We start from the raw sequence: 56,660 nt of genomic DNA on the forward strand, positions 1-56,660 counted from the left end.
AAACTCTCCGTGAATGTTTACCCGTAATCGGGTGACACATCACGAGAGCGGAACATCGGGAGGAATGGTCCCGACGTTCACAGCGTCCTCGCTGTGTTTTCTTCAAAGGAACCTCGACCATCCGGAGATCCGGACGGACGGGGTATCAACATATCTGGCGTTGACTTTTGGCACGCTGTTGAGTTCTCAAGGAACGGACGCTTCCTTTGTACTCACCCTCTCGGGCTTTCCTCCGGGCGCTTCCCTTCGGTCTTGCGTTTCCGACTCTATCAGTGTTTTTCCGGCCCTCTGACCACCGTTCCGCAGGCATGCGGAAGGAGATCCGAAGTGAGGATCTGACGAGTTGGATTGCTGCCGGGTCCTGGATGCGTGACTGCATCCCTCAGCCCCAGGCAGGTTTAAGACTGTACACGGGGTCGCAGACCGCGTGCAAATCGATTAGAGTGGGTGGTCTAGACCTCTTGTCTGGACCACGGATCTGGACCTGTCCCCCGGAACCGGTACGTCTCATGACATACCCTGCTGAACAGCACGCCGGAGACAGCCAGTGACGGCACTCGTACAGATCTCCATCTCTTGGGAGGCTTCCCATGACCACCGTGATGTCCCCGCTTGCAGGACGGGCCATCGGACTGGCGTCCGTGCCCGATCCCGTCTTCTCCGGGGCCATGGTCGGCCCGGGCACCGCGATCGACCCCGTGCGGGAGCCTTCCGAGGCCGTCTCCCCCGTCGACGGCGTGATCGTCTCTCTGCACCCGCACGCGTTCGTCGTCGTCGACGAGAGCGGGCACGGCGTGCTCACCCACCTCGGCATCGACACCGTCCAGCTCAACGGCGAGGGCTTCGAGCTGCTCGTCAACAAGGGGGACACCGTCACACGCGGGCAGAGCGTCGTGCGCTGGAACCCGGCCGCGGTCGAGGCCGCCGGCAAGTCCCCCGTGTGCCCGGTCGTGGCGCTGGAGGCCACGGCGGACGCCCTCTCCGAGCTGCGTGAAGAGGGCGACGTGAAGGCGGGCGACACGCTCTTCCTCTGGAAGTGACGTGACGCCGTCCCCGACGGCACAGAGATATCGGACGCTGCGGCGCGACCGCCGCTTTACCGGAGACGGGTGAGATGGAGACAACGCTGCGAGGCGTCGGCGTGAGCCACGGTGTGGCGATCGGCGAGGTTCGGCACATGGGCACGGCGGTGCTGGAGCCGCCGGCCAAGCAGATCCCGGCGGAGGAGGCGGAGCGCGAGCAGCAGCGCGCCCGTCAGGCCGTGGAGGCGGTCGCGGCCGATCTGACCGCGCGCGGGAACCTCGCCGGGGGCGAGGCGCAGGCGGTGCTCGAGGCGCAGGCCCTGATGGCGCAGGACCCCGAGCTGATGGCCGACGTGGACCGGCGGATCGCCGTGGGCAGCTCCGCGGAGCGCGCGGTCTACGACGCGTTCGCCGCGTACCGCGAGCTGCTGGCGAACGCCGGCGAGTACCTGGCCGGCCGGGTGGCCGACCTGGACGACGTGCGGAACCGCATCGTGGCGCGGCTGCTGGGCGTGCCGATGCCGGGTGTGCCGGACAGCGACGAGCCGTACGTGCTGGTGGCGCGGGATCTCGCGCCGGCGGACACGGCGCTGCTGGACCCCACGCTGGTGCTCGGGTTCGTGACCGAGGAGGGCGGGCCGACCAGTCACAGCGCGATCCTGGCGCGTGCGCTGGGTGTGCCGGCGGTCGTGGCCCTTCCGGGGGCCGGTGAGATCGTTGAGGGCACGTTGATAGCGGTCGACGGCAGCTCGGGCGAGATCTTCGTGAACCCGACCGAGGAGCGCCGGTCCGCTCTGGAGGCCGCGGCCGCCGAGCGGAAGGCCGCCCTCGCGGCGGCGACCGGGCCGGGTGCGACGGCCGACGGGCACAAGGTGCCGCTGCTCGCGAACATCGGCGGGCCGGCCGATGTGGCGGCGGCGGTCGAGGCGGGCGCCGAGGGCGTCGGTCTGTTCCGTACCGAGTTCTTGTTCCTGGACGACAGCAAGGCCGCTCCGTCCGAGGAGAAGCAGGTCGAGGCGTACCGGCAGGTGCTCGAGGCGTTTCCCGAGGGGCGTGTCGTGGTGCGCGTGCTGGACGCGGGCGCGGACAAGCCGCTGGACTTCCTCACGCCGGGCGACGAGCCGAACCCCGCGCTGGGCGTGCGGGGTCTGCGGACCCTGCTCGACCACCCGGACGTGCTGCGCACCCAGCTGACGGCGCTGGCGAAGGCCGCGGACGGGCTGCCGGTCCACCTCGAGGTGATGGCCCCGATGGTGGCGGACCGGGCCGACGCGAAGGCGTTCGCGGACGCGTGCCGGGAGGCGGGGCTGCGGGCGAAGTACGGCGCGATGGTCGAGATCCCCTCGGCCGCGCTGCGGGCGCGTTCGGTGCTTCAGGAGGTGGAGTTCCTGTCGCTGGGCACGAACGACCTCGCGCAGTACACGTTCGCCGCGGACCGTCAGGTGGGTGCGGTCTCCCGGCTTCAGGACCCGTGGCAGCCGGCGCTGCTCGACCTGGTGGCGCTGTCGGCCGAGGCGGCGCGTGCCGAGGGCAAGAGCTGCGGTGTGTGCGGTGAGGCGGCGTCGGATCCGCTGCTGGCGTGTGTGCTGACGGGGCTGGGTGTCACCTCCCTGTCGATGGGTGCGGCGTCGATTCCTTACGTGCGGGCGTCGCTGGCGAAGTTCACGCTGGCGCAGTGCGAGCGGGCGGCCGCGGCCGCCCGGGCCGCGGACAGCGCGGACGAGGCGCGGAACGCGGCGCAGGCGGTGCTGTCGGGCGAGTAGTCCTCGCCGGGTGACTACGGCCTTGTGCTCGGGGCGCTCCACTTCGGTGGGGCGCCCCTCGCGCTGTCCGGGTGCTGTCTAGGTCAGTGGTGGTGGTCCGGGCCGTGGTCGGTGTCCGTGAGGTCGGGTGACGCGCAGTAGTCGACGTTGGACTCGGGCGGGATGATCTCGCCGGTCTCGGTGTCGGTGCAGTAGGCGTCGAAGACCTCTCCCGCGGTGAGGGGGAGGAGTCCGTTGCTGCGGATGCGCCAACCGTGGATGCGGTCGGGTGCGCCCGGTGTGCTGGTGCGCATCACGAGGCCGCCGGGGCCGGCGGTGGCGAGGCCGACGGCCAGGACGGTGGTGAACTCCAGGGCTTCCGTCTCGTCGATGTGCACGCCGTCGTCGGTGTCGTCGGCGTGCAGCACGGCGACCAGGGATTCGGGGGGTCCCGAGACGCTGACGACGAGATGGCGGTGGCCCGGTGGCGCGGTGTCGAGGATGCGGGAGACGAGCCGGGAGGCGCGGGCGAAGGCCGCGTGTCCGAGGTCCTCGCCGCAGGAGGCGCAGGGGCCGAGGCGGGCGAGGAGCGTCGTGGCGTACTCCCAGGTGGCGCGGCGGACGGCCTCGTCGACGAGGGTGTTCATGAGGTCGGTCAGGGGCCGGCCGTCGTAGGGGACGGCGGGTCCGGTGGCCGCGCGGTCGGCGGTGAAGCGGGTGCGGCTGACGGGGTGGTCGGGGTCGAGGCCGTGGTGCGCGCACCAGTCGGCGTACTCCTCGGGGTCGAAGAGGGCCACCGTGGTGTGGCTGCCCTGGAGGGCGCGGGTGCGCAGCACGGCTTCGACGTGCTTCAGGTAGGTGGCGTGGTCGTCGAAGACGAAGCTGTCGTAGCGCCGCATGGCGCGGAAGTCGTGTTCGTCGGTGAGCACGCCGATGGTGCCGGCGATCTCGCGGCGCAGGGCGCGTCGCAGGGTCCGGTGGTCGGTGTACGCCATGTCTCCCCCTCTGCACGGTCGATCAATGCTCACTCACCGTAATCGGCGGCACTGACAACGGGTGCGGAGGGGGAGACGGCGGGGTGCCGGGTCAGGGGCGGGTGCGGGCCAGCTCCTGGTAGTGGGTGAGCAGGTCGAGGTTGTCGATGGAGCCCGGGTTGACGGCCTTCTCCAGCGGGGTGCCCTGGAGGAGTCGCTTGACCGGGACCTCGATGCGCTTGCCGGTGAGGGTGTGCGGGATGCCGGGCACCTCGATGATCTCGTCGGGGACGTGCCGGGGCGAGAGCTGGGTGCGGATGGTCTTCCTGATGCGGTCGGTCAGGTCGTCGTCGAGGGTGGCGCCGGGGGCCAGGTGGACGAAGAGGGGCATCCAGTAGCCGCCGTCGGGCTGTTCGATGCCGACGACCAGGGATTCCTTGATCTCGGGGAGGCGTTCGACGGCCTCGTAGATGTCGGCGGAGCCCATGCGGACGCCCTGGCGGTTGAGGGTGGAGTCGGAGCGGCCGTGGATGACGACGGAGCCGCGCGAGGTGAGGGTGATCCAGTCGCCGTGGCGCCAGACGCCGGGGTAGGTGTCGAAGTAGCTGTCGTGGTAGCGGCTGCCGTCGGGGTCGTTCCAGAAGCGGATCGGCATGGACGGCATGGGGTTGGTGACGACGAGTTCGCCGACCTCGTCGGTGAGGGGGTTGCCGCTGGGGTCCCAGGACCGGAGGTCGGTGCCGAGGCACGGGGCCTGGAGCTCGCCGACGTGGACGGGGAGGGTGGGGACGGCTCCGGCGAAGCAGGAGCAGACGTCGGTGCCGCCGCTGACGGAGGCGATCCACAGGTCGTCGCGGACCTCGTCGTGCAGCCAGCGGAAGCCGTCCGGCGGCAGCGGGGAGCCGGTGGTGGCCACGCACTTCACCGCGGACAGGTCGTGGTCGCGTGAGGGGTGGACGCCGGCCTTGCGGCAGGCCATGACGTAGGCGGCGGAGGTGCCGTAGAGGGTGGCGCCGGTGCGTTCGGCGATGCGCCACTGGGCGCCGGTGTCGGGGTGGCCGGGGCTGCCGTCGTAGAGGACGACGGTGGTGCCGGTGAGGAGGCCGGAGACGAGGAAGTTCCACATCATCCAGCCGGTGGAGGTGTACCAGAAGAAGCGGTCCTCGGGGCCGAGGTCGCAGTGCAGGCCGAGCTGTTTGAGGTGCTCGACGAGGATGCCGCCCTGGGACTGGACGATGGCCTTGGGGAGTCCGGTGGTGCCGGAGGAGTAGAGCACCCACAGGGGGTGGTCGAAGGGCACCTGTTCGAAGACGGGTGTGGTGTCGGCGGCGGTGAGGGCGGACCATTCCAGGGCGCCGTCGGGGGCGTCGGTGCCGAGCAGCGGGATGTGCACGACGGCGCGCAGGGTGGGCAGTTCGCGGCGGAGTTCGGCGACGATCTCGCGGCGGTCGTGTTCCTTGCCGCCGTAGCGGTAGCCGTCGACGGTGAACAGGACGACGGGTTCGACCTGCTGGAAGCGGTCGAGGACGCTGCGGGCGCCGAAGTCGGGGGCGCAGGAGGTCCACACGCCTCCGACGGCGGCCGTGGCGAGGAGGGCGACGGCGGCCTCGGGGATGTTCGGCAGGTAGCCGCTGACCCGGTCGCCGGGGCGGACGCCGAGCGCGCGCAGTTCGGCGGCGAGGGAGCCGACCTGGCGGCGCAGTTCACGCCAGGTGACGGGGCGGGGGTCGTGGGTCTCGTCCACGTGCAGGAGGGCCGGCTCGTCCGCGCGGGAGTCGGCGGCGCGCAGGGCGTGCTCGGCGTAGTTGAGGGTGGCTCCGGGGAACCACCGGGCGCCGGGCATGGAGCGGTCGCCGAGGACGCGCTCGTACGGTGTGGTGAAGCGGACGTCGAACCACTCGGTGACCGCTTTCCAGAAGGTCTCCAGCTCCTCGACGGACCACCGGTGGAGCGCCGCGTAGCCCCCGTCGGCGGGGGCGCCGTGGTGTTCGGCGGCCCAGGCCTGGAACCGGGTGATGCGGGCCTCGGCGATACGTTCCGGTGTCGGCTGCCAGAGCGGCTGAGGGTTCACGGTCGACATGGGGCGGCTCCCGGACTGTGCGCGTCGTGTGCGTCCTCCGCGCACGTGCTGGGGTGTGCGCGTGACGCGGCTGACAGGGACGATGCCACGTGATCGACTTCCGCACCAGGGTGACCCCCACATAGTCCCTGTCGTGAAGATGTGGTCCGATCACGGGTGAACGGGAGTTGAACGCCACGCTCGCGGGGCGCGGTCAATGGCAGGGTGAGCAACATGAACGGTCGTGACCTGGTGCGTTCGTGGTGGTCGGCAGGTGGGGCGGGAGCGGCGCGGGGGTTGCGTACCGTACGAGCAGCGTGGCGCAGGCGGGGTGCGGACGCCACCGGGCCGGGGCCGCGGGGGCCGGTGCGGGCGCGGGTGCCGGGGACCGTGCGGGAGGTGGAGCCGGGTCCGGGCGGGGGTGTGCTCCGGTTCGGCCGCTCGGAGCTGCGGATCCTCGTCGCGGTGAACGGCGCGGTGTTCTGGGGCTGGGACGGGGCGGGTCCTGAGCCGTCGTACGCGTTGGCGGGTGCGTGTCCCGAGCCTGATCCGCGGGCCGTGCTGGAGCCGGACACGGACGGCGGCTGGCGTGTGGTGGCCGAGCGGGTGACGGTCGTGGTGTCGCGGCACGGCGCGCTGGAGGTGCTGACGCCGGGTGGTGTGACGCTGCGGCGGGATCTGCCGCCGCGGTGGTGGGAGCCGGCGGACGGGGGCGGTCCGGCGCGGTGGATGCAGCGTGCCGAGGTGCCGGCGGACGCGCGCTTCTTCGGTCTGGGCGGCCGGGTGGAGGGGCCGCGGCTGCGGGACGGCGCCCACCGGTTGTGGAACGGCGTGGCCGGTCGGGGCGCCGCAGGGGCGGCGGGTGCGGCGCCGGTGACGATGCCCGTGCAGCTGGTGGTGGCCGACGCGGGCACGCATCTGGTGTTCGTCGACAACCCGTGGGACGGCACGGTGACGCTGCGGGAGGGCGCGGAGGGCGCCGGTTCCGGGCACGACCGGCTGGGCACGAGCGAGCTGCGCATGGAGGGCGGTCCGGTGCGCGGCTGGGTGGTGGTGGGGACGCCGGCGCGGGTGCTGCTGACGTGGGCGTCGCTGACCGGGGCGCCGGCGCTGCCGCCCGCGTGGGCGTTCGGCCATCACCATGTGCGGGAGGGCGCCGGCGGGGAGGACGAGGTGCGGCGGGTCGTCGCGGGGCACCAGGAGCGGGAGCTGCCGCTGGACGCGGTGCATCTGGGGGCCGGGCACCTCGACGGCCGCCGGGCGTTCACCGTCGACCAGGACCGCTTCCCGAAGCTGCCGGTGCTCGCGGACGAGCTGCGGCGGGAGGGGATACGGCTGGTGTCGGTGGTGCCTCCCGCGGTGCGTGTGGAGGGCGGGCCCGGCGAGGGGGCCTTCCCGGATCTCACCGACGCGCGCGTGCGGTACGCGGAGCAGGCGGCGCGGGGCTTCGCGGGGGTGTGGCACACGCTGGCCTCCTCCGCCCCGGTCGGGCGGGAGGCGCACAACGTGTCCGCGCTGTGCCTGGCCCGGGCCGCGTACGACGGGCTGCGGGACGAAGTGCCGTCCGGTGAGCGGCCGTTGCTGCTGTCGCGGTCCGGGTGGGCGGGGTCGCAGCGGTACGGCGGGGTGTGGTCGGGCGAGGGGGCCGCGGGGTGGCCCGGGCTGCGGGCCTCGCTCGCGCTGGTGCTGGGGCTCGGGCTGTGCGGTGTGCCGTTCTCCGGGCCGGACGTCGTCGGCGGCGACGGTAGGGACGGGTCGCCCGAACTGTATGTGCGGCGGCTTCAGTTGGCCGCCCATCTGCCGTTGCTGCGCACGACTGCGCAGGGCGCGGAGGGCGGGCTGTGGGAGCACGGGGCGGAGGTGCTGGGGCACGCGCGCGTGGCGCTCGGTGAGCGGCGGCGGCTGCTGCCGTACTTCGTGACGCTGGCCCATCTGGCGCGGCGGACGGGGGCGCCGATGGTGCGGCCGGTGTGGTGGGCGGCGCCGGAGGAGCGGGCGTTGCGGGACTGCGAGGACGCCTTCCTGCTGGGCGACGCGCTGCTGGTGGCGCCGGTGCTGGAGCCGGGCGCGGTCCGGCGGGAGGTGCGGCTGCCGCGCGGGCGGTGGTACGACACGGCGACGGGGCGGGCGTACGAGGGGCCGGCGAAGGTGCTGGTGGACGCGCCGCTGGAGCGGATACCGGTGTTCGCGCGGGCGGGTGCGGTGGTCCCGGTGTGCGGGGAGGACGGCGGGATCGAGCTGGAGGTGTGGGCGCCCGCTCCGGGCCGGAGCGGGGGCGGGCTGGTGGTGCCGGACGGCGGCGACGGCGCGGACGGACCGGAGGTCGAGCGGTACTCGGTGACCTGCGCGGGCCCGCGGATCGTCGTGCGGCGGGAGACGGAGGACGGCGTGCGGGAGCCGTCCCGGCCGGTACGCGTCCGCGGGCTCGGGAGGTCGGGCGGTCAGATGTAGCGGCCCTCGAAGAAGGCGCGGACCGCCACGGTGTGCAGAGGGAAGGCGAGGTCCTCGGGGCGGCGCAGCAGGTGCGTACCCTCGGTCTCGTCGGTGGGCGCGGAGGCGGGCAGGTCGGCCGCCGGGCGTTCGGGAAGCAGGCCGAACAGCAGCAGGTGGCCGTCGGGGGCGCTCATGGCGTCGACGAGCCGGACGTCGCGGCTCTCGGCGTCGAAACCGGTCTCCTCCTTGAGTTCGCGGACGACGGCCTGGCGCCAGTCCTCGCCGTGGTCGATGTAGCCGCCGGGCAGGGCGGTGCCGCCCTTGGCGGGCGGGATGGCCCGGGTGACGACGACCAGGGCGGTGCCCTGGGTGTCGTACACGGGCTGGAGGGCCACGGCGACGGGGAGGGGGTTGCGGTAGGCGACGGCGCCGCAGGCGGGGCAGGTGCGCGGCCAGCCGGAGACGCCCTCTCCGTAGGGCGCGCCGCAGGACGAACAGTGGCTGCCCGCCGCGGAGTTGGGAACGTGAGTATCGGACACGCGCGGGACTGTATCCGATGGCGGAAGGGGCGTCTCCGGTAGGGCGGGTTCAGTGGTGGCCGGCGAGGGACCTGCGGGCCACGGGGAAGTCGAAGTAGGTGTCCGGGTAGGCCTCGGGCTTGAAGGTGTAGTGCCACCACTCCTCGGCGAGGTTGACGAAGCCGAGGTCCTCCAGGGTGGTCTTGAGCAGCATCCGGTTGGCGCGCTGCACCCCGGTGATCCGCGGGTCGAGGGTGTGGCTGAGGGTGTCGAAGCAGTCGTAACCGGTGCCCATGTCCACGGAGTTGTCGGGGAAACGTTCGTCCTTCGGCGCGAAGCAGGGGGTGAGCGGCTCGCCCGGGTGGTACGGCCGGGTGGGGCGGGCGGGGAGCTTCACGAGGGTGAGGTCGACCGTGGAGCCGCGGCTGTGGCCGGACTTCTCCGCGATGTACCCGTCGGCGAACAGGCGGGTCTTGTCGACGTTCGGGTAGAACTCGCCCTTCATGGTCTGGTCGTCGAGGTCCTCGGCCCAGCGCACGAAGTGGTCGACGGCGCGCTGGGGGCGGTAGCAGTCGTACACCTTGAGGGAGTAGCCCCGCGGCAGCAGCCGGCGCTGGGCCGTGCGGAGGGCCTCGGCGGCGGGGCGGGTGAGGATGCACAGGGGCTGCTTGTAGCCGTCGACCGGTGAGCCGACGAAGTTGTGCGGGGTGACGTAGCGGATCTCGTGCAGGATCGTCGGGTCGACGCTGTGGAGGGCCACGAAGTCGCGGGGCGCCTTGGGTTCGGGGGTCGCCCGGGCTGGTGCGGCCGCCGCGGTCGCGGTGAGCAGGGCGGCGAGGGCGGTGACCAGGGCGCGTACCGCGCGCGGAGAACGTGTCATGTCCCCTGCATCTATCAGACGGGGGCGGTCGCGCGGAAGCAGGCGCCCCGACCCGTTCTGTCACCGACCTTGACGCTTCCTGACCACCGGTGAACACTTCCGGTGTCAGTCGACATCGCCGTACATCTCGGCGCATTCTGGCGCGCCACGGCAGGCGTCCCACCGACGCCAGGACTCCCCCACGGGCGATGCGGCTGCGACGGCACGCTCGTCACGGACGCCGGGCGGGGCGCGGATCCTCCCTGCCCTCGGCTGACGTCACGCCACGGGAAACGGGAAACGCACCCTGCACGTGAGGTCCGGGGCCGACCGTCCTGGGCCCCGGCCCAGGAGCCGCCATGAGCAACGGAGACATATTCGTCGGCGAGGTCATCGGCACCGCCATCCTCATCCTCTTCGGCGCCGGCGTGGTCGCCGCCGTCGTCCTCAACTACTCGAAGGCGAAGGACGCCGGCTGGGTGGTCATCGCGTTCGGCTGGGGCTTCGGCGTGATGGCCGGGGCGTACACCGCGGCCCCGCTGTCCGGGGGCCACCTCAACCCGGCGGTCACCCTCGGGATCGCCATCGACACCGGCGAGTGGGACAAGGTCCACATCTACGTGGCCGGGCAGATGGTCGGCGCCATGCTGGGCGCCGTGCTGTGCTGGCTGGTCTACTACGCGCAGTTCGAGGCCAACGCCGAGGAGGACATCTCCCAGCCGACGCTCGGCGTCTTCTCCACCATCCCCGCGATCCGCCGCCCGGTCGCCAACCTCGTCACCGAGATCATCGCGACCATGGGACTGGTGCTGCCGATCCTGGCGTTCGGGCTCACCGAAGGGCTCGGCGAGTCGGGCACCGCGATCCTCATCGTGTCGTTCCTGGTGGTCGGTATCGGCCTGTCGCTCGGCGGCCCCACCGGATACGCCATCAACCCGGCCCGTGACCTCGGCCCGCGCATCGTGCACGCGCTGCTCCCGATCCCCCGCAAGGGCACCTCGGACTGGGGGTACGCCTGGGTCCCCGTGGTGGGGCCGCTCATCGGCGGGGCGCTGTCCGGACTCGTGTTCAACGCAGCCTTCTGACTCCGCAGAACCGACGAAGGGGACGTCATGACGGACAAGTTCGTCGCCGCGATCGACCAGGGCACCACCTCCAGCCGCTGCATCGTCTTCAATCAGCACGGCGCGATCGTCGCCGTCGACCAGCGCGAGCACCGCCAGATCTTCCCGAAGCCGGGCTGGGTGGAGCACGACGCCACGGAGATCTGGTCCAAGGTGCAGGCCGTGGTGGCCGGCGCGCTCGCCAAGGCGGGCCTGCGCGCCGATCAGCTCAGCGCGCTGGGCATCACCAACCAGCGTGAGACGACGGTCCTGTGGGACCGCTCCACGGGCAAGCCCGTGCACAACGCCATCGTGTGGCAGGACACCAGGACCGCCGGGCTCTGCGCCCAGCTCGGCGGCTCCGACGGGCAGGACCGGTTCCGCGACCGCACAGGGCTGCCGCTGGCCAGCTACTTCTCCGGTCCCAAGGCGGCCTGGCTGCTGGACCACGTGCCCGGGCTGCGGGCCCGCGCGGAGAACGGCGACATCGCCTTCGGCACCATCGACTCCTGGCTGATCTGGAACCTCACCGGCGGCACCGACGGCGGACGGCACGTCACCGACGTGACCAACGCCGGGCGGACCATGCTGATGAACCTGGAGACCCTCCAGTGGGACCCGTCCATCCTGGACGCGATGAACGTCCCGGAGGCCGTGCTCCCGGAGATCAGGTCCTCCGCCGAGGTCTACGGCACCGCCGTGGGCCAGCTCGGCGGAGTGCCCGTGGCCTCCGCGCTGGGCGACCAGCAGGCCGCGGTCTTCGGCCAGGCCTGCTACGACGTCGGCACCGCCAAGAACACCTACGGCACCGGGAGTTTCCTGCTGCTCAACACCGGTGAGAGGCCCGTGCCGTCGAAGCACGGGCTGCTCACCACCATGGGCTACAAGATCGGCGACGAGGCGCCCGTCTACTGCCTGGAGGGCTCGATCGCCATCACGGGCGCCCTGGTGCAGTGGTTCCGCGACCAGCTCGGCATCATCCGCACCGCGGACGAGATCGAGCCGCTCGCGGCGAGCGTGGAGGACAACGGCGGCGCGTACATCGTGCCCGCGTTCTCCGGCCTCTTCGCCCCGTACTGGCGCTCCGACGCGCGCGGTGCGGTCACGGGCCTGACCCGTTACGTCACCAAGGCGCACCTGGCGCGGGCGGTGCTGGAGGCGACGAGCTGGCAGACGCGTGAGGTCGTCGACGCCATGTACCAGGACTCCGGGGTGCGCATCACCACCCTGAAGGTCGACGGCGGCATGACGAAGAACGGCCTGCTGATGCAGCACCAGGCGGACGTGCTGGGGGTGCCGGTGATCAGGCCCCGGGTGTCGGAGACGACCTGTCTGGGCGCCGCCTACGCGGCAGGACTCGCCACGGGCGTGTGGAACGGCCTGGACGAGCTCAAGTCTCACTGGCAGAAGGACGCCGAGTGGACGCCCGCCATGTCGTCGTCCGTGCGGGACCGCGAGTACCGCAACTGGCGCAAGGCGGTGGAGAAGAGCCTCGGCTGGGTCGAGGAGGGCGAGGACTGAGCTGTGCGCGACGGACGGATCACCACGCGCGCGTGGTGATCCGTCCGTCGTGCGGCGGCTCGTGCCCCGGTCGGCGGGAGCACGGGCCGCGTCGGCCCGGCCGCCCTCAGGTGGTGACCGCGCTGCGCCTCCGGGCGGCCTGTGTCATGGCGTGCTGGACGACGCCCACCAGAACCTCCTTGACGGACTCGCGGTCGCGCGCGTCGCACAGCACCAGCGGCACGTCGTCGTCCAGGTCGAGGGCCTGCCGTACCGCGTCCTCCGGGTAACGGGCCGAGCCGTCGAAGCAGTTGACGCCGACCACGAACGGGATGGCGCGCCGCTCGAAGTAGTCGACGGCGGCGAAGCAGTCCTCCAGGCGCCGCGTGTCGGCGAGGACGACCGCGCCGAGCGCACCCTCGGACAGCTCGTCCCACATGAACCAGAACCGCTCCTGGCCGGGCGTGCCGAACAGGTACAGCACCAGGTCCTCGCGCAGGGTGATGCGCCCGAAGTCCATGGCCACCGTGGTGGTGCTCTTCGCCTCGACGCCGCTGGTGTCGTCGACGGGCCGCCCGGCCTCGGTGAGGAGCTCCTCGGTGCGCAGCGGCCTGATCTCGCTGACCGCGCCGACAAGCGTGGTCTTGCCCACGCCGAAGCCGCCGGCCACCAGGATCTTGAGCGTGACCGGCTCGACCGGGGGCTTGCCGCGCTCAGAACGCCCGAAGATCATCGGTCTCTTCTCCTGCTCGATGGTGGTCGGGCGGCGGGCCGTATCCCCCGCCGCCGGGGGTTTCGATGACGAGGACGTCGCCGGGGCCGACGTCCGCCGAGTCGCTGCCGGCGAGCCCGGTGACCGTGCCGTCGGCCCGTTCGATCCGGTTGACGCCCGTCGCGCCGGGGGCCCCGCCCGCCATGCCGTAGGGCGGCACCCGGCGGTGCTGGGACAGCGTGGAGACCGTCATGGGCTCCAGGAAGCGGATGCGGCGCACGGCTCCGTCGCCGCCGCGCCACCGCCCTGCGCCGCCGCTGCCCCGGCGCACGGCGAACTCCTCGAGCCGGACCGGCAGCCGCCACTCCAGGATCTCCGGGTCGGTGAGCCGGGAGTTGGTCATGTGGGTCTGGACGACGGACGCACCGGGGTGTCCGTCCCCGGCGCCGGAGCCGGACGCCACCGTCTCGTAGTACTGGTGGCGGGCGTTGCCGAAGGTCACGTTGTTCATGGTGCCGGACCCCTCGGCCTGGACGCCGAGCGCCGCGTAGAGGGCGCCGGTGACGGCCTGTGAGGTCTCGACGTTGCCCGCGACGACGGCGGCCGGGGGCTCGGGCGCCAGCATGGATCCGGGCGGGACGACGATGCGCAGCGGCCGCAGACAGCCGTCGTTGAGCGGGATGTCGTCGGCGACCAGGGTGCGGAAGACGTACAGGACGGCCGCGTTGACGACGGAGAAGGGGGCGTTGAAGTTGGTGGCGAGCTGCGGGGACGTGCCGGTGAAGTCGATGGTGGCGGAGCGGGCGGCGCGGTCCACGCTCACCTTGACGCGGATGACGGCGCCCGAGTCGGTCTCGTAGGCGTACTCGCCGTCGTCCAGGGCGTCGACGACGCGGCGCACCGCCTCCTCGGCGTTGTCCTGCACGTGCCGCATGTAGGCCTGGACGACGTCGAGTCCGTAGGTGTCGATCATGCGGCCGACCTCTTCGACGCCCTTGTGGTTGGCGGCGATCTGGGCGCGCAGGTCGGCGAGGTTGGTCGCCGGGTTGCGGGAGGGGTGGGGCGCCTCGGTGAGCAGGCGGAGGGTCTCCTCCTCGCGGAACCGGCCGTTCTCGGTGAGCAGCCAGTTGTCGAAGAGGACGCCCTCTTCGTCGATGGTGCGGCTGTTCGCGGGCATGGAGCCGGGGGCGATGCCGCCGATCTCGGCGTGGTGGCCGCGGGAGGCGACGTAGAAGAGGACCTCCGGTTCGCCTTCCGTGCCGAAGACGGGGGTGATGACGGTGACGTCGGGCAGGTGGGTGCCGCCGTGGTACGGGTCGTTGACGGCGTAGGTGTCGCCGGGGCGCATGGAGGCGCCGCGCCGCCGGATGACCTCCTTGACGCTGGTGCCCATCGAGCCCAGGTGGACGGGGATGTGCGGGGCGTTGGCGACCAGGTTCCCGTCTGGGTCGAAGAGGGCGCAGGAGAAGTCCAGGCGTTCCTTGATGTTGACGGACTGGGCGGTGGACTCCAGGCGGGCGCCCATCTGTTCGGCGATGGACATGAAGAGGTTGTTGAAGATCTCCAGCAGGACCGGGTCGGCCTCCGTGTCGACGTCGGAACCCCGGGTGACCGCGACGCGTTCCATGACCAGGTGTCCGTCGCCGGTGGTCGCGGCCCGCCAGCCGTCGTCGACGACGGTCGTGGAGCCGTCCTCGGCGATGATCGCGGGGCCGGTGACGGTCTCGCCGGGAGAAAGGTCCTCGCGGCGGTGGAGGGGGACGTCGCGCCAGGCGCCGCCGGTGTGGAGGCGGACGGTGACGGGTGCGGCGGGCCGGCCCGACCAGGGGGCGAGGGCGGACAGATCGGGGGGTTCGGTGGTGCCGGTGGCCTCGACGGACAGGGCCTCGACGACGATCGGGCGGTCGAGGGTGAAGGAGTAGGTGGCGCGGTGCCGGTCCTCGAAGGCGCGCCGCATGGTGTCCGGGTCGGTGAGGCGGACGGTGAGGGCGGTGTCGGTGCCGTCGTAGCGCAGCTGCGCGCGACGGGTGACCTCGACGCGCTCCTCGGGGACGCCCTCGGCGAGGAGTTCGGCGCTGGCCGCCGCCTCCAGTTCGTCGGCGAGGCCGTGGACGCCGGGCATGGCGGCGGGTTCCAGCGGGGCCTCGACGGAGCGTTCCCGCATGGCCGTGGTGTCGGCGAGGCCGATGCCGAGGGCGGACAGCACGCCCGCCATGGGCGGCACGAGGACGGTGCGGATGCCGAGGGAGTCGGCGACCATGCACGCGTGCTGGCCGCCGGCTCCGCCGAAGGTGGTGAGGGCGTACCGGGTGATGTCGTGGCCCTTCTGCACGGAGATCCGCTTGACCGCGGCCGCGATGTTCGCGACGGCGATCTGGAGATAGCCCTCGGCGACCTGTTCGGGGGTGCGGTCGTCGCCGGTGCTCTCATGGATCTCGCGGGCGAGGGCGGTGAAGCGTGCGCGGACCACGTCCGCGTCCAGCGGCTGGTCGCCGCCGGGGCCGAACACGGCCGGGAAGTGGTCCGGTTGGATGCGGCCGAGCATGACGTTGGCGTCGGTGACGGCGAGCGGGCCGCCGCGCCGGTAGCAGGCGGGGCCGGGGTCCGCGCCGGCCGAGTCGGGTCCGACGCGGTAGCGGGAGCCGTCGAAGTGCAGGACGGAGCCGCCGCCGGCGGCGACGGTGTGGATGTCGAGCATCGGCGCGCGCAGCCGCACCCCGGCGATCCGCGTGGTGAAGACGCGCTCGTACTCGCCGGCGTAGTGGGAGACGTCGGTGGAGGTGCCGCCCATGTCGAAGCCGATGACCCGGTCGAAGCCGGCGAGCTTCGACATGCGGGCCATGCCGACGATCCCGCCGGCCGGCCCGGACAGGACGGCGTCCTTGCCGCGGAACTGCCGGGCCTCGGTGAGCCCGCCGTTGGACTGCATGAACATCAGCCGTACGCCTTCGAGCGCGTCGGCGACCTGCCGCACGTAGCGGCGCAGCACGGGTGAGAGGTAGGCGTCGACGACGGCGGTGTCCCCGCGTGGCACCAGCTTCATCAGCGGGCTGACCTCGCTGGACAGGGAGATCTGGGGGAAGCCGGTGCGGGCGGCGAGTTCCCCGACGGCCTGTTCGTGGGCGGGGTGACGGTCGCTGTGCAGGCAGACCACGGCGACGGCCCGGATCCCGTCGTCGTACGCCTGCCGCAGCGGGCCTTCGAGGGCGTCGAGGTCGGGGGCGCGCAGCACGGTGCCGTCGGCGGCGACGCGTTCGTCCACCTCGATCACCCGCTCGTGGAGCGGTAACGGCAGGTCGATGCGGCGCGCGAAGATGTGCGGCCGGTTCTGGTAGGCGATGCGCAGGGCGTCGCGGAAGCCGCGGGTGACGACCAGCAGGGTGCGCTCGCCCTTGCGTTCTAGGAGGGCGTTGGTGGCGACGGTGGTGCCCATGCGGACTACGCCGACAGAGGCGACGGGGTCGCCGGACCCGTCGAGCAGCGCGCGGACGCCGAGGACCGCCGCGTCGGCGCCGGGCGGGCCGGAGCGGTCCGGGTCCGGGTTGTCGGAGAGGACCTTGCGGGTGATCAGCCGGCCGTCGGGGCGGCGCGCGACGATGTCGGTGAAGGTGCCGCCTCGGTCGACCCAGAACTGCCAGCCTGTCACGTCACTACCCGCTTCCGCGCCGGTCACAGCGCCCGGAGGCCGTTGATCACGTCGCGCAGAATACTCTCGTCCGGCAGCTCGGCCGGGGGGACCGGCCGGTTCACATGGACGAGTTCGGCGTCCACGAGATCGCCCACGAGGACCCGGACCACCCCCACCGGCAGGTCAAGCCCGGCGCCGAGTTCGGCGACCGTCTGCGGGGTCTCGCGGCACAGCGCGACGATGTCGACGTGCTCCGGGGAGAGGGAGGGGTCGTCCTCGGCGTCGTCCGCGTGCGGCTCCGCGACGACCACGGCGATCAGGTCGAGGCGGTGCTGGGCCGCACTGGTGGTGCGGCCCCGCGTCATGGCGTACGGACGGACGACCGGTCCGGCCTCGTCGTCGAACCAGTGGCTGCTGCCCTGACCGTGATCGCTCATGTCGGTCCACTACCCGCCGGAAGGCAGATCGGTGCGTGGCGCGGCGCCCAGATGCACGCCGACCCGCTTCACCAGCAGGGTCATCTCGTAGGCCACCTGGCCGACGTCGGAGTCGGCGTCGGCGAGGACCGCGAGGCAGCTGCCGTCCCCGGCGGCGGTGACGAAGAGGAACGCCTCGTCGAGCTCGACGACGGTCTGGCGGACCTCACCGGCCTCGAAGTGGCGGCCGACGCCCTTGGCGAGGCTGTGGAAGCCGGAGGCGACGGCGGCCAGGTGCTCGCTGTCCTCCCGGGTGAGGTCCTTGGACGCCCCCGTGGGCAGGCCGTCGCCGGAGAGCACGATCGCCTTGCGGATGCTGGCGACGCGGTCCACCAGGTCGTCGAGGAGCCAGTTCAGCTCCCCCTTGTCGTTCGTGTGGCCGGTGGCGCTCGGTTCGGTCATCGACCGTCCCCCTTTGTCCTTCGTCGTGGTGCTGTGCCGCTGCCGGCGTCGTCGCCCGCGGCGTTCTCCTCCCGGCCGCGCTGCCAGCCGCGCTGGAGCGAGGCCATGCGGCTGCGTACTTCGTCCGCGTCCCGTTCGACGGGGCGGGCCCGGTCGGTCTTCCGGGTGGCGGCGTCGCGCTTGAGCTGCGGCGCCAGGCTGGCCTGCCGGACGCGCCGGGGCAGTGGCGTGCTGTCGGGCGGCGGTGCGCCGGGGTCCGTGTCTCCGGTGACCGGGGAGGAGTCGTCGGGGCCGCCGTGCGCGGTCGCGGCGCGGCGGGTGGGCGCGGGGGTGGGGCCTGCGGGGGTGGCGTCGCGTTCCTCCGTCCCGCTGCCGGGCCGGGCGGGCCCGGTGGCGCGGCGGCTGGGCAGAGGCGGCGGCGGTGTCCCGGCGCCCGGCTGCTCCGGGTCCCGCGTGGGGAGCTCCGCCACGGGTTCCGCGTCGGCGCGGCCGATGGCCCGGCGGCTGGTGTCGCCGCGGCGCCGGGACGGCAGCGGTGGGGGCTCGTCCGCGTCGGGGCGGGTGCGGGAGGCTGCGGTGTCGTCGTCGGTCCGTGCGCCGCGGGGCCGCTGGCCGCGGACCGGGCGGCCGTGGGAGCTGACCAGCTTGGGGGTCGCCCGGCGGGTGAGCGGTACGGGAGCGCTCCCCCGCTCGCCGGTCTCGTCCCGGTCCTCGGCGGCGCTCTCGTGCCGTGCGCTGTCGCGGCCGGGCCGCTCGTCGTCGGTGCGGGAGCGGCGGGGCCGGAACAGGCCGCCGTGCTCGCCGTCCTCGTCGTCCAGGGCGGGGAATCCGTCGAGGGCGTCCAGGTCGACGGGCGCCTCGAGTTCGACCGGCCCGTCCAGGACGGAGGCGGGCAGTCCGGGCAGGGCCACGGGCACCTGGGAGAGCGCGACGCGGCGGCTGTCGGCCGGTTCCTTCTCCGTGCGGCGCGGGCGGTCGAGGCGGAACCCGACGCCGTTGGTGTCGGGCACGTCGTCGGTGAGCAGCGCGTCGGGGATGAAGACGACGGCCGTGGTGCCGCCGTACGGGGAGGGCTGGAGGGAGACGCGGACGTTCTGGCGCTGGGCGAGCCGGCTGACCACGAACAGGCCGAGCCGGTCGGTGTCGGACAGCTCGAACTCCGGTGTCTCCGCGAGCCGCAGGTTGGCGTCGAGCAGCGCGTCGGCGGCCATGCCGAGGCCCCGGTCGTGGATCTCCAGGGTGAAGCCGTTGGCGACGCGCTCGCCGACGACCTGGACGGCGGTGTGCGGCGGGGAGAACACCGTGGCGTTCTCCAGCAGTTCGGCCACCAGGTGGGTGAGGTCGGCGACGGCCGGACCGGTGACGGCGACGCGGGGGAGCCGGCGGACCTCGATGCGCTCGTAGTCCTCGACCTCGGCGACGGCGGCGCGTACGACGTCCATGAGCTGGACGGGCTTGCGCCACTGCCGGGAGGGGGCGGCGCCGGAGAGGATGACCAGGCCCTCGGCGTGCCGGCGCATACGGGTGGTGAGGTGGTCGAGGCGGAACAGGTCGGCGAGTTCCTCGGTGTCGTCGGTGCGGCGCTCCATCGCGTCGAGCAGGGTGAGCTGCTTGTGCAGCAGCACCTGGCTGCGGCGGGCGAGGTTGACGAACACCTCGGAGACGCCGGCCCGCAGTTCGGCCTGTTTGACGGCGGCCTCGACGGCGGCGCGCTGGAGGGTGTTGAGGGCCTGGCCGACCTCGCCGATCTCGTTCTTGTCGTACTCCAGGTGCGGCACCTCGGTCTCCACGTCGACCTGTTCGCCCGCGGAGAGGCGGCGCATCACGCTGGGCAGCCGCACTCCGGAGGCCTCATGGGCCTCCAGACGCAGCTGTCTGAGGTCGCGGATGAGTTTCCGGCCGACGCGCACGGAGAGGAACAGGGAGAACAGCAGAGCGGCCAGGCCGAGCACGCCGGCGGCGACGGCCTTGGCGATGACGTCCATGGCGACGGGCCGGACGCGGTCCTGGTAGCGGTCGGTCGCCCGGTCGTTGAGCGTGCCGAGTTCCTCGAGCACCTCGCCCGCGGCGGTGTCCCAGCTCGCGGCGGTGACCCCGCGGGGCTCGCCGTCCTCGGCGAAGACGGCGGCCTGCTCGCCGACCCGCAGCGGGGCGGTGGCGGCGTTGCCCCAGAAGGTCTCGTAGCGGTCGCGCTCGTCGGAGGGGAGCTGCGGCAGGGCGCTCTCGTACAGCAGGGTGCGCTGGGCCATCAGGTCGGAGACGTCCCGTACCTCGGTGGGGGTCAGCTTGCCGACGATCAGGGCGGCGCCGAGCAGGGCGTCCTCGCGGGAGAGGAGTTCGCGGGCGCGGGAGAGGTTGACCAGGGCGCGGTACTGCTTGTCGAGGCCGACGTCGTCGACGACGTGCAGGTCGGAGAGCAGTACGTAGCAGGGGTCGACGAGGCGGTTGTAGAGGTCGAGCGCCTGACGGCGGTCGACGGTGCCGTCGTCGACGCTGCGGCGGAGGGACTCGATGCCTTCGAACGAGTCGAGAGCGGCGTCGAGTGCGGCCGAGTCGCCGTGCATGGCCTCGCGCACGCTGCTGCCGCTCGCGCTTCGGCGTACGGCGGCCACGGCCTTGTCGGTGGCGGCACGGCTGCGTTCGAGTGCGGTGAGCCCGTCGGCGGCGCGGGGGTCGGCGAGATGGACGAGGGTCTGCCGCCGCTCCTGCTGGAGGATGCGGACGGTGTCCTCGACGGGGTAGCCGACCTCCTCCATCACGGACGACACGTCGAACAGGTGGCTCGCCTCACGGCTCGTGATCACGGTGGTGAAGGCCCAGAGCGTGGTCAGGGACACCAGCGGCACGAGGAGCAGCGCCACGATCTTCCGGCGGATGGACTTCCCGCGAAAGCGCATGGCCTCCCCCAGCTCGGCCCCCGGGTCACCGGGGGTACACATGTGCGTCAACAAACGGCGCGAGCCTACTACCGCCTCGGGGGCAACTCGAAGACCCAGCCGGAGGGTTCGGTTCCGGCACGTGGTCGGTTCAGGCGGAGTTGTCCGCCCATTGCGGGAGATGGCCTGACGGAAAAACTGGACGAGTTCACCGACCTTCCTCCCGGGTTTCCTACGCGGGTTGGCCGAAATCTTTCCCGACCGGGAATCTTCACGACGCCCCGCACGTCCTTACCTGCGGGACATGGGGGCGGAATCGGACACAGGAGCCGTGTCCCGCACCTGGGCGGCGTAAAACAGCGCAAGCCGGGCAGCCAATGGGGAGCCGGGTCTTCGGACATCAGCAGTGGGCTGGCGGCGGTGGGGAGTGACACGGGTGATGGGCACGGCGGAGCGGCGTGAGACGTCCGGGGACGGCACGGCTGCGCGGGACGTGACGCGGCGGGAGACCGCTCCGGCGGCGCGCGCGACGGGCGCGGCCGGGCGGCCGGGGGACGACGGACCCGCCCGGGAGGCGGCGGCCGAGGGCCGGGCGGCGTACCGGCCGCTGTGGGTGGAGGAGCCGGCCAAGCGGCGCAGGCTGCCCGATCCGGTGCGGACGGCCGCGGTGCGGGCGGTGCTCGTCATCGCGGTGACGCTGATCCAGGCCATGGTGGCCCTGCTGTGCACGCTGGCCGGGTCCTGGCTCGCCTTCCCGATGGTCGTCAGCAGCGTCGTCAGCACGATCGCGGCCACCTGGGCGGCGCTCGACGTGTGGGTGACCCGCCAGGTGTGGAACCAGCGGCACGGCGTGGTGTCCGTGCCCAGCAGCACGGCCCGCGCCCTGCGCCGCGAGCGGCGTCAGGCCCGCCGTCAGCAGCGGGCCGCCGAGCGCGAGCGGGCCCGCATACGCAGGCGGGGTGGCACCGGGCAGCTGTCGCACCCGTAGGACACGGCGTCGGTAGGGTGGCGTTCCGTACGACGCACAGGTGAATGCGGTGCGCGACGGCCCGGCGGGCGGCGCGCACCGGGTGTACGGAGAGATGGGGGCCGGCCATGACCCGTGCGGGGCGGCCCGGGGAACGGCGGAAGACCGCGAGCGGCGCCGTGCAGTCCGTGGACCGCGCGGTCAGCGTGCTGGAGATCCTCGCCCGGCGCGGCGAGGCCGGGGTCACAGAGATCGCCGACGAGCTGGGGGTACACCGCTCCACCGCCTTCCGGCTGCTGGGCGTCCTGGAGAACCGCGGTCTGGTCGCGCAGGCCGGCGACCGGGGCAAGTACCACCTCGGGGCCGGTGTGCTGCGCCTCGCGGGAGCGGCGGCCGTGCGGCTGGACGTCTCGCAGGAGGCCGTGCCCGTCTGCCGGGACCTCGCCGACGAGCTGGGCGAGACGGTCAACACCGCGGTGCTCGACGAGGACGCGGCCGTCAACATCATGCAGGCGCGCGGCACGGCCGCGGTGACGGCACAGGACTGGCTGGGCCGGCGCACGGCCCTGCACGCGACGTCCAGCGGCAAGGTGTTCCTGGCCCACATGACGCCCACGCACCGCGAGGACCAGCTGGCCCGCCCGCTGCGCCGGTTCACCGAACACACCGTCACGGACGCGTCCGCGCTGCGCGCCGAGCTGGAGCGGGTGCCCGGGCAGGGGTACGCGGCGACGCGTGAGGAGCTGGAGCTGGGCCTCGTCGCCGTCGCGGCCCCGGTCCACGCACACGACGGCGCGGTCGTCGCCGCGATCAGCGTCTCGGGCCCGGTGTTCCGGATGCCCCAGGAGCGGGTGCCGTGGCTGGGCGCGAGAACCGCTGCCGCGGCGGCCGAGCTGTCGCGGCGGATGGGGTACGGGGTGCAGGCGGCGGGCGGGCTCCCGAGGGCACCGGGCAGGGCGGGCGGCGGTCGGGAGGGGCGGCCGTAGGCCCTCGGGTGGGGGTCGTACAGCGTGCCTGGACGTCACCCGACGCGCGCGTCGGCCAGACGCATCGCCGCCGGCGGCCCGAGCCGCAGCGCCGGGCCCGCGGCAGGCGTGACCGGCCGTCAGGCGGGGCCACGCGGTGGATCGCCGGGCGCGGCCCTACCGCGCCCACCCGACGTCACCCGGCGCGCGAGCCGGCCGGGCACAGCGCCGTCGGCGCCTCGCGGCGCCCGGAGCACAGAAGCCTTGCCCAGCCGTCAGGCCGAGCGGTCCCCCGGACGCCTCCCGGGGCGCCAGTCGCCAAGGCGTGGCGCCGCGAGCGGCCCGTGTCGCGGCGCATCACCCATGCGCCCCGCAGGCGTGACCGGCCGTAAAGCTGCGCCGAGCAGGGGGCCAGGGCGCGGACCCTGCCGTGCCCTGGACGTCACCCGGCGCGCGAGTCGGCCAAGCACGCCACCACCGGCGCCGCGCGCGGCAGGGCGCAGCCGCAGCGCCCGTGTGCCCACCGGTCAGGTCGTCGGCGCCGGGCGTTTGTACATGCGGGTCGCCGTGATCTCGCTGTGCGTCTCCTCGCCCGGGTCCGGGTGGGGCAGGCCCGGGCGGAGGTGTTCCTCGACGCTGATGTACTTCAGGCCCGCCCGCAGGTCGGCGTCGTTGCGGAGGCGGATGACCAGGGGGAACTCGGCCAGGGCCGTGGTGTCGAACAGGCCCGTGGTGTACAGCAGCTGGACGCCGAGCGCGTCCGCGACCGCCCGCTGGAGCTCCAGCAGATAGGTGGCGTTGGCCCGGCCGATGGGGTTGTCGAGGAACAGCGTGCCGGCGTGCCGGTGCTTGTCCCTGCCCCGGTCGTTGGAGCGCAGGGCGGCCATCGTGCAGTACAGGGCGATGGCCGCGGTGAGCAGCTGGCCGCCGGAGAACACGTCGCCCATCTGCCCGACCGGCACCCGCTCGGCGCGCAGCACCGCGTCGGGCTTGAGGATCTCGACCGAGACGCCCTTGGGCCGCAGGGCGGCGGCGACGCCGCGCAGCAGCAGGGACATGCCGTCCCGCCGCAGGTCGGAGTTCTTCTTGACGGCCGCGCGGGTGGCCTCGTCGACGACCTCGCCGAGGCGCTCGGTGAGGGTGGCCTGGTCGGGCTCCTCGAAGCGGATGCGCAGGAACTCCTGCCCGGACCACTCCCCCAGGCCCTCCGGCAGCCGGGACAGCCGCTGGGCCGAGCGGAGGGTGGCGAGGGAGGACTCGACCAGACCGCGCAGCCGGTCCACGATCGAGTCGCGGTTGCGCTCCAGCTGCGCCAGCTCGTCGGTGAGCACCCGCAGCCGGGGGGCGAAGGCGTCGGCCCACTTCTTGGCGTGCTCCGGCAGCGCGGCGGCGGGCAGTTCGCGGATCTGCTGGCGGGCCGGGGTGCGGACCTGCTCGTAGCGGGTGGAGTTGGCGTGCCGCACGAGCACGTCGCTCGCCTCGCGCACCGCGGCCTCGGCGGCGGACAGGTCGGCGGCGCAGCCGCGCAGCGAGCGGCGCGCCTCGGCGGCGGACCGCCGGGCGTCGTCCAGGTCGCCGGGGTACGGCTCGGGCCGCTCCTGCTCCTCCTCGACGGTGTGCTCGCGCAGCAGGTCGCGGAGCATGGCGGCGATCTCGTCGAAGCCGCCGGCGGCGTCCTCGGCGGCCCGGTGGGCGGCGAGGAGTTCGGCGTGCGCCTCCCGCGTCTGGCGCAACTCCTCCTCTCGGGTGGCGAGTTCGCCGGTGGCCGTGCGCAGGAGCGCCTGGGCGTGTTCCGCGTCGCGCGGGACCAGCTCCTCGGGGAGCTCCGTGTGCGCCTCGCCGTCGGCGGGGGCCAGCCGCTCGGTTTCGCCGCGGAGCCGGCCGAGCTGCTCGCTCGCGCCGGACATCCGGGTCTCCAGCAGCTGCACCAGTTCCTCGGCGCGGGCGGCCGCCGCCTGCCGGCTGGGCCCGTCGGATCCGTCGGGCGACTGGAGCAGCTGCTCGGCGCGGGTGCGGACCTTGTTGCTGAGCCGGTCCAGTTCGGCGCGGGCGGCGCTCTCGTCGCTCTCCGCGCGGGCCTGCTCGGCGCGGAGGTCGGCGCCGACGCCGACCTTCTCGTACACCTGGGACGCGGCGCGGTAGGCCTCCCGCAGGGCGGGCAGGGACGCCTGCGGTGCGCCGTCGCCGTCCTCGGGCAGGTCGTCGGGGGCGCCGGCGATCTCGGAGCGCTCGGCGCGCAGGGTGCGGGCGGTGCGCCGGGCGTCGTCGGCGGCGCGCTGGGCGGCACGCCGGTCCTCGTCGGCGGCGCGGGCCCGCTCCAGGCAGGACTGGGCGCGGGCCTCCGCCTCTGCGGCGTCGTCGGCCAGTTCGCGCAGCTTGGCCTGCCAGCCGGCGCGTTCGCGCAGCCGGAAGGCGAGCCCGGCGAGGGCGTCGGCGGCGCGCCGGGCCTTCTGGGCGGCCTCCTGCCGTTCGTCCCGCACCCGGACCGCCTCGGCGGCGGCTTCCTCGGCCTCCGCCCGCAGGCTGCGCGCCTCGGCCAGCTCGGCCTCGGTCTCCTCGGCGAAGGCCCGCGCCTGCTCGGCCGTCGCGGCCAGCTCGGCGAGGCGTCCGGCCGGGCAGCCGGTGCGCCAGGAGGCGAGCCGGGCGGCGAGTTCGCGGTCCTTGCCGAGGCGGGCGGCGAGCGTGCGGATCTCCTCGTCCCGCTCGGCGGCGCGGGCGCGCAGCGCCTGCCGCTCCTCGTCGGCGGCGTGCTCGTCGTGCATGGCCGGGTTCGGCGGTACGAGGAACACGTCGCCGGAGCCGGACGCGGGCGTGGGCGCGAGCAGCGCGGCGGCCGTGCCGACGGCGACGGCGGACCGGGGCAGCAGGGCGGCGTCGCTCAGCGCCTCCCGGGCGCGGGCGTGGGAGTCGGGGTCGGTGATGACGACGCCGTCGACCAGTTCGGGGCGGGCGGCGAGCACGCGCGCGTGGTCGGCGGGGTCGACGGCCTGGGCGAGGTAGCGCCAGCCGGGGAGGGCGGGGATGCCGTGCTCGCCGAGGAACTCGACGGTGGCCAGCACGTCCGGGCCGGGCGGCAGCAGCCCGCCGTCACCGAGGGCGCCGAGGATGCGGGCGTCGTCCGCGGCGGCGGTGCGCAGCTCGAACAGCTGCCGCTCGGCGGAGGACACCGCGTCGTCCAGCAGCTCGCGCAACTCGTCGGCGAACCGGTCGAGTTCCTCCGCGCTCAGCCCGCCCTCGCGGGTGCCGTCGGCCGCGCCGCCGGAGTCCGTGCGCTGACCGGGCACGGCCGCCCGGCGTGTGCCGGAGGCTCCGGGCAGGCTCAGCAGTTCCGCGAGGCGCTGTTCGGCGGCGAGGCCCTCGGCGGTGCGGCGCTCGCCCTCGTGGGCCCGCTCGGCGGCCGTGGCCGCGTCGGCGGCGCGGGCGGCGGTCAGCTCGGCGCGGCTCTCGGCGGCGGCCGTCTCACGGGCGTGCTCGGTGGCGCGGCGGGCGGTCTCGCGGGCGGTGTCCCAGGCGGCGACGGCGGTCTTCTCGGCGTCGCTGGCCGCGAGGGCGGCGCGGGCGGGGTCGGCGTCGGGGGCGCTGTCGTCGAGCCAGCCGGCGCGGACGGCCTCGGCGGTCTCCTGCTCGACCTCGGCGAGCCGCTGGCGCAGGTGGCCGATCTCGCTGCGGGCGCGCTGCGCCTCGGTGGCGGCGGCGGTGGAGTCGCGGTAGGCCGCGTCGCCCGCGTCCTGGAGGGCGGCGGACCGCTCCTCCTCCTCGTTGGCGAGGTTCTCGGCGTTCCGCGCGGCGGCGTGCAGGGCACGGACCAGGTCGACGGCGGCCTTGGCGCGTGCGGCGAGGGCCGGGGCGGCGTCGCGCTCGGCCTCCTGGATGGCGGCCGAGACGCGGGCGACCCGGTCGGCGGCGGCGCGGTGCCGCAGCACGGACTCGGCGGCCTGCCAGGCGGAGTACAGGGTGCGCGCGTCGGCCAGTTCGCGCTTCTGCGCGGCGGCGGACTTCTCGGCGGCGGCGAGCGCCAGCGAGGCGTGCCGGTAGGCGAGTTCGGCGGAGACGGAGGCGCTGTGCGCGCGGGCGGTCTCGGCCCGGGTGACCGCGTGGGCGGCGGAGGTGACGCGCTGGGCGAGGTCGGCCGCGCGCTCGCGCTCCTGGGCGCCGCGCGCGGAGAGCCGGCGGGCGAGGGTGCGGGTGCGGCGTTCGGCGGAGGCGTGGATCTCGCGGGCGCGGGTGCGGGTTTCGGCGGCCTCGACGATGCGGCCGAGCAGGTCCACCGACCCGGCGGTGAAGTCGCGTTCGGCGATGAGTTCGGCGCGCCGGCCCAGCTTGTTGCCGAAACCTCCGACCAGGTCGGCGAGTCCGTCGGTGTCGCGGGTGTCGGTGACGGCGCGCAGCAGCAGGTCGGTGAAGTCGGAGTCCTTCTTCACCGCGAAGAGGCCGGCCGCCTCGCCCTCGTCGGCGTTCATCTCGCGCTGGTAGCGGAAGAGTTCGGGGTCGAGCCCGAGGTCGCCGAGGTGCTCGGTCCAGCGCTCGTGGGTCTCCTCCCAGTGCACCTCCAGGTGCGGGTAGGTCTTTCCCGCCTCGGTGAGGGCGTCGCGGAAGCCCTTCATGGTGCGGCGCCGGCCGCGCGCGCCGGACTGCCCCTCGGCGGGCGGGCGCACGGACGTGGCCTCGGCGACGGGCAGGTTGTCCAGGCTGAGGCCGGGTCCGGGGCGGAAGGAGTACCAGGCCTCGGCGAACTTCCGCGGGTCGTTGGAGACCTGACGTCCGCGCCATTCGCTGACCTTGCCGACGACGACGCACTCGCCGGTCTGCACGTGCTGCCATTCGAGCGCCACATGGCCGCAGTCGTCGGCGAGCAGGAACTTGCGCAGCACGCCGGAGCTGGCGCCGCCGAGGGTGTTGCGGTGGCCCGGGAGCATCACGGAGAAGATCAGCTTCAGCAGGACGGACTTGCCGCCGCCGTTCTCCAGGAAGAGCACGCCGGCGGGGGCGGGGCGGCGCGGCGGGCCGACGGGCTCGTCCGCGAAGAACTCCGCCTGCGTCGGCGCCGGGTCGGGCACGGTGGCGCCGACGCCGCGCAGGTCGAGCACGGTGTCGGCGTAGCGTGCGCCTGCCGGTCCGATGGAGTAGAGGCGGACCCGGGACAGCTCGTACATGGCGGACTCTCGTGAGGCTTCGTGGGGTGGGGGTCAGGCGGAGTGGAAGGGCAGGCCGGCGTCGGCGACCAGGTCGAGCGCGTCGCCGTCCTCGGGCGGCAGCAGGGTGGGGGTGCCGTCGGTGACGGGGACGACGCCGAGGCCGAGCAGTTCGGCCATGGCGGCGCCGCCCGCCATGTCGCGGACCTGGAGCTGGTAGCGGGCGGTCGTGCGGTAGGTGCCGCCGTTGTCGTCGCCGGTGCGCTGGAGGAAGCCGGAGTCGGTGAGGAAGGAGACGGCCTTGGCGACGATGCCGGTGGTGGAGCCGGCCAGGCGGCGGGCGTCCTTGGTGGCGCCGGTGGCGCTGCGCCGGGACCAGATCCGCCAGGCGGCCTCGAGTCCGGGGGTGTCGGTGGCCGGGTCGGTGTTCTCGCCCTGTTCGGCGGCCCGCTCCTCCAGGCGGTGGCAGGCCTGGCGGACGAAGGCGTCGACGCCGTTCACCGTGACGCGGCCGATGTAGCCGTCGTCGGCGAGGTCCTCGGGGCGGGGGAAGGCCATGGCGGCGACGGCGAGGTGGGCGAGTCCGTGCAGGAAGCGGTCGCCGCCGTCGGCGGAGGTGCGGCGGGCGTAGTCGCCCATGCGGACGGCGAACACGGAGTCCTCGGCGGCGGTGACGGCCATGCCGGCGCGCGGGGACACCTCCAGCACGATCAGTCCAAGGCCGGTGGCGACGGCGTCGGCGAGCCGCGCGAACGGCGGGTCCTCGCGGTAGCGGCGCAGCAGGTCGGCGTACTCCTGGTCGCGGGCGGGCTGGAGCTTGGGCTGAAGGCCGAAGGCGACGAGCCGGGCCGCGTCGGCGGCGTCGGCGGGCGTGACGGCGGTGCTCGCCGGCGTCGCCGCGGGCTCCGGCTCGCTCCAGTCGGCGTGCTCGGTCACGGTCGGGGCTCCTTGATACGGGCGGTGTCGGTGCGGTCGGTGTGAGTGCGGTCGGTGTGAGTGCGGAGGGTGTGAGCGCGGAGGGTGTGGCGGCGAGGGGCGCGGACGCGGGGCGTTCGGCGGGGAGTGCGGACGCGGGGTGCGGGCTTCGCGGTCACGCCGCCTCCGTACGGTCGGCGGCCATGCCCGCCGCGTCCAGCAGGGCCGTGCCGACGATGAGGTCGGCGCCGCCGAACTCGGGGTCGTCGAGCTCGGTCCCGTCGTCCACGGCGAACAGCAGGGTCCGCTCGCCCTGGCGGTAGGCCGTGCCCACCGGCGGGCTGGCGGCATGGACGGCCAGCAGGGCGACCAGGTAGGGCAGCTCGGGGTCCTTGCGGCGGGCGTCGGCGAGCAGGCCGGACAGCCGGCGGGGCGCGTCGGCCGGGAGGTCGAGCAGCTCGGTGGCGGCGGCGAGCTGCTCCTCGCTGAAGCGGCTGTCGTCGGGGGTGGCGATGAGGTCGGGCTCGGGCATCTCGGCGCCGAGGTGCTCGCGCTCCACGGGCGGGGTGAGCAGGATCTCGACGAGGTCGGCGACCCGGACGGACACGGGCGTGCGCAGTCCGGTGCCGTGGGCGAAGAACGCGTCGGTGACCCGGGACGCCTGCTCCACCGGGAGCGGCAGCAGCGGGGCGAGGAGCTGGCCGTAGAGGTCGGTGCCGGCGGCCGCGGCGGGCGTGGCGAAGGCCTGCCGGTCCTGCTCGGCGCGGAACAGCGGGCCGGCCTCCAGAAGCCGGGACTGGAGCTGGGTGTGGCGCCGGATGCAGTCCTTGACGATGTCCACCAGCTCGGCGGCGCGGCGCTTGTGCTCGGGGTCCTCGGACTCGTCGCGCGCCTTGCGGATGTTGGTGAGGATCGCGTTCTCGTGGCGGTAGCGGTCGGCCACGTGGTCGAGGGCCTCGGCGATCATGTCGGGCACGGCGCTGAGCCAGTCCACCGCGCGGACGTTGCGCCGGGTGGCCTCCAGGGCGCGGCGCAGGGTCTCGGAGTACTGCACGGTGCGGTAGCGGGCCTGTTCGGCGGCGAGCTGGGCGTCGGCGAGCCTGCCCCGGCTGATCAGCACCTCGAGCTTGACCTCGGCGGCGATCTGGGCGCTGGTGACGTCGGTGTCGAGGGCGCCGACCAGGACGTTGACCGCCTCGTCGGTGGTGCGCAGGTACACCGTGCCGCCGGGGCCGGGCACCTCCTCGATCAGCTTGAAGTCGTAGTCGCGGCGGACGTACGTGCCGTCCGGGCCGAACACGCCGTACACCGCGCGGAACCCGCGGTCGACGCTGCCGACGTTGATCAGGTTCTCCAGGACCCAGCGGGCCACCCGCTCGTGCTCGGCGGCGGGGCGGTTGGGGGCCTGGGCGGCGACGCGCGGGAGGAGCCGGGCGACGATCTGGTCGTGGTCGGCGCCGGTGTCGAAGTCCATGGTGAGCGTGACCAGGTCGATGGCGGCGAGCGCGATCTCCGCCATGCCGTACACCGAGTACTCGCCCGCGAGATTGGCCTTGCGGGCGTCCAGGTCGTGCAGCGGCGCGGTGCACGCGAGCGCGCGCAGCCGCCGCGCCAGTCCTTCGTCGGCGGCCGGGCCCGGCGCGGGGCGCGGCCCCGCGCTGAGCTGGGGCGGAACGCTGTCCGTCGATGCAGGCGAAGTCACGGTGCACAGACTAGGTCCTCGGTCCGACAACGGCCCAAACGAGGCAGTTGCGCCCCGGCGCCGTGACCTGCGGACGCCCGTGAAAGCCGGGTCCCGTACGGGCTCAGTCCCCGTCCCCCACCCGGCGCCGGTAGACCTCCACCACCCGTTCCAGCGACACGTCGAGGTAGGCCGCGAGCAGGCGTTCGGCCGTGTCCCGGTCGCCCGCCTCAAGGGCCTGGAGAATCTCGACATTTCGCGCGATGTACGGTTCGTGCAGCCGTCGCGGCTCGTCCACCACGTGGAAGGCGAGCCGGAGTTCGGCGAAGACGCTGCGCATCAGCTCGGCGGTGCGCTCGCCGGAGGCGAGGGCGACCAGTTCCTGGTGGAAGTGGATGTTGGCCGTGCCCACCGCTTTCCAGTCACCTTCGCGGGCCGCCCGCCGCCCCTCCTCGACGGCCTCGGCGAGCCCGTCGAGGGTGTACGGCGGCTCGCCCAGCCCCCGGACGACGGCGCACTCGACGAGCCGGCGGGTGCGGTAGATGTCCTCGACGTCCTCGACGGTCAGCACCCGCACGAACACGCCCCGGTTGAGCTCGTGGACGAGCAGCCGTTCGTGCGTGAGCAGCCGGAACGCCTCGCGCAGCGTGTTGCGGGAGACCCCGAGGGCGCCGCCGATGCTGTCCTCCGACAGCCGGGTGCCGGGCGGGAAGAACCCCTCGGCGATACGGCTCCTGAGGATGTCCGCGACGCGCTCGGCGGTGCTGGTCCTGCCCAACAGGGCACGGTCGTCGGCCAGTCCGCCCATCTGCTCTGCCATGCCGGAATTCAAGCGCACGCGGAAGAACAAGACAACATGGGTATTGAAGGATCGTTCAACGATCCTCTACCTTGCTGAGCACTGGCACGGCTCACCCCTTCCTTGCACCCCCGTCCCCCTCTGCGAGGTGCCCATGAGCACGACCCCTCCCCCGTCGCACGCCCTGACCGGTCCCCCACGCCCCGTCAAGTCCGAGCCCCCCTCCGAGGACGGGGCGTTCGGCTGGCTGCGCGCGCTCGGCCCGCGCGGCCGACGCGCCTTCGGCGGCGCTTTCGGCGGGTATGCCCTGGATTCGTACGACTACTTCACGCTGCCGCTGACGATGGTGGCGCTGTCCGCGTACTTCGGCCTGAACAGCGGGCAGACCGGGCTGCTGACCACCGTGACCCTGATCGTCTCGGCGGTCGGCGGCGCCCTCGCGGGCGTCCTCGCGGACCGCGTCGGCCGGGTCAAGGCGCTGCTGCTGACCGTGATCACCTATGCGGTGTTCACCGTGGCCTGCGGCTTCGCCCCCAACTACGAGACACTGCTGGTCTTCCGCGCGCTCCAGGGTCTCGGCTTCGGCGGTGAGTGGGCGGTCGGCGCGATCCTGGTCGCCGAGTACGCCGGCGCCCGCCACCGCGGGCGCACCCTCGGCGCGGTGCAGAGCGCCTGGGCCGTGGGCTGGGCCCTGGCCGTGATCGTCTACACGGCGGTCTTCTCGCTCGTGGACGACGGCCTCGCCTGGCGCGTGATGTTCTGGACCGGTGCGCTGCCCGCGCTGCTCGTGGTGTGGGTGCGGCGCAGTGTGCGGGACGCGCCGGAGGCGGCCGCCGCGCGGGAGCAGAGCGCGAGCAAGGGATCGTTCGCGGCGATCTTCCGGCCGGCCCGTGAGGGCTCCCCCGGGCTGCTGCGCACCACCCTGTTCGCGGTCCTGCTCTCCACCGGCGTCCAGGGCGGCTACTACACCCTCGCCACCTGGGTGCCGACCTACCTCAAGAGCGAGCGCGACCTGTCGGTCGTGGGCACCGGCGGCTATCTCACGTTCCTCATCTCGGGCGCGTTCCTCGGCTACCTGACGGGCGGTTACCTCACCGACCGGCTGGGCCGCCGGCGCAACATCTGGCTGTTCGCCCTGCTGTCGGCGGTGTGCATCGTGGCGTACACGAACATCCCCGACGGCGCGAACACCCTCGTCCTGGTGCTCGGCTTCCCGCTCGGGTTCTGCATGTCGGCCATCTTCAGCGGCTTCGGCTCCTACCTGAGCGAGCTGTACCCGACGGCCGTGCGCGGCACCGGACAGGGCTTCACCTACAACACCGGCCGCGCCGTCGGCGCCGTCTTCCCCACCACCGTCGGCTTCCTCGCCGACAGCTGGGGCGTCGGCGGCGCCCTCGTCTTCGGCGCGATCGGGTACGGCCTGGCCGCGCTGGCGCTGCTGGGGCTGCCGGAGACGCGCGGGAAGGAGCTGGAGTGACCCCCTTCGACGACGGCGCCCGCACCGCCGTGGACGACCGCCCCGTGGTCCTCGCCGACGACACCACGCGCGCGTGGAGCCCGCGGACGGCCCGCGCCCGCTTCCGGGAGGGCCTGGCGGTCCCCACGGCCGGCGTGGCCGCCGGGTACGCCCAGGCCAACCTGGTCTCCGTGCCCGCCGACTGGGCGTACGACATGCTGCTGTTCTGCCAGCGCAACCCGCGCGCGTGTCCCGTCCTCGACGTCACCGACGCCGGTTCGGCCACCACCGTGCTCGCCCCCGACGCCGACCTGCGCACCGATCTGCCGCGCTACCGGGTGTGGGAGGACGGCGAGCTGGCCGACGAGCCGACGGACGTACGCGCGTACTGGCGGGACGACCTGGTGTCGTTCCTCATCGGGTGCAGCTTCACCTTCGAGTGGGCGCTCGCGTCGGCCGGGGTGCCGCTGCGCCACGTCGAGCAGGGCCGGAACGTCCCGATGTACCGGACGACGTGGCAGTGCCGCCCGGCGGGGCGGCTGAGCGGCCCGATGGTGGTGTCGATGCGCCCGGTGCCGCCGGAGCACCTGGACGCCGCCATCCGGGAGAGCTCCCTGATGCCGTCCGTGCACGGCGCCCCGGTGCACTGCGGCGACCCCTCCGCGCTCGGCGTCGAGGACCTGGACCGCCCCGACTTCGGCGACCGGGTGGAGCTCGAACCGGACGACATCCCGGTGTTCTGGGCGTGCGGGGTCACCCCGCAGGCGGCGGTCATGGCCTCCCGGCCGCCGTTCGCCCTCACCCACGCGCCGGGCCGGATGTTCATCGGCGACGCCCGGGACGAGCAGTTCCGCGTGGTCTGACCGGCGCCCGCACCCGTACCAAGGAACGAAGGATCCATGACCTCGATCGATCTGAACGCCGACCTCGGCGAGGGCTTCGGCCGCTGGCGGCTCACCGACGACGAGCGGCTGCTGTCGGTGGTCACCAGCGCCAACGTGGCCTGCGGCTTCCACGCCGGGGACGCGCCCACCATGCGCCGGGTGTGCGAACTCGCCGCCGCGCGCGGGGTGCGGATCGGCGCCCAGGTCTCCTACCGGGACCTGGCCGGGTTCGGCCGGCGGGCGATGGACGTGCCGCCCGCCGAGCTGACGGCCGAGGTGGCGTACCAGATCGGCGCCCTCGAGGTGTTCGCCCGCGCGGCCGGCACGCGCGTGGCGTACGTCAAGCCGCACGGCGCGCTCTACAACCGGGTGGTGCGCGACGAGGAGCAGGCGCGCGCGGTGGTCGACGGGGTGGTCCTCGCCGATCCCACGCTGCCCGTGCTCGGGCTGCCCGGCTCGCGGCTGCTGGAGCTGGCCGCGAAGGCGGGGCTCCCGGCGGTCGAGGAGGCCTTCGCGGACCGCGCGTACACCGACGAGGGCACGCTGGTGCCGCGCGGCGAGGAGGGCGCTCTGGTCACCGACCCGGGGGCCGTCCTGGAGCGTTCGGTGGACCTGGCCCGCGGCGGCGAGGTCGTGGCGCTGTCGGGGCGGCGGATCGGGATGCGGGCCCGTTCCCTGTGCCTGCACGGCGACACCCCGGGCGCGGTGGACCTGGCGCGGCGGGTACGGGACGCGCTGGAGGCGCGCGGGGTGCGGGTGGAGGCGTTCGCATGAGGACGCTGCCGGTCGGCGAGGACGCGCTGCTCGTCGAGGTCGCCTCGGGCGAGGAGGCGCAGGCCCTCCTCGCCGAGCTGCTGCGCCGCCGCGCGGAGGGCTCGCTGACGGCCCGTGAGATCGTCCCGGCGGCGCGCACGGTCCTCCTCGACGGCCTGCCCGACCCCGCCCGGCTGGCCGCCGAACTCACCTCACGCCCGGTGCCGCCCGCGCCGCCGCGTCCGGCGGACACGGTCGAGATCCCGGTGCGGTACGACGGCCCCGACCTGGCGGACGTCGCCACGCACTGGGGCGTTCCCGTGCGGGAGGTGGCGCGCGTCCACGCGGGCACCGAGTTCCGCGTTGCCTTCTGCGGTTTCGCGCCCGGCTTCGGCTACCTGACGGGGCTGCCGTCACGCTACGACGTGCCCCGCAGGCCGACCCCGCGCACGGCCGTGCCGGCCGGCTCGGTGGCGCTGGCGGGACCCTACACGGGCGTGTACCCCCGGTCCTCGCCGGGCGGCTGGCAGCTGATCGGCACGACCGACCTCGTGCTGTGGGACCACGCGCGCGTGCCGGCGGCGCTGCTCTCCCCCGGCACGCGCGTGCGGTTCGTGCCGGTGGGCGCGACGGAGCCGGTGACATGACGGACCGTGCGCTCGCCGTCGTCCGGGCGGGGGCCCTGACCACCGTGCAGGACCGGGGCCGCCCCGGACACGCCCACCTGGGCGTGCCTCGCTCCGGGGCGCTGGACCCACCCGCGGCGGCGCTCGCCAACCGGCTGGCCGGCAACCCGGCGGACGCCGCCGTCCTGGAGACCACCCTCAACGGCTGCGCGCTGCGCCCGCGTTCGCCGGTCGTCGTCGCGGTCACGGGCGCGCCCTGTCCCGTCACGGTGGACGGCCGCCCGGTCGCCTGGGGCGCGCCGGTGCCCGTGCGGGCCGGGTCGGTGCTGGACGTCGGGGCGGCGACGTCGGGCGTGCGGGCCTATGTCGCCGTCTCCGGCGGGATCGCCGTGGATCCGGTGCTCGGCAGCCGCTCCACCGACCTGCTGTCGGGCCTCGGCCCGGCCCCCCTCACGGACGGCGCGGTGCTCCCTCTCGGGGCTCCGGCGGGACACCCCGCGCGCGTGGACCTCGCCCCGCAGCCGGCTCCCCCGGACGAGCTGGTCCTGCGCGTGACGCCGGGCCCGCGCGACGACTGGTTCACCCCGGAGGCGGTCAGGGTCCTCACGTCCCGCGCGTACCGCGTGTCCCCTTCGAGCAACCGCATCGGACTGCGCACGACCGGGCCGGCCCTGGAGCGGGCCCGGCCCGAGGAACTCCCCAGCGAGGGCATGGTGCTGGGGGCGGTCCAGGTGCCGCCCGACGGCAGGCCGGTGGTGTTCCTTGCCGACCACCCGACCACCGGGGGCTACCCCGTCATCGCGGTCGTCCGCCCCACCGACCTCCCGGCCGCCGCCCAGGCGGCACCGGGCACCCCGGTCCGCTTCGTCGCCGTACGCCGCCACTGAGCGGCCGGACCGTGCCCGGCCGCCCGGCACCCGGACACTCAGGCGGTGTCCGGCCGCCGGTTTCCGGGGTCGGCGCGGCCAGCACCCCGCCACGGCGGCACCGGCCCGCAGATCCAGCCGGACGCTCAGGCGGCGTCCGGCCGCTCGCCCCGGGGACAGCACCGCCAGGGCCGCCGACACGGCTGCGCTCCGGCCCGCAGGCCCAGCCGGGCGCTCGGCCCCCGGACTCTCGAGCGGCGTCCGGCCACCGACCCCGGGAAGACAACACGGCCAGGACCGGACGAGCTGCGGCTGACGGATCTCGTGTCGGCGAACGCGGCGCCGGCGTGGCTGTCCACCGCTCCGCACCCGGACGCTCAAGCGGCGTCCGGCCGCCGATCCCCGGAGGACAACGCGGCCAGAGCCGCCGACACGGCGGCACCCGCCCGTAGGTCCAGCCGCACGCTCGTGCCCCGCGCACGGTGCCGCATCTCGTCGGCGGCGAGTGAGAGCAGCTGCGGCAGCAGGTCCGTGCACCTGCGGGCGACCCAGCCGGTGCCGGCCGTGGCCAGCCACCACAGGCTCGCCGCCCGGGTAGGGGCCGGGGCGTCGGGCTCGGGCGACGGCGCGGGCCCGGTCGCTATTCCGCGTGCCGCCAGCAGCGCGTGGAAGCGCAGGGCCAGCTGCCGGTGCCCCCGCTCCCCGGGGTGCAGCCGGTCCGCACTCCACATCGCCCGGTCGGTGGTCCACCCGCCCTCGCTCGCGTGCAGATGCGCCGCGCCGTACCGGTCGGACAGCGCGTGGACCACCGTGTTCACCGCCCGCTGCCGCCGGGCCAGCGGGCGGGCCAGCGCCCCGGGCAGTCCCAGCATGGTGCCGGGGTCGGGCAGGCACGCGGTGAGCAGCACGGCGCCCTGTCCCGTGCAGGACGCGTACACCCGGTCGAGGCGTGTGGCGACGGCGTGGATGTCGAAGGCGCGGCGCAGGGTGTCGTTGACGCCGACGACGACGGACACGAGGTCGGGCCGCAGCTCCAGCGCGGCGGGCAGCTGCTCTTCGCACACGTCGCGGGTCTGCGCTCCGCTCACCGCGAGGTTGGTGAACCGCGCGGGCTCCGGTGCCAGCGACTCGGCGAGCAGCTCCGCCCAGCCCCGCCACCGGCCGCCGACGCGGTCCCCGACGCCCTCGGTCAGCGAGTCCCCGAGGGCCACGAACCGCGGGGATCTCATGAGAACCCCCTGGGCGCGGCGGGCCGTACGGGAGTCGCGCCCGTCCGCCCGTCCGGTGCCGCGGGCAGGACCGGGCCGGGCGCCGCCACCCCGGCGGGCGCCGTCACCCCGGCGGACGGCGCGTCATGCGCCGCGAGGAACGCCGCCACGGAGGCGTCCCACCCGAAACACCCCGCACGCGCGCGTGCCGCCTCCCGTCGGGCCGGCCACGGCCGTTCCAACAGCAGCTCGACGGCGTCCGCGAAGGCCTCGCCCCGGTCCTCCGCGATCGCGCCCGACGCGCCGATCACCTCCGGCAGGGCGGAGGACGCGCTCGCCACGACGGGCGTGCCGCACGCCATCGCCTCCAGGGCGGCCAGCCCGAAGGTCTCGGCGGGCCCCGGCGCCAGGCACACGTCGGCGGTGGCCTGGAGCGCGCCGAGGAACTCGCGGTCGCGGACGTGGCCCAGGAAGGTCACCGGCAGGCCGCGCTCCCGGGCGTGCCGTTCGAGCCGCGCCCGCAGCGGCCCGTCGCCGGCCACCACCAGCACCGCCCGCCGCCCGTGCCGTCGCAGTGCCTCCAGGGCGTCCAGCGCCGTGCCCGGGCGCTTCTCCAGGGACAGCCTGGAGCACATCACCAGCAGCGTTTGCGTGGCGTCCGCGTACCGGGCGCGCAGTGCCGGGTCGCGCAGGGCGGGGTGCCGCTCCACCAGGTCGACGCCCAGCGGGGCGCGGACGACGTTGCGGGCCCCGATGCGTACGAACTCCCGTTCGGCGAACTCGGTGGTGCACACCACGCGCGCGTAGGTGTGCGCCGTACGGGTGTTGAGGGCGTCGGCGGCGCGCCGGGCGGCGGCCTCGGGCAGTCCCCAGGTGCGCAGCACCCCGTCGGCGGTCTCGTGGGAGACCATGACGGCCGGGACCCGCGCCCGCCGGGCCCAGGTGCCGGTCCAGCGCAGGGTCGTGCGGTCGGACACCTCGAGGCGGTCGGGGGCCAGCTCCTGGAGGAGGGCGGCGATCCGTGCCCGGTCGGTGAGGACGCGGTAGCCGCCGGTGCCGGGCAGCAGCGGGCCCGGCAGGGTGATCACCCTGCCCTGTTCCGTCTCGCGGTCGCTCGCCCGCTCGCCGGGGACGACGAGCACGGGCTGGTGGCCTGCCGCGCGGTAGCCCTTGCCGAGCTCCCGCAGCGCGGTGCGCAGTCCGCCGGAGGCGGGTGCGACGAAGTTCGCGAGCCGCACGATCCGCAGCGGCCCGTCGTTCCGCACCCGCCCGGAGCTCGTACGACCGCCCGCGCGCGTCGTGGCCGTGGTCCGCGGTGAACGGCCGTCGGCAGGCGTCCCGTTCATGCCGCCACCGCCGTCCTGCGCCCGGCGAGCACGTCCGCGTAGTGTCCGATCAGCTGGTCACCGACGGCGGCCCAGGTGCGTCCCTCGACCGTCGCGCGCCCGGCCGCGCCGTACGCGGCCCGCAGCCCGGGGTCGGCGGCCAGGGTGCGCACCGCGTCGCGTACGGCGGCGGCGTCGCCCGGCGGCACGAGCAGTCCGGTGCGTCCGTGCGCGACCAGATCCAGTGGGCCGCCCGCCGCGGGCGCCACCACGGGGACGCCGCCGGCCATCGCCTCCTGCACGGTCTGGCAGAAGGTCTCGAAGGGCCCGGTGTGCGCGAAGACGTCCAGCGAGGCGAAGAGCCGGGCGAGGTCGTCGCCGGTGCGGCGGCCCAGGAAGACGGCGCCGGGCAGCGCGTCTTCCAGTCCGGGCCGGCTGGGCCCGTCGCCGACGACCACGACCCGCACCCCGGGCAGGTCGCACACGCCGGCCAGCAGCTCCACCTGCTTCTCGGGGGCGAGCCGGCCGACGTAGCCGACGAGGAGCTCGCCGTTCGGGGCGAGCGCCCGGCGCAGTGCCTCGTCGCGCAGGCCGGGCCGGAAGCGGGCGGTGTCCACGCCGCGCGGCCACAGCTTGACCCGGGGCACGCCGTGCGCCTCCAGGTCGCGCAGGGCGGCGGAGGACGGCGCCAGGGTGAGGTCGGCGGCCGTGTGCACGGAACGCAGCCGCCGCCAGGCCGTCGCCCCGCCCGCGCCCAGGTACGTGCGGGCGTATCCGGCGAGGTCGGTCTGGTAGACGGCGACGGCGGGCAGACCGAGGCGGGCGGCGGCCGCCATGCCGCGCACCCCGAGGACGAAGGGGCCGGCCAGGTGGACGACGTCGGCCCGGTGCTCGGCGAGCGTGGCGGCGAGACGGCGGCTGGGGAGGGCGACGCGGACCTGGGGGTAGCCGGGCAGCGGGAGGGAGGGGACGCGGACGACGGGACACGGCGCCTGAATGTCGGGTGCGTCGTCGGCGGTGGCGGGGGCGACGACGACAGGGGTGTGACCGTGGTCGGCGAGGTGCCGGGCGGTCTGGAAGGCGCAGTGGGCCACGCCGTTCACATCGGGGGGAAAGGATTCGGTCACGATGACGACTCGCATACCGGTGTTGTCGCCGCGCCGGACGTGCCCACGTCAACGTGGATCTTTCCGTGCGGGGAACGCGCCATGAGCGTTGCCCCGAGCCCCCGGGCGGGTCAGGCGGCGTCCACGCGCGCCTGACCCGCGGGTCATCCTCTGTTCACACCGTGCGCGCCGGGGGCGTCACACGGCGGTCTCCTCGGGGCCGATGCGGCTGCGCACGGCGGTCTGCACCTCGGCCTCCTCGGCCGGGTCGGCGGCGAGCCGGCGCAGGCGCTCGACGACGCGGGCGTCGCCGGTCTCGGCGTGCCGGGCGGCGATCTCCCGGGTGGTCTCCTCGCAGTCCCAGAGGCATTCGACGGCGAAGCCGGTGGGGAAGGACGGGTCGGTGGCGGCGAGGGCGCGGGCCGCGCGGCCGCGGAGGTGGGAGGAGGCCGTCTCGCGGTAGACGTGCCGCAGTACGGGTGCGGCGCAGGCGATGCCGAGGCGTCCGGCGCCGTCGACGAGGGTCCACAGGGTCGCCGCGTCGGGGCCCTCGCCCCGTACGGCCTCGCGGAGCGCGGCGAGGACCAGGTCGCGGTCGCGTACGCCGCCGCGGCAGGCGAGGACGCGGGCGGCGGCCTCGCCGAGGGCGTCGGGCCGGCGGGCCCAGCCGCGCGCCCGGTCGACGGCGGCCATGCTGCGCATGCGTTCGAAGGCGTCGACGGCGGCCTCCACGACGGCCGTCGAGCCGGTGCTCACGGCGCCCTCGATCAGGTCGAGGGCGTCGGGGTCGCCGGTGTCGGCGAGATAGCGCAGGGCGGTGCAGCGGGCGCCGTCGGAGCCGTCCTGGGCGGCCAGGACGATCTCGGCCCTGTCCTCCGGTCCGGCCACGGCGGACAGACATCGGGCGGCGGGGACGTGCAGCGCGGCGCCGCGGTCCAGACCCTGCTGGGCCCAGTCGAAGACGGCCTGGACGCTCCAGCCGGGGCGTGGCCCAGCGGGCCGCATCTGCCGTTGCCAGCGGTCGAAGGAGCCGGCCTCCTGGGCGGCCCGTACGCGCGTGGCGACGGCGGGGCGCGGGTCGTCGGCCCACAGCCGCCAGGGGCGTGGTTCGAAGGCGTCGCGCACGGTCGCGGCCAGTTCGGCCTCGCCCTCGGCGTCGGTGGAGAAGCGTGCGAGCACCGGGGCGGCGAGGGAGCGCAGGCCGGCGTCGTCGTCGCGCAGGGCGAGTTCGTCGAGGGCCCAGGTCCAGTTGGTGCCCTGGGCGGCGTACCTGCGCAACAGGTGCAGGGCGTCCTGCCTGCCGTAGGAGGCGAGGTGGCCCAGGACGGCGAGGGCCAGCCCGGTGCGTGACTCGTCGGTGTCGAGGATGTCCTCGGGGTCGAAGAGGTGGGCCTCGACGGCCTCGAGTCCGCCGTGCAGGTCGAGGTAGAGGCGGGCGTAGTAGAGGGAGCGGTTCTCCACCCGCCAGTCGTGGCGCGGGTCGCGCAGCACACAGTGGTTCAGTGCCGCGAGCGCCTCGGAGCGGGGGGCGGTGAGCGCGTGCAGTGTGCCGTCGCCGCGGCCCCGCTGGAGCAGGCCGAGCAGCGTACCGCTGGGCGCTATGACCGGATCGAACATGGGAAACAGCCTCACATCAAGCGTCGACGCAACCGGGAGTGTGGATCACCTGGCCGCGTGACAACACGTCGGGGCGCCCGCCGTTTCCTGCTTGTTGTAGACCATCTCTCTCTGCCTCTCGTCGGTGGCCCATGCGGACCGAGTCACGGTCCGCGCGGTGCGGCAACATCTGCCCAGCCATCGCGTCCGTGAATCACGTCGTCATGATGACCCGGCGGTCACATCTACCGCGACCGTATTTCGGCGGCCCTGTACCGCCTCCCCCGTTTTCCGTGTCGTCGCTGGTCGGAGCGGAGTCGCTCAGGTCTGCGCGAAGAGTTCGAGCAGCTCCGTGCGGGCGAACATCCGGGCGGTGTCGACGGCCGACGGGGTGCCCGCGGAGGGGTCGGCGCCGCCCTCCAGGAGGGCCTTGACGACGTCCGTCCCGCCCTTGAAGACCGCTCCCGCGAGTGGTGTCTGGCCGCGGTCGTTGACGCGGTCGGCGTCGGCGCCGCGGGCCAGCAGGGCGCGCACCGCGTCGGCGTGGCCGTGGTAGGCGGCGAGCATCACGAGGGAGTCGCCGCGGTCGTTGGTGAGGTCGGCGGGGACGCCCGCGTCGACGTAGGCCACGAGTTCCTCGGTGCGGCCGCGCCGGGCCAGGTCGAAGATCTTGGTCGCGAGCTCCACGACCTCGGGGTCGGGGGCTTCACTCATCGCCGGACCGCCTCTCACTGCACGGGGTGCACGGGTACACGCATCGGGAACGGGCGTACGTCTGCACGTGGGGCAGGCGTACGGGTGAATCGCCAGGGTACTGGCTCGGGCGGCACATGAGCCGACGCGGCCGAGGTAATGATCACGGCGGACACCGCCCGGCATTCGGGGCGGATATCCACCCAGTTGCACCTTTTATCGTATAGATACATTCTGTGATCAGGGAAGTACTCATGGTGACTGCCCCCGTGAACCAGGAGAACTCACATGATCATCTCGATCTCATGCGTGGTGCTGCTCGGCATCGTCGTCTTCATCTTCTTCCGCAAGGACGGACTGAAGCTGTCGCACGCACTGGTGGCGATGCTGTTCGGCTTCTATCTGGCCAGCACGGCCATCGCGCCGAGCATCAAGGCGGGCGGCGAGAGCCTCGCCGGCCTCCTGGGCGGGTTCAAGTTCTGACCCGCCCGACCACGCCCCGCCCGCCCGTACGCACCCTCTGGAGACCGTAGTGGCCCGGCGTCCCCTTCCCCGCATCCTCAGCAACGGCAGCGCCCAGCTCGCCCGGAGCCGGGAGCTGGCCAGGACGGCGGCCGACAGCGCCACGGACGTCCTCCACCCGCTGATCACCATCACGCGCGGGCTGCGCCGGCTGGCCTCGGCCGGACGGCGCAGGTGGGTCGACACGCCCAAGGAGCGGCGCGGGACGGTGCTCCTCGCGGTGGCGGCGGTGCTGATGGGCGTGGTGCTCGCGCCGTACGGCCCGCTGCTCGCCGTCGTCGCCCTGATGGCGGCGGCGGCCTGGCACGGCCGGGACCGCACGCCCGCGGCCCCCGCCGGACCCGCACCCGGCCAGCTCCAGCGCCTGACGTCGCTGTACGAGGCCCTGGTGCCGTACTTCTCGGCGAGCGACGACCCCGAGCCGCTGTACGCCCGCGGCGGCGACTGGGAGAAGGTCTTCTCCGAGTACGAGTTCGACGGCGACGGCCGTCTCGCGCATCTGGTGATCTCCTACCCAGCCTACTTCACGGACGCCGAGCCCGAGTCCCGGGCGCGGATCGAGCAGCTGCTCGGCGCCAAGTGCGGACGCGGCCGGGAGTACCACTTCGGCTGGGACGAGGAGGCCAACCAGCTCACCGTCCGCGTCCTCGCCCCGCTGCCCACCGACATCGCGGCGCAGCCCTTCGTCACGGCCCCCGGCGAGACGGTGCTCGGCTTCACCGACCCCACGCGCGTGCGGCGGACGCTGCCGCTCACCCACGGCGCGCACGGCGAGGAGCGGACCGACGTCCCGCCGGTCGTGTGGCGCACCGGCGTCCGCTCCACCGAGCCGCACCTGCTCGCGGTCGGCCAGCCGGGCAGCGGCACCTCGACGCTGCTGCGCTCCATCGCACTCCAGGCGCTGCACCACGGCGACGTGGTGATCGTGGACGGGGGCGGGACCGGCGAGTACGCCTGCCTCACCGGCCGGGACGGGGTGCTCGCCGTCGAGTGCGCCCTGTCGGGGGCGGTGACCAGTCTGGAGTGGGCCGCCGCCGAGACCGAGCGGCGGCTGGCCGCGGCCGGCAAGGCGCACCAGGCGGGCGACCCGCCGCCCGAGGACACCAGGCGCCCCCTGTGGCTGCTCCTGGACCGGCCGAGCGTCTTCACCCACCTGGCGGCCGCGGACGGCGGCACCGATCCGCAGTCCCTCCTCCAGGCCCCGCTACGGCACGGGCGCGCGGCGAACGTCACCGTAGTGGTCGCGGAACAGTTCGACGGCCTCGACGCCCTGGCCGCGCCGGTACGGCAGCACACCCGCGCGCGCGTCGTGCTCGGCCCCGCCACGGCCGGGCAGCTGGAGAGCGTGCTGGGCGCGCCGCCGCACACCACGCCGGTCGACCAGATGCCGCCCGGGCGCGGCTACGCCCGGCTGGGTACGGGCCCGGTGCACCGGCTCCAGGTCCCGGCGACGCCGGACCCCTACGACGACGCGACCAGCGAGGCGCATCGGCGCGCGGTGCTGGACCTTCTGCCGCCGCGGACGACGCCGGTGGACGAGGAAGCGCCGGTGCGGGTGGATTCCGCGGCGGCGGAGGAGGGGGCGGGGCAGGTGCCCGTGCCGGAGGCGGTCCTGCTGGACAAGGCGGCGACGGAGAAGGTCGCGGCGGCGGCGATGGCGACGGAGACGGGGACGGGGACGGGCGTCCCGGAAACGGCCTCCGCCCAGCCGGCCCCGGAGGGCGCGGCGGTGGCGGAGTCCTCCTCTTGACAGCCCCGGGAACGCCGGCTGCGGGTCGTTGGATGGCTGAGCGCGCAGTTCCCCGCGCCCCCAGGGCGTTGGCGCCTACGCCACGAAGGTGCGGGGGGCCTCGCCGCCCGACGTCCCCCCCGTTTCCACGATCCGCGCCGCCGCCGCCAGACGTACCGCCGCCTCCTCGGCCACCGCACCCCCCACCGTGAACGGCAGTCGCACATAGCCCTCGAACGCGCCGTCCACCCCGAAGCGGGGTCCGGAGGGGACGCGTACACCCACCCGCTCCCCCGCCTCGGCGAGGCGGGAGCCGGAGAGGCCGCCGGTGCGGACCCAGAGGGTGAGGCCGCCGCGGGGGACCTCGAACTCCCAGCCGGGGAGTTCCCGCCGCACCGCGCTCACCAGTTCGTCCCGGTTCTGCCGGGCCTGCACGCGGCGCAGCTCGACCGCCTCCTCCCAGCCGCCCGTGCCGAACAGCCAGTTCACGGCGAGCTGTTCGAGCACCGGGGTGCCGAGGTCGGCATAGGCGCGGGCCGCGACGAGGCTGCGGATGACGTCGGGGGCGGCGCGTACCCAGCCGATGCGCATGCCGGCCCAGAACGCCTTGCTCGCCGACCCCACGGTGACGACCGTCGACCCGGCGGGGTCGAACGCGCACACCGGGCGCGGCATCTCCACGTCCTCGTCGAGCCACAGCTCGCTCATCGTCTCGTCGGCGACCAGCACCGTGCCCGCCGAGCGGGCCGCGTCGACGAGGCGGCGCCGCTGGTCCTCGTCGGCGAGCGCCCCGGTGGGGTTGTGGAAGTCGGCGACGACGTAGGCGATGCGGGGCGCGGCCTCGCGCAGCACCTGGCGCCAGCGGTCGAGGTCCCATCCGGTGAGACCCTCGGCCATGGCGACGGGGACGAGCCGGGCGCCGGCCTCGCGCATCAGCTGGAGGATGTTGGCGTAGGAGGGCGACTCCACGGCGATGCGCTCGCCGCGTCCGCCGAAGAGGTGGCAGATGGCGTCGATGGCGCCCATCGCACCGGTGGTGACCATGATCTGCTCGGGCATGGTGGCGATGCCCCGCCGGGTGTAGCGGTCGGCGATCATCGCGCGCAGCGCGGCAAGCCCCGCCGGGTAGTCGCCATGGGTGTGCGCGTACGGCGGGAGCTCCTCCAGCGCGCCCTGCACGGCGCGGGTGAGCCACGGCTCGGGGGCGGGCAGGGCGGCGCAGCCGAGGTCGATCATGGAGCCGAGCGCCTCGGGCGGCAGCGGCTCCAGGCCCCGCGCCGGGACCGGGTTGCCGGCCGGGACGGCGGTCCAGCTTCCGGCGCCGCGCCGCGACTCGAGGAAGCCCTCGCCGCGCAGCGCCTCGTAGGCGGCGGCGACGGTCGTGCGGCTGACGGAGAGGCCGAGGGCGAGTTCCCGTTCGGCGGGCAGCCGCGCGGCGACCGGCACGCGCCCTTCGAGCACCAGCAGGCGGATGCCGTCGGCGAGGGCGCGATAGGCGGGCGGGCGCCGGGTGCCGGGCCCCGCCGGGCGGTCCTGCTGGGAGCCGAGCAGCCGGGCCAGCTGGGCGGCCCCCACCGCGGACGTCCACTGCGCCATACGAATCAGTCCACCTTCCCCGGATTGGCCCTGGATGGCAGGACCAGTCACGCTCCAGGGTGACACGCGTCGGTCCACTTCCACCACAGGGGGCACCTCTTGGCCAGAACCGCGCTCGGCGAGCGCCGTCTCGTGCGGCGGCTGTTCCAGCTCTACGCGGGCCTGGCCCTGTACGGGGCCAGCTCGGCGCTGCTGGTGCGGTCCGGGCTCGGGCTGGAACCGTGGAACGTCCTGCACCAGGGCCTGTCCGAGCGCACCGGACTCTCCATGGGCGTGGTGCTGACCGTGCTGGGCGCGGCGATCCTGCTGCTGTGGATCCCGCTGCGGCAGCGGCCGGGACTCGGCACGATCTCCAACGTGCTGGTGATCGGCGTGGCGATGGACGCGACGCTGGCCGTGGTGCCGGACGCGCACGGTCTGGCCGTGCGGGTGGCGCTGATGGCGGCGGGGATCGTGCTGAACGGCGCGGCGACCGGCCTCTACATCGCGGCGCGGTTCGGCCCGGGGCCGCGCGACGGGCTGATGACGGGGCTGAACCGGCGCACGGGCCTGTCGGTGCGTCTGGTCCGCACGGCCATCGAGATCACGGTGGTGGTCACCGGCTTCGTGCTGGGCGGCACGGTGGGCGTCGGCACCGTGCTGTACGCGGTGGCCATCGGCCCGCTCGCCCAGCTGTTCCTGCGCGTCTTCGCGGTCCCCGTCCCGGACGGGGGCGGCACCGTCGTTGCGGGCCGGACACCCGAGCGGGCGATACTGCGGTCGTGACCCCGCGGATACGCCACCCCTACCTCGACCATCCCGGACCGCTCGCCTTCGCCCACCGGGGCGGGGCCGCGGACGGTCTGGAGAACACCGTCCGGCAGTTCCGGAACGCCGTCGAGGCGGGTTACCGGTACATCGAGACCGACGTCCACGCCACGCGCGACGGCCGGCTCGTCGCCTTCCACGACGCCACCCTGGACCGGGTCACGGACGGCGCGGGCCGGATCGCCGACCTGCCCTGGGCGGAGGTGGCCCGGGCTCGGGTGGCCGGGCTGGAGCCGGTCCCGCTGTTCGAGGAGCTGCTGGAGACCTTTCCCGAGGTCCGCTGGAACGTGGACGTGAAGGCAGAGCCCGCGCTGCGTCCCCTGCTGGACCTGGTCGAGCGCACGGCGGCCTGGGACCGGATCTGCGTCGGGTCGTTCTCGGAGGCGCGCGTGGTGCGCGCCCAGCGGCTGGCCGGGCCGCGGCTCGCCACGTCGTTGGGCACCCGGGGCGTGCTCGGCCTGCGGCTGCGCTCCTGGGGGCTGGCGGCGCCGCTGCGCGGGTCGGCCGTCGCCGCCCAGGTGCCCGAGGAGCAGTCGGGCGTCCGTGTGGTCGACGAGCGGTTCGTGCGGACGGCCCACGCGCGCGGGCTCCAGGTCCATGTGTGGACCGTGAACGAACCGCAACGCATGCACCGGCTGCTCGACCTGGGGGTGGATGGCATCATGACCGATCACATCGGCACACTGCGCAAGGTGATGGAGGACCGCGGCACCTGGGTCTGAGACCGCCGCAGCCCCCGTCGCCTCGGCGCGCACACGGGGAGGCGAGGGCACGGGTGGACACCGACACCGTGCGGTCACCGGCGGCGGACGACAGCGCCGCGCGGCGGCGCGAGCAGCGCGGCTGGTACTTCTACGACTGGGCCTGCTCCGTGTACTCCACGAGCGTGCTGACCGTGTTCCTCGGCCCTTACCTGACCTCGGTCGCCGAGGCGGCGGCGGACGCGGACGGGTTCGTGCACCCGTTGGGCGTCCCCGTGCGGGCGGGCTCCTTCTTCGCGTACTCCGTGTCCCTGTCGGTGGTCGTGGCGGTGCTGTTGATGCCGCTGGTGGGGGCCGCCGCCGACCGCACCGGGCGCAAGAAGCCGCTGCTCGCGGCGGCCGCGTACACCGGCGCCGCCGCCACGGCCGGGATGTTCTTCCTCGACGGCGACCGCTATCTGCTGGGCGGGCTGCTGCTGGTGGTGGCGAACGCCGCGCAGTCGGTCGCGATGATGCTCTACAACTCCTACCTGCCGCAGATCGCGCCCCCGGAGGAACGCGACGCCGTCTCCTCCCGCGGCTGGGCCTTCGGCTACGCGGCCGGCGCGCTGGTGCTGGTGGCGAACCTCGTCCTCTACACGGGGCACGACAGCTTCGGGGTGTCCGAGGGCATGGCGGTGCGCATCTGTCTCGCGTCGGCCGGGCTGTGGTGGGGCGCGTTCGCCCTGATACCGCTGCGCCGGCTGCGGGACCGCCGTACCCCCGCGCGCGAGGCGGCCCTCCCGGGGTTCCGGCAGCTCGCGGCGACGGTCCGCGACATGCGCCGGCACCCGCTGACGCTCGCCTTCCTGCTGGCGTACCTGATCTACAACGACGGCATCCAGACGGTGATCTCCCAGGCCTCCGTGTACGGCTCGAAGGAGCTGGGGCTCGGGCAGTCGACGCTGATCGTGGCGGTGCTGCTGGTCCAGGTACTGGCGGTGGCGGGCGCGCTGCTGCTGGGCCGGTGCGCCCGGCGGTACGGGGCGAAGCGCACGATCCTCGGCTCGCTGGTCGCCTGGACGCTGACGCTGGCCGCCGGGTACTTCCTGCCGGCCGGCGCGCCCGTCTGGTTCTTCGTGCTGGCGGCCGGGATCGGCCTGGTCCTCGGCGGCAGCCAGGCCCTGTCCCGCTCCCTCTTCTCCCATCTGGTGCCGCCCGGGAAGGAGGCCGAGTACTTCTCGGCGTACGAGATCAGCGACCGGGGGCTGAGCTGGCTCGGGCCGCTGCTGTTCGGTCTGACGTACCAGCTCACCGGCAGCTACCGGGACGCGATCGTCTCCCTGGTGGGCTTCTTCGGCCTGGGGTTCGTCCTGCTCGCGCGGGTACCCGTACGGCGGGCGATCGCCGACGCGGGCAACCCGGTGCCCCAGCGGATTTAGCGCTCAAGGCGAAAGGGCGGTAGTGTACGCGTTTGGCCTGCCAGGCGTACCGTTACTGCGCGTCAAAGATGCCGAACCGCTGTGTGACATCTGTGACCAGATGTGACAAACCGGGCGTCGGTGGGTACTGCACTGGTTGACAAAGGCTGCGGCCACGACGGCGACACATGACCCGGAACGGGACTCGGAACGGGAATCTTTACCGCCGACCGGACGTTGACCGGATGACGACGACAGCGACACCTGTCCTGTGGGCGACAAGCCCGGGAGGCACGATTCATGAGTGAGCGAGCTCTTCGCGGCACGCGCCTCGTGGTGACCAGCTACGAGACGGACCGCGGCATCGACCTGGCCCCCCGCCAGGCCGTGGAGTACGCATGCGAGAAGGGGCACCGCTTCGAGATGCCCTTCTCGGTCGAGGCGGAGATCCCGCCGGAGTGGGAGTGCAAGGTCTGCGGTGCCCAGGCACTCCTGGTGGACGGAGACGGCCCGGAGGAGAAGAAGGCCAAGCCTGCGCGTACGCACTGGGACATGCTGATGGAGCGGCGCACCCGTGAGGAGCTCGAAGAGGTCCTCGAGGAGCGTCTCGCCGTTCTGCGGTCCGGTGCGATGAACATCGCGGTGCATCCGCGGGACAGCCGCAAGTCGGCCTGATCCCGGCGGGAGCCCGCCCGGACGCACAGCGACAGGACCGAGGGCGCCGTACCTGTACGGCGCCCTCGGTCCTGTCCGCGTGCCCGGACGCGGCCGGGCCGTCAGGCCGTCAGGGTTTCCTCACTCCTTCGTCAGCGGAGGCCGCGGCCCCTGCGGGGTGTCCCCCGGGGCGCTTGCGGGCTCGTCCCTGACGACCTCGCCCTGGACCACCTTGCCGTCCGGGCGGCGCATCCGGGCCTGGGTGAAGGCGTCCCCCAGCGGACTCTGCGCGGCGGCCTCGCGGAGCTTGCGCTCGAAGGTGCGCTCCGCGTAGCGGCTCACGGCCTTCTGGACCGGGGGCACCAGCAGGAGCAGGCCCAGCGCGTCGGAGATCAGGCCGGGCAGGACGATGAGCAGGCCGCCCAGCATCGTCAGCCCGTTGCCCTCGCTGTCGGTCCGGGCGCCAGGGGTCACCGGGCCGCCGCCCTGCTGCTGTTGCACGGTCTCGGTGAGGTTCCGGAAGGCGCGGCGGCCCGCCCGCTTGATCACGTACGAGCCCAGGACGATCCCGGCCAGCAGGATCAGGAAGACCACCAGACCGCTCGACGCGCCGGCGACCAGGGTCAGCAGCCAGATCTCCAGCACGAGCCATGCGGCGACGCCGAGCGGCAGCAGCGTGCGCAGCCGGGAGCGCCGGGGCCGGGCGGGGTACGGGCTGTGAGCACCAGTCGTCATACCCCCAGTGTGCCTGGGCCCGGCTCAGCACGGGATAAGCGGCCCTGCGGCGGCCGATCCGGCCCTACGGCTCGGAGCGCCCGGTGTCCGGGGTGGTCTGCTCGACCGGGGCGGCCTTGCCGGCGCGGGGCTGACGGGGCTTGTCGTCGTCGCCGCGGCCGAGGACCTTGCCGACCCTCTCCCCCACGCCCCAGGCGGTGACCCGCCACAGCGCCTCGACGAGGATGTCCCGGCTCATCTTGGAGTCGCCGAGCTCGCGCTCCACGAAGGTGATGGGAACCTCGACGACGTGGTAGCCGGCCTTCACCGCGCGCCGGGCGAGGTCGACCTGGAAGCAGTAGCCCTGGGACGCGACCTCCTCGAGGCCGAGCCCTTCCAGCGTCTCGCGGCGGAAGGCCCTGAAGCCGCCGGTGATGTCGCGCAGCGGCAGGTCGAGCGCCATGCGCGAGTAGAGGCTGCCGCCGCGGGAGATGAACTCACGGGACTTCGGCCAGTTGACCACCCGGCCGCCGGGCACCCAGCGCGAGCCGAGCACCAGGTCGGCGCCCTTGAGCGCGGTGAGCAGCCGGGGCAGCTCCTCGGGCTGGTGCGAGCCGTCGGCGTCCATCTCGATCAGCACGCCGTAGCCCTGCTCCAGGCCCCAGCGGAAGCCGGCGAGGTAGGCCGCGCCGAGGCCCTCCTTGCCCTTGCGGTGCAGCACCTGGACGTGGTCGTCGCCGGCGGCCAGTTCGTCGGCGAGCTTGCCGGTGCCGTCGGGGCTGTTGTCGTCGGCCACGAGGACGTGCGCCTCGGGGACGGCCTTGCGCACGCGTCCGACGATCGCCTGGATGTTCTCCGCCTCGTTGTACGTGGGGATGATCACCAAAGCCGTACCGAGCGGGCCGAATTTCCGCCCCTGGGATCCTGCCGTGAGGGTCCCGTCGCCGTCGTTCACTGCTGCCCCTTCATGTCCTGTGCGCAGGATCCCACCTTAGTGTGCACGGCCTGGGCTGACGTGACAGGACGTACACAAGGTGGCGTCGTTTCCCGATCATCGGGTAGGCACATCTTCTTCCACCGGTGTGCGCGGACGGCGGATGGGGGCCCGGCGCCCTTCGGGCCGGCCCGGGACCCGCCGGCTGCGGATCGGCCTGGAGCCGTTGTCTACTGAGCGCCCGGGCCCCACCCGGGGTCGCACCTCCCCGGCCGGCGGACACGTCCCTCGGTCCCGCGCCGCGCTGAGCCTGGCTCCCAGCGACGGTGCCCCGGTGCGGCACACCGTCCCTGACCCAGCGGCGCCGGCCCGAGTGGCCGGACGTTCTCCGGTCGGGCGTCCGGTGGTGGACCCGGCCGAACCTACCGGCCCCCCGCGGCCGCCTGTCAACAGTCGTTCCACCTGGGCGGCATCCTTCAAATGCCTGGTCAGAGGCGAGGATGCGCAGGTCGCACGACAGGGGCGCGGCGCATGATCGACCACCGCGCCGCCCGTGCAGATCACTCGCCCGGCCGTACGAAGACCGTGCGGCCGCCGACCACCGTGCGGAGGCAGACGGGCAGGTCACGGCCGGGGGTGAGGTCGGGCAGGCCGGGGGTGCCGGACCTCGGGTCGGTGGACCAGCGGGCCACCCGGTCGTCGGGCGCCTGGACGACGAGTGCGCCGGTGCGCCAGACGGCGTAGTCGGCGGGGGCGCCGGGCACCAGGACGCCCGCGTCGTCCCGTCCGGTCGCCCGCCAGCCGCCGCGGGTGTGCGCGGTGAAGGCGGCGCGGACGGAGACGCGGTGCTCGGGGGTGCGGTGGAAGGCCGCGGCCCGGACGGTGCCCCAGGGGTCGAGCGGGGTGACCGGGCTGTCGGAGCCGAACGCGAGCGGGACGCCGGCCCGCAGCAGCGCGGCGAACGGGTTGAGCGTGCGGGCGCGCTCCGCCCCGAGCCGCTGGGCGTACATGCCGTCCTCGCCGCCCCACAGGGCGTCGAAGGCGGGCTGGACGGAGGCGGTGAGGCCGAGCTCGGCGAACGCGGCGATCGTCCCGGGGGTGACCATCTCGGCGTGCTCGACGCGGTGCCGGGCGGCGCGCACGCGGGCGAGGCCGAGCTTCTCGGCCGCCGCGCGGACGCCGTCGACCACGGTGCCCACGGCGGCGTCGCCGATGGCGTGGAAGCCCGCCTGGAGGCCCGCCTCGGTGCAGGCGACCACATGGGCGGCGACCGCGTCGGCGTCGAGGTGGGCGGTGCCGGTGTGGGGGGCGTCGGCGTACGGCTGGTGCAGGCAGGCGGTGTGCGAGCCCAGGGCGCCGTCGGCGAACAGGTCGCCGGCCGCGCCGAGGGCGCCCAGCTCGCGGGCCTTGGCCACGTCCTGCTCGGCCCAGTAGCCGACGACGCGGGGGCCCGGTTCCTCGCGGGCGAGTCGCAGCAGGCCGGTGAAGTCGTCCTCGGAGGAGATCTCGGGGCCGCCGCACTCGTGCACCGTGCCGATGCCGAGGGAGGCCGCGTGGGCGAGGGCGGCGCGCTGGGCGGCGGTGCGCTGTGCGGGGGTGACGGCGCCCAGGGCGGTGGCGCGCACCGCGTGGTGGTCGTCGCCGGTGAGCGGGCGGTCCTCGCGGGCCACGCCGCCCGCGACGAGGTCGAGCAGCGCGGTGGAGACGACGGCGGAGTGCACGTCGATGCGGCTGAGGTAGAGCGGGCGGCCTCCGGTGGCCTCGTCGAGCTCCGCGCGCGTCGGGGGCCGGCCGCCGGGCCAGCGGGCGGCGTCCCACCCGTGCCCGAGGAGCACCCGGTCGTCCGGGCGGGCGGCGGCGAACTCCCGCACCCGCGCGAGGGCGTCCTCCAGGGAGGCGGCGGTGGACAGGTCGAGGCCGGTGAGGGCGAGTCCGGTGGCGGTGGTGTGGACGTGCGCGTCGGTGAACGCCGGGGTGACGAGCGCCCCGTCGAGGTCGACCACCTCGTCGACACCGTCCGCGAAGGCGTCGGCGGCGCCCTCGGAACCCACCCAGGCGACCTGTCCGCGCTCGACGACCATCGCGGTGGCGAAGGGGTCGGCGGGGCTGTGGACCTCTCCGCGACGGAGCAGGACGGTGGGCGGCGGGGCGGTACGTTCACTCATGCCCTCAGTCTCGCGCGCCGCGCGGGCGCCCCCGCACGCAGGTCCCCCTCGCCGCGGAGGGGAGGAGGGGCGGCGCCCTCCCCCTCCGGGGGCGGCGCCCTCATCCCGGGCCCGTCAGATGCGCGGCGGCCGCGCCTCGTACGGGGTGGACAGGACAACCGTCGTGCGCGTGGACACGCCCGCCAGGGAGCGCACCCGCGCGAGGAGTTCCTCGAGCTCGTGCGGGGTGGCGACGCGGACCTTGAGAATGTAGTTCTCGTCACCGGCGACGCTGTGGCACGCCTCGATCTCGGGCACGCCGGCCAGGCGGTCCGCGATGTCGTCGGGGGCGCTGGGGTCGAACGGTTTGACCGAGATGAAGGCGGTCATGGGCAGGCCGACCGCCTCCGGGTCGACCACCGCCGCGTACCCGCGGATGACGCCGCGCTGCTCCAGCCGCCGCACCCGCTGGTGCACGGCCGACGTGGACAGGCCCGTGGCCTTGCCCAGGTCCGTGTAGCTCATCCGCCCGTCCTTGACGAGCAGCTGCACGATCTGTCGGTCCAGCTCCTCCATGGCGCTGAACCTACAGGGCGCTTGATCGCCTCGGACACCGGAACGACGGCGCGGAAGCGCCCCGGACGGCATCTGCGAGGGGCATGTGACGAAGACCACACACCTTGCGCCGTCTCCGTGATGTTCTCGTGATTACCCCCTGGGGGTGGTGGGAAGTGCTTGCTGTGGTCGAGGCCGCAGTGCCTGAACGGCCCAGCCCGAGGGGGAGAACCCAATGCAGAGTCTTAAGCGCCCTGGTCGTACCACGTCCAAGCGGCAGCAGCCCGTCGTCACGCCCGAGCCGGAGTACGTCGAACCCGGAACCCCGGAGGACGACTTCGACGCGTACGACACCTTCGAGATGTTCCGGGTCGTGTGCCCGGACTGCTCGCAGCCCATCGCCCTCCTGGCGGACGAGGAGATCCTGCCGGAGCACGCCCTGTGCGCCTCGCCGTGGAACCCGTTCGGGCTCACGGTCTGCGCCGGCACCGGCCGCCGGGCGTCCGAGGCCCGTCCCGCGGACGAGACCGTCACGCCCCAGGAGCAGGACACGGCCCTGCTGCTGACGCTCCCTCAGGGGCTCGACTGGCGGACCCAGCCCTTCTCGCACGTCGGCGGACCGGGATCGCGTCCGGTCCGGTTCCCGGTGATGCGGCGCGAGGCCGCCTGAGCGCGGGCCGGCCCGGGGGTGGCGGAGGACCGCCACCCTCGCCGTTCGCCACCGTCGCCGTTCACCACCGTCGCCCTTCGCCGCTTCCACGCATCGCCCGTCGCCGGTGCGCCCCGTCGTCGCCCGGCCGGTCCCGCCGGTGTCCGCGGGTGTCCGCCGGTGTCCGCGGGTGTCCGCCGCACGGGGCATCGTTGAACGCACGCTCTATTCGGCACGCCGGTGACCCGGCCGCCCGCTCGCGCGTTGGCCGGGCATGACGACCCCCACGTACTCGACGACCGGGCGTCAGCGCCACGTGTTCGTGCCGCCGCCCGTGGAGGCGGCCGTGACCGCCCCGCCGCCGCAGCTCCCGGACCCGCCGATCTACCGCGAGATGATGCGGACGTGGACGGACCGGGGCCGCACCGTGCCGGGGCGGCACGACCCGGAGTGGGCCCGGCTCGCCGGGCCCTGGCGGGGGTTCGGCCGGTTCAGCGGCTCTCCGGCCCCGCGAGGTGGCGGGCGATGACCATCCGCTGGATCTGGTTGGTGCCCTCGACGATCTGAAGCACCTTCGCCTCGCGCATGTAGCGCTCGGCGGGGAAGTCGGCGGTGTAGCCGTAGCCGCCGAGGATCTGCACGGCGTCGGTGGTGACCCGCATGGCCGTGTCGGTGCAGTGCAGCTTGGCCATCGCGGCCTGCCGGCCGAACGGGCGGCCCGCGTCGCGCAGCCGGGCCGCCGCCAGGTACAGCGCGCGTCCCGCCTCGAGCTGGGTGGCCATGTCGGCGAGCATGAAGCGCAGCCCCTGGAAGTCGGCGATCGGCCGGCCGAACTGGCGCCGCTCGGTGGCGTAGCCGACGGCCTCGTCGAGCGCCGCCTGGGCCACGCCGATGGCGCACGCGGCGATGCCGAGCCGTCCGCCGTCGAGCGCCGACAGGGCGATGGCGAAGCCCTGCCCCTCCTCCCCGATGCGGCGCGCGTCGGGCACGCGGACGCCGTCGAAGTGGACCTGGGCGGTCGGCGAGCCCTTCATGCCCATCTTCTTCTCCGGCGCGGCGGCACTCAGCCCCTCGGCGTCCCCGGGCACCAGGAACGCGCTGATGCCGCGCGCCCCCTCGCCGCCGGTGCGCGCCATGACCGTGTAGAAGTCGGCGACGCCGCCGTGGGTGATCCACGCCTTGGTGCCGTCGACGACCCACTCGTCCCCGTCGCGGACCGCGCGGGTGCGCAGGGAGGCGGCGTCGGAACCGGAGGAGGGCTCGGAGAGGCAGTAGCCGCCGAGCAGTCCGCCGCCGAGCATGGCGGGCAGGTGCTCCGCGTGCTGCTCCTTGGTGCCGAAGGCGGCGAGCGGGTAGGTGGCGAGCGTGTGCACGCTGACGCCGAGGGCGACGGTGAGGCGGGCCCGGGCGAGCTCCTCGAGGACCTGGAGGTAGACCTCGTACGGCTGGTCGCCGCCGCCGTACCCGGAGTCGTACGGCAGGCCGAGCAGGCCGGACTCGGACAGCAGGGTGAACAGCTCGCGCGGGAAGCGGCCCGCTTCCTCCTCCTCGGCGGCCCTGGGGGCGATCTCGCGCTGTGCGATGTCGCGGACGAGCGTGAGCAGGTCCCGGGCCTCGTCCGTGGGCAGTAGCCGGTCCACCGGCTGCGGGGCGCGGTCGGGCATGGCGTCGCTCTCCTCCCTGTAAGGGGCACATCGGCGTGCGCCTTGGGTGGAGGCGGCTCCGCCGGGGTCGTTCCGGTGCCGGGCCGATGCTCGCACTTCCGGGTCTCGGAAGCTGCTGACCAGCGGCTCTGCGCTGTGAGTATGCCCGATCGGCGGCATCACGTCACCAGTTAACGACCGCTTACTTCGCGACACCTTACGGCGCCCTTTCCGCGATCACATTGGTCCGCACCATTGACCAACTGGTCTAGTCCTTCTAGGGTTTCGCTCCAACCCGAGTCCCCGCGTCCATGTCAACGACGCGGCTCTCCCCTCCCCCACGAGGAGACACCGGATGCCATCCCCCCACCGCCCCCGCACGCTGCGGGCGCTGCTGTCCGTCGCCTGTACCGCCGTACTCGGCGCCGGACTGCTCGCCGGCACGGGCGCCTCGACCGCCACCGCGGCGACCTCGGCTCAGGAGGCCGCCGCCGGCTCGAAGGTCGTCGGCTACTTCACCGAATGGGGCACGTACGACCGGAAGTACTACGTCAAGAACATCGAGACGTCCGGTTCCGCGGACAAGCTCACCCACATCAACTACGCCTTCGGCAACGTCACCGGCGGCAAGTGCGCCATCGGCGACTCCTACGCGGCCACCGACCGCGCCTACACCGCCGGGGAGTCCGTCGACGGGGTCGCCGACACCTGGGACCAGCCGCTGCGCGGCACCTTCAACCAGCTGCGGAAGCTGAAGGAGAAGCACCCCGGCCTCAAGGTGATCTGGTCCTTCGGCGGCTGGACCTGGTCAGGCGGCTTCGGCGAGGCCGCGAAGAACCCGGCCGCCTTCGCGCAGTCCTGCCTCGACCTGGTCGAGGACCCGCGCTGGGCCGACGTCTTCGACGGCATCGACATCGACTGGGAGTACCCCAACGCCTGCGGCGCCACCTGCGACACCAGCGGCCGTGACGCCTACCGCGAGCTGATGAAGGCGCTGCGCTCCGCCTTCGGCGCCGACAGCCTGGTCACCGCCGCGATCCCGGCGGACGCCACCGCCGGCGGCAAGCTCGACGCGGCCGACTACGCGGGCGCCGCCCAGTACGTCGACTGGTACAACCCGATGACGTACGACTTCTTCGGCGCCTGGGACACCGCCGGGCCCACCGCCCCGCACTCGCCGCTGACCTCGTACGACGGCATCCCGAAGGCCGAGTACAACAGCGCCGCCACCATCGCGAAGCTGACCGGTCTCGGCATCCCCGCGGACAAGCTGCTGCTCGGCATCGGCTTCTACGGCCGCGGCTGGACCGGCGTCACCCAGGCGGAGCCGGGCGGC

The 56,660-nt window shown here is 74.1% G+C and carries 45 protein-coding genes (1 of these 45 running past the window's edge); 21 read left to right on the plus strand and 24 right to left on the minus strand.

Annotated elements, in window-relative coordinates; genetic code table 11:
• Nucleotides 1-590 precede the first annotated feature (590 nt).
• Nucleotides 591-1,040, plus strand: a complete 450-nt coding sequence (locus tag ACFOSY_RS25460; RefSeq protein WP_394310916.1) for a PTS sugar transporter subunit IIA — start codon at nt 591-593, stop codon at nt 1,038-1,040.
• A 74-nt stretch (nt 1,041-1,114) separates the two neighbouring features.
• Nucleotides 1,115-2,785, plus strand: a complete 1,671-nt coding sequence (gene ptsP / locus ACFOSY_RS25465; protein WP_394310917.1) for a phosphoenolpyruvate--protein phosphotransferase — start codon at nt 1,115-1,117, stop codon at nt 2,783-2,785.
• An 83-nt stretch (nt 2,786-2,868) separates the two neighbouring features.
• On the opposite strand, the gene ACFOSY_RS25470 is transcribed toward ptsP, so the two are convergent.
• On the minus strand, nt 2,869-3,759 hold the full coding sequence (locus ACFOSY_RS25470) for a hypothetical protein (RefSeq protein WP_394310918.1): 891 nt from the start codon (nt 3,757-3,759) through the stop codon (nt 2,869-2,871).
• Nucleotides 3,760-3,850: 91 nt separating this feature from the next.
• Nucleotides 3,851-5,818: an acetoacetate--CoA ligase gene (locus tag ACFOSY_RS25475; protein ID WP_394310920.1), complete on the minus strand. Its 1,968-nt coding sequence runs from the start codon at nt 5,816-5,818 to the stop codon at nt 3,851-3,853.
• A 213-nt stretch (nt 5,819-6,031) separates the two neighbouring features.
• Here ACFOSY_RS25475 and ACFOSY_RS25480 point away from each other — a divergent pair, with 213 nt between their 5' ends.
• Nucleotides 6,032-8,248, plus strand: a complete 2,217-nt coding sequence (locus ACFOSY_RS25480) for a glycoside hydrolase family 31 protein (RefSeq protein ID WP_394310922.1) — start codon at nt 6,032-6,034, stop codon at nt 8,246-8,248.
• Here the strand turns inward: ACFOSY_RS25480 and ACFOSY_RS25485 are convergent.
• Both ACFOSY_RS25485 and ACFOSY_RS25490 read right to left on the minus strand, forming a co-directional pair.
• Nucleotides 8,239-8,769 (minus strand): NUDIX domain-containing protein, encoded by a 531-nt coding sequence (locus tag ACFOSY_RS25485; protein ID WP_394310923.1) that lies wholly within the window; start codon nt 8,767-8,769, stop codon nt 8,239-8,241. The two genes, ACFOSY_RS25480 and ACFOSY_RS25485, sit on opposite strands and share 10 nt — an antisense overlap.
• A 49-nt stretch (nt 8,770-8,818) precedes the next feature.
• Complete coding sequence (locus ACFOSY_RS25490) at nt 8,819-9,628, minus strand: M15 family metallopeptidase (RefSeq protein ID WP_394310926.1); 810 nt, start codon at nt 9,626-9,628, stop codon at nt 8,819-8,821.
• 338 nt (nt 9,629-9,966) lie between these two features.
• Here ACFOSY_RS25490 and ACFOSY_RS25495 point away from each other — a divergent pair, with 338 nt between their 5' ends.
• On the plus strand, nt 9,967-10,692 hold the full coding sequence (locus ACFOSY_RS25495) for an MIP/aquaporin family protein (RefSeq protein ID WP_394310928.1): 726 nt from the start codon (nt 9,967-9,969) through the stop codon (nt 10,690-10,692).
• A gap of 27 nt (nt 10,693-10,719) precedes the next feature.
• Complete coding sequence (glpK, locus tag ACFOSY_RS25500) at nt 10,720-12,231, plus strand: glycerol kinase GlpK (protein WP_394310930.1); 1,512 nt, start codon at nt 10,720-10,722, stop codon at nt 12,229-12,231.
• A gap of 106 nt (nt 12,232-12,337) precedes the next feature.
• On the opposite strand, the gene ACFOSY_RS25505 is transcribed toward glpK, so the two are convergent.
• Genes ACFOSY_RS25505 through ACFOSY_RS25525 form a run of 5 tightly spaced genes read right to left on the minus strand, consistent with a single transcriptional unit; the run spans nt 12,338 to nt 20,325 of the window.
• On the minus strand, nt 12,338-12,943 hold the full coding sequence (locus ACFOSY_RS25505) for a GTP-binding protein (RefSeq protein WP_394310932.1): 606 nt from the start codon (nt 12,941-12,943) through the stop codon (nt 12,338-12,340).
• Entirely contained in the window at nt 12,924-16,568 is a 3,645-nt protein-coding gene (locus ACFOSY_RS25510; protein ID WP_394310935.1) for a hydantoinase B/oxoprolinase family protein, read from the minus strand. The genes ACFOSY_RS25505 and ACFOSY_RS25510 overlap by 20 nt, the downstream gene beginning before the upstream one ends.
• Before the next feature lie 23 nt (nt 16,569-16,591).
• Complete coding sequence (locus tag ACFOSY_RS25515; RefSeq protein WP_394310937.1) at nt 16,592-16,987, minus strand: DUF742 domain-containing protein; 396 nt, start codon at nt 16,985-16,987, stop codon at nt 16,592-16,594.
• 9 nt (nt 16,988-16,996) lie between these two features.
• Entirely contained in the window at nt 16,997-17,428 is a 432-nt protein-coding gene (locus tag ACFOSY_RS25520; RefSeq protein WP_006136686.1) for a roadblock/LC7 domain-containing protein, read from the minus strand.
• Entirely contained in the window at nt 17,425-20,325 is a 2,901-nt protein-coding gene (locus ACFOSY_RS25525; RefSeq protein WP_394310940.1) for a nitrate- and nitrite sensing domain-containing protein, read from the minus strand. The genes ACFOSY_RS25520 and ACFOSY_RS25525 overlap by 4 nt, the downstream gene beginning before the upstream one ends.
• A gap of 418 nt (nt 20,326-20,743) precedes the next feature.
• Here ACFOSY_RS25525 and ACFOSY_RS25530 point away from each other — a divergent pair, with 418 nt between their 5' ends.
• Both ACFOSY_RS25530 and ACFOSY_RS25535 read left to right on the plus strand, forming a co-directional pair.
• Complete coding sequence (locus tag ACFOSY_RS25530) at nt 20,744-21,292, plus strand: hypothetical protein (RefSeq protein WP_394310942.1); 549 nt, start codon at nt 20,744-20,746, stop codon at nt 21,290-21,292.
• Between the two features lie 107 nt (nt 21,293-21,399).
• A complete protein-coding gene (locus ACFOSY_RS25535; protein ID WP_394310944.1) occupies nt 21,400-22,257 on the plus strand; it encodes an IclR family transcriptional regulator in 858 nt (285 codons plus the stop codon).
• Between the two features lie 506 nt (nt 22,258-22,763).
• Here ACFOSY_RS25535 and ACFOSY_RS25540 read toward each other — a convergent pair.
• From ACFOSY_RS25540 to ACFOSY_RS25555, 4 genes are all read right to left on the minus strand, one after another.
• Nucleotides 22,764-27,389 (minus strand): hypothetical protein, encoded by a 4,626-nt coding sequence (locus tag ACFOSY_RS25540; protein ID WP_394310946.1) that lies wholly within the window; start codon nt 27,387-27,389, stop codon nt 22,764-22,766.
• A gap of 33 nt (nt 27,390-27,422) precedes the next feature.
• Complete coding sequence (locus tag ACFOSY_RS25545; protein WP_394310948.1) at nt 27,423-28,304, minus strand: hypothetical protein; 882 nt, start codon at nt 28,302-28,304, stop codon at nt 27,423-27,425.
• A 154-nt stretch (nt 28,305-28,458) separates the two neighbouring features.
• Nucleotides 28,459-29,985 carry a hypothetical protein gene (locus tag ACFOSY_RS25550; RefSeq protein ID WP_394310951.1) on the minus strand — a complete coding sequence of 509 codons (1,527 nt, stop codon included), beginning with the start codon at nt 29,983-29,985 and terminating at the stop codon, nt 28,459-28,461.
• A 103-nt stretch (nt 29,986-30,088) separates the two neighbouring features.
• Nucleotides 30,089-30,784, minus strand: coding sequence for a GntR family transcriptional regulator (locus ACFOSY_RS25555; protein ID WP_394310954.1), 696 nt, complete (start codon nt 30,782-30,784; stop codon nt 30,089-30,091).
• A 133-nt stretch (nt 30,785-30,917) separates the two neighbouring features.
• Here ACFOSY_RS25555 and ACFOSY_RS25560 point away from each other — a divergent pair, with 133 nt between their 5' ends.
• Genes ACFOSY_RS25560 through ACFOSY_RS25580 form a run of 5 tightly spaced genes read left to right on the plus strand, consistent with a single transcriptional unit; the run spans nt 30,918 to nt 35,369 of the window.
• Entirely contained in the window at nt 30,918-32,240 is a 1,323-nt protein-coding gene (locus ACFOSY_RS25560; RefSeq protein WP_394310955.1) for an MFS transporter, read from the plus strand.
• Nucleotides 32,237-33,082, plus strand: a complete 846-nt coding sequence (locus tag ACFOSY_RS25565) for a putative hydro-lyase (RefSeq protein ID WP_394310958.1) — start codon at nt 32,237-32,239, stop codon at nt 33,080-33,082. Before ACFOSY_RS25560 ends, ACFOSY_RS25565 begins: the two co-directional genes overlap by 4 nt.
• Before the next feature lie 36 nt (nt 33,083-33,118).
• Nucleotides 33,119-33,877 carry a LamB/YcsF family protein gene (locus ACFOSY_RS25570; protein ID WP_394310960.1) on the plus strand — a complete coding sequence of 253 codons (759 nt, stop codon included), beginning with the start codon at nt 33,119-33,121 and terminating at the stop codon, nt 33,875-33,877.
• A complete protein-coding gene (locus tag ACFOSY_RS25575; RefSeq protein ID WP_394310962.1) occupies nt 33,874-34,503 on the plus strand; it encodes a 5-oxoprolinase subunit B family protein in 630 nt (209 codons plus the stop codon). Before ACFOSY_RS25570 ends, ACFOSY_RS25575 begins: the two co-directional genes overlap by 4 nt.
• Nucleotides 34,500-35,369 carry a 5-oxoprolinase subunit C family protein gene (locus ACFOSY_RS25580; protein WP_394310965.1) on the plus strand — a complete coding sequence of 290 codons (870 nt, stop codon included), beginning with the start codon at nt 34,500-34,502 and terminating at the stop codon, nt 35,367-35,369. Before ACFOSY_RS25575 ends, ACFOSY_RS25580 begins: the two co-directional genes overlap by 4 nt.
• Before the next feature lie 356 nt (nt 35,370-35,725).
• Here ACFOSY_RS25580 and ACFOSY_RS25585 read toward each other — a convergent pair whose 3' ends face one another.
• The 5 genes from ACFOSY_RS25585 to ACFOSY_RS25605 form a co-directional block, all read right to left on the minus strand.
• Entirely contained in the window at nt 35,726-36,577 is an 852-nt protein-coding gene (locus ACFOSY_RS25585; protein WP_394310967.1) for an SGNH/GDSL hydrolase family protein, read from the minus strand.
• Nucleotides 36,574-37,902 carry a glycosyltransferase gene (locus tag ACFOSY_RS25590; RefSeq protein ID WP_394310970.1) on the minus strand — a complete coding sequence of 443 codons (1,329 nt, stop codon included), beginning with the start codon at nt 37,900-37,902 and terminating at the stop codon, nt 36,574-36,576. Before ACFOSY_RS25590 ends, ACFOSY_RS25585 begins: the two co-directional genes overlap by 4 nt.
• The gene (locus ACFOSY_RS25595; RefSeq protein ID WP_394310972.1) at nt 37,899-39,023 is read right to left on the minus strand and encodes a glycosyltransferase family 4 protein; all 1,125 of its coding nucleotides are present in this window, start codon (nt 39,021-39,023) and stop codon (nt 37,899-37,901) included. The genes ACFOSY_RS25590 and ACFOSY_RS25595 overlap by 4 nt, the downstream gene beginning before the upstream one ends.
• 162 nt (nt 39,024-39,185) lie before the next feature.
• Complete coding sequence (locus ACFOSY_RS25600) at nt 39,186-40,604, minus strand: HEAT repeat domain-containing protein (RefSeq protein ID WP_394310974.1); 1,419 nt, start codon at nt 40,602-40,604, stop codon at nt 39,186-39,188.
• A gap of 300 nt (nt 40,605-40,904) precedes the next feature.
• Nucleotides 40,905-41,297 carry an ankyrin repeat domain-containing protein gene (locus ACFOSY_RS25605; protein WP_394310976.1) on the minus strand — a complete coding sequence of 131 codons (393 nt, stop codon included), beginning with the start codon at nt 41,295-41,297 and terminating at the stop codon, nt 40,905-40,907.
• A gap of 267 nt (nt 41,298-41,564) precedes the next feature.
• On the opposite strand from ACFOSY_RS25605, the gene ACFOSY_RS25610 reads away from it, so the two are divergent.
• Together ACFOSY_RS25610 and ACFOSY_RS25615 are read left to right on the plus strand one after the other, a co-directional pair.
• A complete protein-coding gene (locus tag ACFOSY_RS25610) occupies nt 41,565-41,759 on the plus strand; it encodes a hypothetical protein (RefSeq protein WP_006136669.1) in 195 nt (64 codons plus the stop codon).
• A 49-nt stretch (nt 41,760-41,808) separates the two neighbouring features.
• Entirely contained in the window at nt 41,809-43,548 is a 1,740-nt protein-coding gene (locus ACFOSY_RS25615) for a hypothetical protein (protein WP_394310979.1), read from the plus strand.
• 75 nt (nt 43,549-43,623) lie between these two features.
• On the opposite strand, the gene ACFOSY_RS25620 is transcribed toward ACFOSY_RS25615, so the two are convergent.
• Entirely contained in the window at nt 43,624-45,123 is a 1,500-nt protein-coding gene (locus ACFOSY_RS25620) for an SCO1417 family MocR-like transcription factor (RefSeq protein ID WP_394310980.1), read from the minus strand.
• A gap of 99 nt (nt 45,124-45,222) precedes the next feature.
• Between ACFOSY_RS25620 and yczE the strand changes: the two genes are divergently transcribed.
• The 4 genes from yczE to ACFOSY_RS25640 all read left to right on the plus strand — a co-directional run bounded on the left by yczE (nt 45,223) and on the right by ACFOSY_RS25640 (nt 48,706).
• The gene (yczE, locus tag ACFOSY_RS25625; RefSeq protein ID WP_394310982.1) at nt 45,223-45,888 is read left to right on the plus strand and encodes a membrane protein YczE; all 666 of its coding nucleotides are present in this window, start codon (nt 45,223-45,225) and stop codon (nt 45,886-45,888) included.
• Nucleotides 45,885-46,652: a glycerophosphodiester phosphodiesterase gene (locus ACFOSY_RS25630; RefSeq protein ID WP_394310984.1), complete on the plus strand. Its 768-nt coding sequence runs from the start codon at nt 45,885-45,887 to the stop codon at nt 46,650-46,652. Before yczE ends, ACFOSY_RS25630 begins: the two co-directional genes overlap by 4 nt.
• Before the next feature lie 53 nt (nt 46,653-46,705).
• A complete protein-coding gene (locus ACFOSY_RS25635; protein ID WP_394310989.1) occupies nt 46,706-48,052 on the plus strand; it encodes an MFS transporter in 1,347 nt (448 codons plus the stop codon).
• Between the two features lie 279 nt (nt 48,053-48,331).
• On the plus strand, nt 48,332-48,706 hold the full coding sequence (locus tag ACFOSY_RS25640) for an RNA polymerase-binding protein RbpA (RefSeq protein WP_003977404.1): 375 nt from the start codon (nt 48,332-48,334) through the stop codon (nt 48,704-48,706).
• 120 nt (nt 48,707-48,826) lie between these two features.
• On the opposite strand, the gene fxsA is transcribed toward ACFOSY_RS25640, so the two are convergent.
• The 4 genes from fxsA to ACFOSY_RS25660 form a co-directional block, all read right to left on the minus strand.
• A complete protein-coding gene (gene fxsA / locus ACFOSY_RS25645; protein WP_394310993.1) occupies nt 48,827-49,420 on the minus strand; it encodes an FxsA family membrane protein in 594 nt (197 codons plus the stop codon).
• A 64-nt stretch (nt 49,421-49,484) separates the two neighbouring features.
• Nucleotides 49,485-50,354, minus strand: coding sequence for a polyprenol monophosphomannose synthase (locus ACFOSY_RS25650; protein WP_394310995.1), 870 nt, complete (start codon nt 50,352-50,354; stop codon nt 49,485-49,487).
• Between the two features lie 539 nt (nt 50,355-50,893).
• Nucleotides 50,894-52,498, minus strand: a complete 1,605-nt coding sequence (locus ACFOSY_RS25655; protein ID WP_394310998.1) for an amidohydrolase — start codon at nt 52,496-52,498, stop codon at nt 50,894-50,896.
• A 114-nt stretch (nt 52,499-52,612) separates the two neighbouring features.
• Nucleotides 52,613-53,053: an Lrp/AsnC family transcriptional regulator gene (locus tag ACFOSY_RS25660; RefSeq protein ID WP_006136660.1), complete on the minus strand. Its 441-nt coding sequence runs from the start codon at nt 53,051-53,053 to the stop codon at nt 52,613-52,615.
• Between the two features lie 214 nt (nt 53,054-53,267).
• On the opposite strand from ACFOSY_RS25660, the gene ACFOSY_RS25665 reads away from it, so the two are divergent.
• Nucleotides 53,268-53,702, plus strand: a complete 435-nt coding sequence (locus ACFOSY_RS25665) for a hypothetical protein (protein ID WP_394311000.1) — start codon at nt 53,268-53,270, stop codon at nt 53,700-53,702.
• Nucleotides 53,703-53,955: 253 nt separating this feature from the next.
• Nucleotides 53,956-54,210 carry a hypothetical protein gene (locus ACFOSY_RS25670; protein WP_394311002.1) on the plus strand — a complete coding sequence of 85 codons (255 nt, stop codon included), beginning with the start codon at nt 53,956-53,958 and terminating at the stop codon, nt 54,208-54,210.
• Here ACFOSY_RS25670 and ACFOSY_RS25675 read toward each other — a convergent pair.
• Nucleotides 54,173-55,345: an acyl-CoA dehydrogenase family protein gene (locus ACFOSY_RS25675; protein WP_394311004.1), complete on the minus strand. Its 1,173-nt coding sequence runs from the start codon at nt 55,343-55,345 to the stop codon at nt 54,173-54,175. The two genes, ACFOSY_RS25670 and ACFOSY_RS25675, sit on opposite strands and share 38 nt — an antisense overlap.
• Nucleotides 55,346-55,679: 334 nt before the next feature.
• On the opposite strand from ACFOSY_RS25675, the gene ACFOSY_RS25680 reads away from it, so the two are divergent.
• Nucleotides 55,680-56,660 carry the 5' portion of a glycoside hydrolase family 18 protein gene (locus ACFOSY_RS25680; protein ID WP_394311007.1) on the plus strand. The gene runs 258 nt beyond the window's last position, so only the first 981 of its 1,239 coding nucleotides appear in the window; the start codon lies at nt 55,680-55,682; its stop codon lies beyond the right edge, outside the window.

Origin of the sequence: Streptomyces lusitanus (assembly GCF_042647945.1) — a bacterium.
GTDB lineage: Bacteria > Actinomycetota > Actinomycetes > Streptomycetales > Streptomycetaceae > Streptomyces > Streptomyces pseudogriseolus.

What these genes read in the sequence shown, in the direction of transcription:
- ACFOSY_RS25610 (WP_006136669.1), top strand. Translation starts at nt 41,565, where the DNA reads ATGATCATCTCGATCTCATGCGTGGTGCTGCTCGGCATCGTCGTCTTC.
- ACFOSY_RS25600 (WP_394310974.1), bottom strand. Translation starts at nt 40,604, where the DNA reads ATGTTCGATCCGGTCATAGCGCCCAGCGGTACGCTGCTCGGCCTGCTC.
- ACFOSY_RS25530 (WP_394310942.1), top strand. Translation starts at nt 20,744, where the DNA reads ATGGGCACGGCGGAGCGGCGTGAGACGTCCGGGGACGGCACGGCTGCG.
- ACFOSY_RS25495 (WP_394310928.1), top strand. Translation starts at nt 9,967, where the DNA reads ATGAGCAACGGAGACATATTCGTCGGCGAGGTCATCGGCACCGCCATC.
- ACFOSY_RS25605 (WP_394310976.1), bottom strand. Translation starts at nt 41,297, where the DNA reads ATGAGTGAAGCCCCCGACCCCGAGGTCGTGGAGCTCGCGACCAAGATC.
- ACFOSY_RS25505 (WP_394310932.1), bottom strand. Translation starts at nt 12,943, where the DNA reads ATGATCTTCGGGCGTTCTGAGCGCGGCAAGCCCCCGGTCGAGCCGGTC.
- ACFOSY_RS25665 (WP_394311000.1), top strand. Translation starts at nt 53,268, where the DNA reads ATGCAGAGTCTTAAGCGCCCTGGTCGTACCACGTCCAAGCGGCAGCAG.
- ACFOSY_RS25590 (WP_394310970.1), bottom strand. Translation starts at nt 37,902, where the DNA reads ATGAACGGGACGCCTGCCGACGGCCGTTCACCGCGGACCACGGCCACG.
- ACFOSY_RS25670 (WP_394311002.1), top strand. Translation starts at nt 53,956, where the DNA reads ATGACGACCCCCACGTACTCGACGACCGGGCGTCAGCGCCACGTGTTC.
- ACFOSY_RS25660 (WP_006136660.1), bottom strand. Translation starts at nt 53,053, where the DNA reads ATGGAGGAGCTGGACCGACAGATCGTGCAGCTGCTCGTCAAGGACGGG.
- ACFOSY_RS25535 (WP_394310944.1), top strand. Translation starts at nt 21,400, where the DNA reads ATGACCCGTGCGGGGCGGCCCGGGGAACGGCGGAAGACCGCGAGCGGC.
- ACFOSY_RS25580 (WP_394310965.1), top strand. Translation starts at nt 34,500, where the DNA reads ATGACGGACCGTGCGCTCGCCGTCGTCCGGGCGGGGGCCCTGACCACC.
- ACFOSY_RS25520 (WP_006136686.1), bottom strand. Translation starts at nt 17,428, where the DNA reads ATGACCGAACCGAGCGCCACCGGCCACACGAACGACAAGGGGGAGCTG.
- ACFOSY_RS25540 (WP_394310946.1), bottom strand. Translation starts at nt 27,389, where the DNA reads ATGTACGAGCTGTCCCGGGTCCGCCTCTACTCCATCGGACCGGCAGGC.
- ACFOSY_RS25460 (WP_394310916.1), top strand. Translation starts at nt 591, where the DNA reads ATGACCACCGTGATGTCCCCGCTTGCAGGACGGGCCATCGGACTGGCG.
- ACFOSY_RS25470 (WP_394310918.1), bottom strand. Translation starts at nt 3,759, where the DNA reads ATGGCGTACACCGACCACCGGACCCTGCGACGCGCCCTGCGCCGCGAG.
- ACFOSY_RS25620 (WP_394310980.1), bottom strand. Translation starts at nt 45,123, where the DNA reads ATGGCGCAGTGGACGTCCGCGGTGGGGGCCGCCCAGCTGGCCCGGCTG.
- ACFOSY_RS25525 (WP_394310940.1), bottom strand. Translation starts at nt 20,325, where the DNA reads ATGCGCTTTCGCGGGAAGTCCATCCGCCGGAAGATCGTGGCGCTGCTC.
- glpK (WP_394310930.1), top strand. Translation starts at nt 10,720, where the DNA reads ATGACGGACAAGTTCGTCGCCGCGATCGACCAGGGCACCACCTCCAGC.
- ACFOSY_RS25675 (WP_394311004.1), bottom strand. Translation starts at nt 55,345, where the DNA reads ATGCCCGACCGCGCCCCGCAGCCGGTGGACCGGCTACTGCCCACGGAC.
- ACFOSY_RS25515 (WP_394310937.1), bottom strand. Translation starts at nt 16,987, where the DNA reads ATGAGCGATCACGGTCAGGGCAGCAGCCACTGGTTCGACGACGAGGCC.
- ACFOSY_RS25475 (WP_394310920.1), bottom strand. Translation starts at nt 5,818, where the DNA reads ATGTCGACCGTGAACCCTCAGCCGCTCTGGCAGCCGACACCGGAACGT.
- ACFOSY_RS25585 (WP_394310967.1), bottom strand. Translation starts at nt 36,577, where the DNA reads ATGAGATCCCCGCGGTTCGTGGCCCTCGGGGACTCGCTGACCGAGGGC.
- ACFOSY_RS25490 (WP_394310926.1), bottom strand. Translation starts at nt 9,628, where the DNA reads ATGACACGTTCTCCGCGCGCGGTACGCGCCCTGGTCACCGCCCTCGCC.
- ACFOSY_RS25595 (WP_394310972.1), bottom strand. Translation starts at nt 39,023, where the DNA reads ATGCGAGTCGTCATCGTGACCGAATCCTTTCCCCCCGATGTGAACGGC.
- fxsA (WP_394310993.1), bottom strand. Translation starts at nt 49,420, where the DNA reads ATGACGACTGGTGCTCACAGCCCGTACCCCGCCCGGCCCCGGCGCTCC.
- ACFOSY_RS25560 (WP_394310955.1), top strand. Translation starts at nt 30,918, where the DNA reads ATGAGCACGACCCCTCCCCCGTCGCACGCCCTGACCGGTCCCCCACGC.
- ACFOSY_RS25575 (WP_394310962.1), top strand. Translation starts at nt 33,874, where the DNA reads ATGAGGACGCTGCCGGTCGGCGAGGACGCGCTGCTCGTCGAGGTCGCC.
- ACFOSY_RS25655 (WP_394310998.1), bottom strand. Translation starts at nt 52,498, where the DNA reads ATGAGTGAACGTACCGCCCCGCCGCCCACCGTCCTGCTCCGTCGCGGA.
- ptsP (WP_394310917.1), top strand. Translation starts at nt 1,115, where the DNA reads ATGGAGACAACGCTGCGAGGCGTCGGCGTGAGCCACGGTGTGGCGATC.
- ACFOSY_RS25570 (WP_394310960.1), top strand. Translation starts at nt 33,119, where the DNA reads ATGACCTCGATCGATCTGAACGCCGACCTCGGCGAGGGCTTCGGCCGC.
- ACFOSY_RS25640 (WP_003977404.1), top strand. Translation starts at nt 48,332, where the DNA reads ATGAGTGAGCGAGCTCTTCGCGGCACGCGCCTCGTGGTGACCAGCTAC.
- ACFOSY_RS25555 (WP_394310954.1), bottom strand. Translation starts at nt 30,784, where the DNA reads ATGGCAGAGCAGATGGGCGGACTGGCCGACGACCGTGCCCTGTTGGGC.
- ACFOSY_RS25480 (WP_394310922.1), top strand. Translation starts at nt 6,032, where the DNA reads ATGAACGGTCGTGACCTGGTGCGTTCGTGGTGGTCGGCAGGTGGGGCG.